We start from the raw sequence: 57671 nt of genomic DNA on the forward strand, positions 1-57671 counted from the left end.
ATCAGCGGTCTGCCGGTATTCAGCCGTAAATACCATTTGCCGGTGTTTGCCAACGAAGCAACCTGGCGCAATTTTGCACAGCGCAGCGAAATGGAGCGCAGCTGCTGCCGTCTGCTGCCAAAATGCCTGGAAACGGAAGGCCTGAAAATTACTAATTTTGCCGTTCCGCATGACGCGGCAGGTGCCGTAGGCTATGTATTCAGCTATGCAGGTGCGCGCTGCGTTTACCTTACGGATGTTGGCTTTATTACGGAAGAAATTAAAAATAACGTAGCCGGTGCGGACACACTGGTGCTTGAAGCAAACCACGACGAAGAAATGCTAAAAAAAGGCATTTACCCATATGCCTTAAAGCAGCGCATTCTGGGCACGCGCGGGCATTTATCCAACAAAGCCGCGGGCTGGCTGCTTTCGCAGATGGAGCGGCTGCCGGGTGAAGTAATATTGGCGCATCTCAGCCAGGAAAACAACACGCCGGAGCTTGCGCTTAAAACTGTGCGCGGAATTTTGGATGCAGGAGAAACCGGCGGGGATACGCAAATATATGTAGCCTCGCAGGATGAAATAGTAAAAAATTATTGAGGGGTGTAAAAAATGCAGAAAACATTGCTTAAAAAATCAATGAATTTATTTTTGTGCGGCATATTAAGCACGGCCGTGCTTTTAGGCGGCTGCGGCATCGGCAATACTGCCAATACGCAGAAAGAAGAACAGCCTGCCGCCGCAGTTCAGCAGGAAGTAAAACTTTCCGGCGCGCGCAACACGCCGGTAGTGGTAGCGGCGCAAAAAGTTGGCCCTGCCGTTGTAGGCATAACCAACAAAGCCTATGTGCGCGACTTTTTTAACCGCGTGCAGCTTACCGAGCGCGGCACAGGCAGCGGCGTTATTTACGACAAAAGCGGCCTGATTGCCACCAACAACCACGTTGTGGAAGGTGCGCAGGAAATTATCGTTAGCCTGACGGATGGGCGCAGCGTTAAAGGCAAGGTGCTTGGCGCAGATGCCGCAACAGACCTTGCCGTTGTTAAAATTGATGTTGATGAAGATTTGCCGGTAGCCAAATTCGGCGATTCTTCCACCTTGCAGGTTGGCGAACCTGCTATTGCCATCGGCAACCCGCTGGGGCTGGAATTCCGCGGCAGCGTAACGGTTGGCGTTATCAGCGCGTTAAACCGCTCTATCGAATTGGGTGACCGCAAGTTTAACCTTATTCAGACTGATGCCGCCATTAACCCCGGCAATTCCGGCGGCGCGCTTGTTAATGCCGACGGCGAGGTTGTAGGCATTAACTCTGCCAAAGTAGCGGTAAGCGGCGTCGAAGGCATTGGTTTTGCCATCCCGGTAAACTCCGCCAAACCTATTTTGGACGAGCTTGCCCAGCACGGACGCATTGCGCGCCCCTATATCGGCGCCAGCCTGATTGATAAAGATATTTCCGCACGTTATGGCTTTGACCTTGATTTGCACGGCGGCATTTTTGTAATGAAAATTGTTACCGGCGGCCCTGTTTATAACGCAGGCATGCGCCCCGGCGACATTATTTTAACCTTTGACGGCGCTAAAGTGGAAACCGTGCCTGAACTGCGCACCAAACTTGCAGAAAAGAAAGTTGGCGACACAGTTGCCATTGTTGTGCTGCGTGCAGGCATTGAACGCACCTTGCAGGTAACTTTGCAGGAAATGCCGGAGGGCAACTGATATGAAAATCAGCCTCGTCTGCGTAGGTAAAATTAAGGAAAAATACCTTACCGAAGGCATTGCCGAGTTTACCAAGCGCCTGACGCCGTACTGCAAGCTGGAAACCATTGCCATTGGTGAAGAAAAAATGCCGGATAGCCCTTCACCTGCCGAAAAAGAGCAGGTGCTGGCTAAAGAAACGGAGCGTTTGATAAACGCCATACCGGCAAGCGCTTATGTGGTGCTTTTGGATTTGCAGGGCAGGGAAATAACCTCGCCGCAGCTGGCGGAACTGTTTGACGGCTGGGCGCTGGCTGGCAAAAGCCATATCGCCTTTGTTATCGGCGGAGCATTTGGCTATACGGATGCTTTGCGCAGGCGCGCAGATATGCGCTGGAGTTTTTCCAAGCTGACTTTTACGCACCAGATGATACGCCTTTTGCTGGTAGAACAAATTTACCGTGCTTTTAAAATAAGCCGCGGGGAACCGTATCACCTTTAGGGGGTAAGTTTTAAATACGCTAACTCTTTACTGAGTTAGCGTATTTTTGTTTTTATAAATTAAAACCATCTTTATAAGCGACACTATCGACACTCATAACGCTAAAGGTTTTAGTGTTAGCTGCAAATAAAGATGTATAATTCATTTATTCCATATATAGGTACGAAAATTCAATGTATAGCTTTGTTGTTTAAATCTTGATTTATGAGATAATTTTATATAGAGGTGAAATAGGTTTGTTTGCTTTAAAATACAAAGAAGTCGGTTTAAAAATTGCGTATTACAGAAAGAAAAAGGGCTATACGCAAACGCAGCTTGCTGAAATGGTAGGAATAAGCAGTAATTATCTCAGTTTGATTGAGAGAGGAAACTACGGAAATAGCTATTCCATGGAGACATTATTTAAAATTGCGAATGCGTTGGATGTAGATGTGTGTGTTCTGGTATCAAAGTTATAAGAGATTTTAATTGATTAAAGATTTGTGCTTTAACTGTGTTAGTTTTAAAAAATAATATAAAAATTATGATTAGGAAGGTGTTTTTATGGTCAAATTAAAGAATCCTCAAACTAATGAGGTGAAGGAGTATTCTACGGGTTTTAGTTTTCTGGTCTTTCTATTTAATATATTCTTACCTTTATTTAGAATGGAGTTTGCAATAGCTGGTAAAGTATTCGTACTAATCATGGTAGGTGGAGTAGTTGGTTCAATGTTGGGCTCTTCTGAGATTGGTGTAATTATATTTTCATTAGCTTGTGGTTTTCTTTATTCCAAATGGAGAATAAAAAGGCTAGTTGATAAAGGGATGGTTCCTGCTAATCCAGCGGCGAAAAAATGGTTAGACGATAATGGAATAATAGTTATGGGCGACGTTACCTTTACTGAAGAAGCTGTACCAGCAGAAAATAGTGATGCTGATAAGGAAACCAAAGAGCTTTGTTTATCTACTGCTAAAGAGAAGGCTAATGTAAAAGATGACGAGAATAATTTTGTTCCGCCGCCGCCAATGAAATAAATAAGAATATAAAATACTTGGAGAAATTTTAAGCTTTCTCCAAGTATTTTTATTAAATATTAGGAAAAGAGTTGATAATATGAAATATTGTGATAAATGTAGTAAGGAATTTGATGATGGCATGAAGTTTTGCCCATTATGTGGGAATATGTTAACTGCTAAAAATAATAATTGCTCCAATTGTGGCAAAGAAATAGTAGGAGATTTTAAATTTTGTCCATATTGTGGTACAGAAGTTGTTAACAATATGAAGCAAGAAGCTAGTGTAACAGTAGATGATAAAGTAGAACAAGAAACTGATGTAACAGTTGATAAGAAAGAAGAAGCTGAAGCTGAAGTAATAGTAGATGGCAAGGCAGAACAAGAAACCAGTGTAGCGGTGATAGATGATGATATAGAGTTAGATTCCAATATGGGAATCGTAGGTGATAAAATTGTCTTTAAAATAGGTACAGAAGTATTAAAGTATGACAAAGAAGTCAATATCATACACGCACTTAGGGTACAAGGACTTGAGGCTGCTCTTAAAGCTGAAGAATTATATGCTGCAAAATTAGAAGAGTATGGAGGTGTTGTTGGTTTCGTTCGTGAAGATGGTGAATATTTCGGCGTATATATGGTTAAAGAATTATTAAAGGCATTAGTGGAAGGGCTTATTAAAGAAGGAGGCTATTATAGCTTAAATTATAAAACCATTTTGGACGAAAACAGGCAGTTCTTATTTCACGATTGGGAAGTATTGTGTAGAGAGATAAAGGAACAAAATCAAGAAATTGATGATTGGGTACAGTCGGAAAAAGACAGAAGAAAATTCCGTAAGGAAACAAGAGGCAGATTAGTTGGTGGAGGATTTGGGTTAAAGGGTGCAGCAGTTGGTATTGCGAAAGCTGGTGCAGTTAATCTTACTACCGGTGCTGCACATAGCTTATTCAATATGGTTGGTAATATGATGACTAGCAATGATGCTAGCAACATGAAGAGGAAGCTGTATGATGACGCAAAAGTTAAGCTGGTTGAAGAAATAAAATCAATAGTTTTATGTTTGAGTGCAATTATAGAGCCGTACATATCTCGTACTGACTATAATTCTAGTAGTATTGAAGATATGAATGAAAAAATCGAAAGAAATTTAATTGCGCAGCCGGATATAATACCGATTCTTATAGCAAATCTGAGGAAAAACCCATTTGTATCTAGTACTTATAAATTATTATTAAAAAATATGTCTGAGAATGCATTTGATATTGTTGCAATGGCAAGAATATTCAAGGTATCGGATAAAGCAGGAAGATATTCTCTGGGAAATTATGATTTCATCATAGAATTTGAAAAAGAACATACTGTGTGTGGTAAGGTTATTGTAGACAAGAAAGAATATGAACAGTTAATAGAATTAAAAAAGACCTTATCAGTAGGCATAGTAGGCAAATATCACAAGTGTGAAATTGGAGAATTCCTTAATAGAAAATTTGTTTTTGATTATGAAAAAATTGAAGAAACCTTAAAAGATAATGTAGCGAAATGTGTTGAAACTTATTATATAAACATAGAGAAACATATTGATGAAATCATAGAATATATAAAAGTTGAAATACAAAATGATGATAAGTTTTCATTGACTAAATGGTATACAGATAAGATAATCAGTGATTTTGTATCATTAAAAACACTTGTCAAGAAATATCATGATGAAACTAATAAACTAATCGAGTTTAACAATAAAAGGAAAGCATGCATAGACAATGTTGATGCAGAAGGATTCTTCAAATTAGACCCTAGAGATAAATCAGCATACGAACTTGGCAAGATGTATTTGGAAGGCAATGGTGTTGAAAAAAATATAAATATTGCTCTGGCATATTTTATAAAAGGAGCAAATGCGAACTGTGCTAACTGTGAATATACATTAGGAACACTTTATGCAGGCAATGTTTTTACTGATTATGGAAAACTGAAATACTGGATGAAACAGGCTGATATACATAAAAATTCTATTGCCCATTCATACTTATCTCAGGAAAGTAATTATTTTGCTAAGATTCCTAATATTAATCTATTAGAGGCTTTAAGTGGCAAAGAAATGGAAAATGAATTCATTAAGTATATAACTTTGCCAATTATAAATGAGTTTTTAAAAGATTATGACAATAAGAAAAAAGATTATGTGATACATAAGAATTTAAAAGGGTTTTTTGAAATAGATCCTAGCAACGTTGATAAGTATGTAATGGGAGTGAAGTATGAAGAAGGAACAGAAGTGCCTGTTAACGGAGATATTGCCGTTGCATATTATTTAAAAGGTTCGTTAGAAGATAATGACAATAGATGTCAGTATAGAATAGCTACGTTATATGGAAAAACAGCAGCAAGTACATCTGATGTTGAAAAGCTCAAATATTGGATGTTAAAAGCTATGGAAAATGGCAATAATGATGCAAAAGAATATTTAGAGTCAAATGCTGCTTATTTTTCACAAATAAGGACTATTTCAACGGATGAAGCCTTGAATGGCTTCCCAGCAGATTATATATTTACTGGATTTATACTTTTAACATATAAACGTAATAAAAGCGGAAATTTGATTTCAGATAAAAACAATGATTCTCTGTTTGATGAACTTTTTCATCAGATTACAGCTGATAGTGATTTGAAGGGGTCATATTATCTCAAAAATCATATGGACAAATATAAAGCTGAAAATGCTATTTCTGAATATGGTAAGAGATGTAATCTGACGGTTGCTGATATTATTATGCAGTTCGATCGTACATTTTTTGGTACCGGTTCAGAAGGATTTATAGTAAGTGCTGATGGCTTTTTATCACATGAATATGGGGCTATTATCAAATTCAAAGATATGGAGTATATGTTAAGGTTTGATTCTGCGCTATATGTGAAGTTATTAGCTAAAGATGAAATTATCAAAGTTATCGACTGTGAGAATAAATCATGTGCTCGCTTTGCCTTATATTCATTGAGTAAAATATTAGGCGGTGTGCTTTGCTATGACGGCAAAGAAACTTATAAAAACATAATGAAGTTATCGTTTATATGAGATGAAAGTAAATTTATTGATTGTATTAGTTTTATATGCTGTGGCTAGTTTATAGCTATAGCATATAAAATGATTTTGAAAAGAGGTATAAATGATGAAAAAATATGCTTGTTTTCTATGCTTAGTAATATTTATATTATCTTTAGGTTTATTAGGCTGTAGTAAATCCCTGCTAATAAATGCCTATTGATTTATTAAATTCATATAGCAGTATAATTAAGAGTGATGTTAATAAAATACTCCAATCCGTTCATATACGGATTGGAGTATTTTTTATGTTATAATTATAATAAAAAACATATTTTACCAAAAAGGAGCTTCATACGAGATGTTAAAAATAAATAAATACTGCTCTTTAGAAGAGCTTCTAGAAGATGACGGACGTTTTATAGAAAAGCTTTTGAAAGAAGATGATGGACGGCGTTTTATAGAAGAGCTTTTAAAAGAAAGTGGTGAACATTTTACAGAAGAGCTTACAAAAGAAGATAGTGGACGTTTTATAGAGGAACTTTTGAAAGATGAGCATATAAAAATTTTAATAAAAGAAAAAATATTAGAAAAATCAATACGTATATTATGTTGTGTAATACAAGGATTGGCTTCTCCGTTTTTAGAGGATGTAAAAAAAGCTCAACGCATACTTACCGTCTTTGAAAAAAAGCCATGTGTTATTTTTGCAGGGCGGTTATATGCTAAGGAAATGGAGAAAATTAGAGATGATATACATATACAATCTTTAATGGATGTAGAGTTGAATGGAATTGGAGTGAAAATAAACACTAAGTTTGAAGATATTAATATAAAATTAGAAAATTTCATTCTGTATAATAAAGATTTTAAAGACGATGCTATTAGCCCAAATATAAAAAATATGCTCAATTGTGAAGTTTATAAATTAGTATCGTTGATAAGAGATAAAGGCGAGTTAGATATTATAGCTTCTTTAATTGAGGCATTTGAAGAAAGCATTGCTATAGGGACTGCTCGTAAAATTATAACGGGGTATCTAAGAAAAAATAACTCTGATGAATATTGGATAGAGACACATAAAAATCATAATGAAAGACTGTTAGAAGTATATATGAATATATTAAATGTTATAAATGCTAGCGAATTACAAGCCCCTAATATAAAAAGATTACCATTTACAAATTTTTTAAATAAAAAACTTTCGGATTTTACTCTTCCGGGACTGGTTTTATTGTTCATAGCAGGGGGAAAGGACAAAAATATTCATCCATATATAAAAAGTGGCTATGGAGAAAAGTTTAATATTTTAAATTGGCGAAAAGATGGCTATATTTTAAGGCTTAGCAGTATTGCTTGGATATACAATATTTTTTATTTAAAACATTATATTTGCTTTAATGTAGAACATAAATTGAATGAAAAAATAAAATTATCTAACCGGATTGAAAGTAATATTTATACATTAGAAAAATTTTTAAAAAGCAATAGTTCGAATGGATTTAATGAAATAGAAACGATATATGACAATAATGAAAAAGCTTTGCAATTCTCTGATGAAAAATTTATTTTAAATGAATATAAAAGAAAATTGATAAGCGATTATGAGAAATTTTATATGCAGAAAATATTTGATAAAGAAATTAAAGTTCAATATCTTGCAAGTAATAGTAAAAAGAAGAGCAAATATAATTTAATAGATAGTAAGGTCTCTATGTGTGCATCTTATATATGGAGAGGGTATGAAGATTTTGAAATATTTCAAAAGAATTTTATTAATATTGATTTTAAGATTGAATGCGACAATCTTGGTGAATGGTTAATTAATACAGTTAATAAGTCAAATTTAATTGAGGAGTTAGATAAAAATGAGCTTTTAGACATCAAAAATAAAATTGATGAATTTTCGGATTACATCAATAAGATAGTAAATAAGAAAGTTTTAGCAAAATAATTTTCTCCAACAATTTACACCATAACGTATAGAACTAAGGTTTTATATGTTATGGTGTTTTTTTACCCAAAATTATAATTTTTTTTGGGGAAAAAAGCATATCCGTAGATATTACACTAAAAGCACATCAGGAAAAACGATAAGTGGCCTGATGATAAACAAGAAAGGAGGTCAAAGCTATGAAAGCACAATTCCCGGAAGATTGCGTTTTTCGTAATCGGTATTTTCAATGGCTAACAGGAATACCTTAGGTTTTGTTAAGTCCGGTTCTTAAAAACCTCAAGCACAAAGAAAGTGCAACCCCTACGGATTGCATTGCTCTTGTATGCGAAAAGTGTTTTGCAGTGCTTGCATGAACAATAACGGCGCTATTGAGTACGAGCTGGGCTTGAACCTTGAAAACTTAATAAGAACTCCTCTGCTTACTTGCTAACCCGGCAGCTATTACCAAGAAAAACGTTTGTATCTAACAGATTTTTCAAATTTTGAAAGGAGTGTTTGTTATGGCTTTTAAAACAGAAGCGAAACCTAAAAAGGTTACGATAGAAAATGACGGTTACTGCATTGACTGCAGTGAACAGGTATCTGAATCTAATGAAAAGCAGAACGCTGTAAGCGATGACGTCAAGAAAGGAAGCCTTGAGGAAACAATCAAGAACTTTCTTGATGAATTTTTAAATAATTATAGCTTTTTCAAAGGCATAAATACAGGAAAAATATATGTCACCTGGGAGAAGTACAAGAACGTTTGGCAGACGAACATTGTAGATAGCGATGACTTCAAGGCGGAGTTGAGAGAGTTGTTAGAATATTATATCGATTCCAACAAAATTTATTCCGATAATAAACTCAAAACTATCGTTGGTTATCTGCTAGATAAAGTTCGGTTATCCAAGAAGGAGAAGTGGGTCTATACAAGAGTGGCTTATAGGGATGAAAGTATTTATTACAATCTTAATGACAGTAAAAGCCAAACGGTTAAGATAAGCGATAACGGTTGTACAGTAGTATCTGCTAAGCATTTTTTTGATGAATACTTCGTTATGTATTCGACTACTTCTATGGGAGCCCAGAAGAAGCCGGTTGAGGAGAATGATGGCAGAAGTTTGATGGACTTATTTAAGCCGTATATCAATCTTAAGGAAAGCGAACAAATTCTTTTAGTGGTCACCATAATGACATGGTTCATTGCCGACATTCCAAAGCCGGTGATAGTGTTACTGGGTGGTCAGGGAACTGGAAAAACAACATTATCGCGAATGATTAAGATGATTGTAGACCCTTCTGACTATGATGCTTTTACCATGCCAAAGAGTAAAGAAGATTTGAGCGTTGCACTGGCTAATAATTACCTGCTAACGATAGACAACGTTTCCGTCTTGCCTAAAGAATCAAGCGATTTGTTGTGTTCTGCTGTAACCGGTGCTTCTAGTATCACCAGAACTTTGTTTACTAATAACGAAGTAAGCATTGTTACATTCCAAAATGCTCTTTTAATTAACGGCATTACTATCAGTAATTTTAAACCGGATTTTTATGACAGAAGTATTCTGTTTGAAATGGAGCGTTTACAAGGCGAGTACAAGCTTACCCAAGAGTTTATTGACAATTTTAAGAGTGACCTTCCTCGCATTTTGGGAGAGATTTTCAATACTTTAGAAAAGGCAATAAAGCTGCATAAAAATCTTCCGGTCAGCGGAAATTATCGTATGGCTGATTATGCGCATTGGGGCAGAGCAATATCTAAGGTGCTGTTTGATAACGAAAACGTGTTCCTGAACGCTTATAACGAGAACCGGCAAGCAGTATCTCAGTATGTTCTTGATGAGAATCCCGTGGCTAGTGTACTGGAGTCGAAGCTTAAGACTTTTTTTGATAATAAAATAGAAGGTTTTAGCTGTTCTAAATTAACTTATGGAAAAATTTATGAAGATACTCCTACAAATTTGTTGAGAGAGTTGGAAAATGAAACTCAAAAACCAAATTTAACGTATGCTCTAAGAAGTCCTAACTGGCCTAAAACGCCGCAGGAACTTTCCCTTCAATTAAAACGGCTTAAAGAAGATTTTGTTGATTTAGGCTATCTAATTGATATAGGCAATAAGAAAAACGGAAAGCGGTACATAACGATTACCAAGGTGAAATCGTAGTATCTTGCTTTTCGCCTTCGGATGTCGATAATGAAAATATCGTTTTTATGAATATATATTATATTCATGAAAGCGTTAACTCTGCAAAGCTTATAAGAAAGGAGTGAGGAAAATGGCAAACAATGACAGACTGCAAGAAATCACCGATTTGTTAGCAGTGATTATCCTTGACAGCATGAAGAAAGAAGAAACTTTTGCCGAAACTGCTGATAGTGAGGATATTGACGAGGCAGCATAGGGGTAAAAATGAACAGATTTAACTTAGTTGCTTTGTATGTACGAGTAAGCACAGATAAGCAGGTCACCGAAGGCTATAGTCTCGAAGCACAGGAAACCGTGCTTCGAGATAAAGCCATCAGTGATGGTAAGGTAGTGTATAAGGTTTACAGTGACGCCGGGTTATCCGGAGCTAAGACTGATAGACCAGGGCTTGTAGAGCTGCTTAAAGACGCTGAGAGAGGGCTTTTTGGTAGCGTATACGTATGGAGTATAGACCGAGTTGCCCGAAAGCTTAGATACTTATGGGGCGTTATAGAACGGCTTATACAAGCTGATGTAGGTTTTTTAAGTGTTAACGAAAACATTGACATCAGTACTCAGGAAGGAAAATTCCTTTTAGGTTTTATGGGCAGCATTGCCCAAAACCAGAGAGACACCATAAGAAAGAATTGCATGTTGGGTAGCCGGAAGAAAGCACAGGCAGGCAAGGTCGTTGGCGGCAATATTCTTGGCTATAAACGTGTACTTGACGAAGATGACCCACAAGGCGGCACTAAACTCGTCATAGAGGAAAAGGAAGCTGGCGTAGTAAGAAAAATCTTCGACCTTTACTGCAGCGGTTATGGGCTGAAAGCAACTGCGAGTAAGGTGAATGCAATAGGTATGCGTAGTAAAAACGGTAAAAAGTTTTCCTTAACGACCATAAGGACTATATTAACCAACAAAGCGTATATCGGTATGGTCAAGTATGGCGGTGAATACTTTCAAGGTATTCATGAACCAATAATCGAGAGGGACGTGTGGGATAAAGCACAGAGCCTTTTGAAATCCAAAGGCAGGTATTCTAAAATTGTACCTTACAAATATATGCTTTCTGGCTTGATAAAGTGTCCGATATGTGGATGGGGAATGCTTCCAACTCATGCAAAAAGAATAAATAAAGACGGAAGTATAAACTACAATTACTACTATACCTGTGGTCAGTATATGAATAAAGGTGTGGGTAGCTGTACTAGCAATGTAGTAAAAGCTCAGGAAGCCGACACAACTGTTATAGATTTCCTTACTGGTTATTTAAGTAATGACGGTTGGAAAAATGCTGTACTTTCTGAAATAAGAAAGAAATTCTCAGCAGATTCTGAGATTGTTGCAGATGTTAAACATCGAAAGTCTGATTTGGAAATGTTAAAGGCTAAAAGAAGAAGCGTTCTTCTGAGGTACGAGGATGGTGACCTGGATAGAGAAGATTTTCTAAAAGAGTTCGCTGGAATCAAGATAAAGATAGAGCAGGCAGAAAAAGAGCTGAAAACATTAGAAGAACAGGCTGCTGTACCAAACTATAACGAGGCAGATGTGATAGCTGCTTTTGGTAAGTTACCTGCGTTGATTAAACGTGCATCAGAAGATAAGAAGTTAAAGCTGCTGCACAGTGTTGTGAAGGCAGTGTTTGTCAACTCAGATAGAAAGGTGTCCATGGTAGAAGTATACTTGCCAACTTTAAAAACAGGTGGCGTACAGCAAACACTAATCATTAATTTAGAAAGTGGTGATTGATATGGAAAATAAAAATAAAAGAGTTGCTTTATATGCAAGGGTATCGACTGCAATGCAGGCAGAGCATGGTTATTCCATAGAAGCGCAAAAAGAAGCTGTTAAAAAAGAATGCAGGCGGTGTGGTTGGAAAGTGGTTGACGAGTATGTAGATGCAGGTATTAGCGGAAAGGAAATGACTAAACGCCCTGAATTACAAAGAATGTTAAGGGATATTAGCACTAAAAAATTCGACGTAATCATGGCATGGAATCAGAGCCGTTTATCTCGCAATATTCGTGATTATCTGGATATTAGCTATATTGCGGAAAAAAACAGTGTTGAAATTGTATGCTTGGACAGCCCCGGTAATAGCGAGTTGCTGAAGAATATTCAGGCTCTGATTAATGATTTTGAAAGAAAGCACATTGTAAAAAATGTTAGGTTAGGGCTTAGGCAACGGGCACAAAAAGGCTTACATAATGGTGGACGAGTTCTCGGTTATAGGGCGGAAACAGTAGCGTTTCAGGATAAGAAAAAGCTCGTTATTGTTGAATCGGAAGCAATAATAATTAAAAAGATTTTCAGCTTATTTTGTGAGGGAAAAGGATTGGGTTATATTGCTAACTTCTTAAATCAGGCTGGGTACAGAACAGTTCGTGATAATACGTTCAGCTATTGCAGTATCAGAGAGATTCTCGACAATCCCATATACAAGGGATATATCAGATACGGCAGGTATGAAAACTGGAGCGAAAAAAGGCGCAAAGGTAAAAGCAAAAACCCGATACTGGTAAAAGGACTGCATGAGCCGATAGTGTCAGAAGAACTATGGGACAAGGCAGCTTTACTAAGGTCGAAGCGTTCTGATAATACAGCAAGGGTGTATGATAGTGACAACATTTTGAGCAGCATTTTAAAGTGCCCTCTCTGTGGAGCACCGATGGTAATATCGCGTAGCCGCTATAAATTAAAAAGTGGTAAAAAGTGTGTAGTCCGCTACTATACCTGTTCCCGCTATAAAAATAAGGGGAAAGTTGCCTGCAAACCTATTACGGTAAAAGCTGACATTGCCGAGAAAACAGTAATAGAAAAAATTTCAGCTTTTTTGAGCCAAAAAGACATTGTAAAAATGGTTTTGACGAAAACGAAGAAAAAGCTTGAAGAAAAGTCATCCGGCAAAAGGGATGAGCTAAACGGAATTAAAGGCAGGCTGGAAGTGATACTGAACAGAAAAGCTAAAATATTAGACCTTTATCTTGCTGACGTAATGGACAAGGAGCTGCTCGACAAACGCCTTGAGGAGCTGACAGCGGAAGAAACGGAACTTGGTAAGCGCAGGAGCACCATAGAAGCAGAAATAGGACTGCCCGTAATTGAGCCAACTATGGAATATGTCGAGAAAGTCCTGAACAATTTCGAGGATGTTATGTCCAAGGCAGCCAGAGAACAGAAAATGCTGCTTCTTAGGCTGTTGATAAAAAAGATAACGGTGAAAGACAAAAAGGTAGATAAAATTTACCTAAACCTTGGCGGACAGCTTAAAAAGCATATAAACGAAGCTGACGTAAGCGATAAAGCTGCCGAAGATGATAAGGAAAATGATGAGTTTCAGGACTTCATCTTAGAGCTGTGATTGAACTGCTAAGATAATGTAACGCATTTGATTTTGCATTTGAAGATGTTATGATTTGTGACTTTATTACGGGCAAGTAAGAGCTTGCAAAAACCGTATTAAATCAAATTTTAAATTTATATTATTACTTTGTAATAATTATTATAAATTATAATTATTACAAGTAATAATATAAGCTTTTTTGAATGATGGCTGAAGCTTATAGTTTGATGGAAAGACCTGAAAGACTAAGAGTCAGGGCTTGACAGATGGCGAAATTATTTTAAGGGGGAATTACCAATGTGTAATTATGCTGTCAACTCAATAACATTCAGCTCCCGCAATCTTGGCTTGCTGAATGAACTGCACAGAAAGGTGCTTGAATGCTTCCGTTCTGCTTATGCAGGAAGAAACTTAGTGAAGGATTTCATCAAGGCTCATGGTTATAGGAACATTTCCGGAGTTAATAACACTGACCATATCAGTGCCTGTGATGAAAGTATAACTGCTAAAGAAGGCGTATATTATTTTCGGTGTGAAACTACTACTGCTTGGGATGATAACATGGAACCAATCATTTTTCTGTTGAAAAATGAGTATGGCAACGAGATACGGCTAAGCTTTTGTACGGAAGAACCGGGGAGTGAGCTGTTTCTTGTTAAAGATGAAACCGGAGTATTTTATCCGGAGCATTACAAGGTTGAGTGGAACATTGGCTGTGCATCAGCAGCAGAATATTTCTGCACATTCAAGGATTTATTTAACTATTTACAGGAAATGTTTCCCAAGGCAGGCATCAGCTATTTTGATGCCCTATGCGATATTGAAAAACGCATATATAAGGCTTATATAGGAGCAAATAAAAATTATTACTGCTGCATATATCGTTTTAGGGAATATCAGAGTGACTACGTTGAATGCATTAGTAATAAGGAGGTGGCATAATATGGGTGTTACGCAGTTTATTTGCCCCAATAAGGATAAAATGAATATCGAGCAATGCTTGTCGCTTTGTCCACATCACATTCGCTGTATGGGCAAGCCTACGTTGGAAGCCATTGCTAAATCAGTAAAAGACAGGGGACTGGGAAGAAAGTATTCCGTAACTGAACTTATCGGTGGAAGCAGGGAGCTTTATCTGAAAAAGATGACCGACTATGCCATAAATCCTTTTGACCAGATTTTTGCTATGCACGGCTCTGCCGTACATAGCATATGCGAAAGTAACTCATCGTCAGCAGTGCTTACAGAAACGAGGCTGAGTAATGCACTATACACGGGTCAGATTGATGCGTATGGGGATTTGCTCGGTAATGGGAAGATGGTCTTGTTAGATTACAAGGTTACTTCGTCCTACAAGGCTTATCTGGCAATGGGCTACTACAAGGTGGATGAACCTACCGGTGAGGTATATAAGTCAGGCGTAAAGAAAGGCATGCCCAAGATGAGGAAGGTACTAAAGGCTGACGGGGTCAGGAAGATACTCCCTTGGGCTATTCAGGTGAACGCATACCGAATGCTTCTTGAAGAACATAACTTCCGGGTTGATGAGATGTACATTCAGTTATATGTGCGTGACTATTCGCTGCGCATTTCTGCTGAACGTAACATCAATAAGCCTATTTACCTGTTGAAAGTAAATAAAATAAGCAATGAATACTTAAAAAGATATTTCGGTATGAAAAAGGCAATAATGGACAGCGCAATGGATAGCGGAGTCATTCCTGGATTGTGCCGTAAGAGTGAAACGTGGAATGGCAGAAAGTGCGAGAATTACTGTCCTGTCTTTGAAGCTTGTAAGAAAGCTTCTGAAGAACATCAGACTGTAAGAGAAACTTTGGCAGGTGCTGCGTGAGAGGAGATGTATAGGCATGACTAAAAAGGAGCTTATAAACATACTGGCTGCAATTGATGATGACGACCAAGTACGCTTGACTAGTGAAACTGGATACGGTTACGAATACCAAGTCGAGGTTGACTCAGTCGAGTGCGGGGTCGAAAGTGGCAGTATATGTTCAAGATTTGTTCTTTACAGGGGTGAAGTGTGAATAAAGGATAAAGCCTGTCACTATGTTTAGAGTTTGGTAGAGCAGGACACTTTAGCAAGAATAGGCTATGACTTTGGTGAGGAAAGGAGAACTGGCAGAATGACCAAGAAAGAGCTGCTAAAGATTTTGTCAGCGTTTAAAGATGATGAGGAAATTATAGCTGGCATAAAATGGAGCAAGACATCTAACTACTATTATACGGATGCCTGCATTAAGAGAGTTGTCTACACAATGGAGGACGGCTGCCTGAATACAATCATAAACTTCGTGGAAACGATAAGTAAACCGATGGCGGCTTAGTTCATTGATTAAAAATGCGAGAACCACAATGACAGTGGTTCTCGCATTATCTATAGTTAGGAGAGTGTGAAAAATGAATATTCCGTTACTTACTTCAAACGATGTTGAAATCAGGGTAGCACAGTTGCAGCAGACGAGCTATGGGACATATGCTTACTTGCTGCTTTACAAGGATGCCCGAGTTGATATGAAAATTCTTGACGAAGTATTTGGTCCGCTGAACTGGCAACGCAGTCATACGGAGATTGGCGGCAGGTTGTTTTGTACTGTATCAGTATGGGATGAAAGCAAGAAGATGTGGATAGAAAAGCAGGATGTAGGCGTTCCGAGTAATTCCGAGGCTACCAAGGGCGAAGCATCCGATTCATTCAAAAGAGCCTGCTTTAACTTAGGAATTGGCAGGGAGTTGTATTCTGCTCCGGAAATCAGGATAAAACTAAAAGAAAATGAAGTCGTCATTGCCAGTAATGGCAAGCCCAAGACATATGCCAAGTTCTACGTAGCTAAGGATATGACGTATGACAAACAGTCAGGCTGTTTTACCAAGCTCGCCGTACTGGACGAAGATGGCAACGTTAGGTTTGACATTAATAACAGCAGGAAGCTTCAGACGGCGAAAGCTGCCATTGCTAACGTTTTGGAGAAGCAGAACGAAATGAAGAAAGCTCAGAAACAGCCAGAAGATGTGCAGCCTGTTGATAACATTTGTTGTATATGTCACGCAGTTATTAAATCTCCCAAGGTTTTGGAATACGCTATGCATAATTTTGGCAAGCCTGTATGCTATGAATGCCAAAAGAAGCAGTCGGCTTAGGAGGTTAGTATGATTAAAATAAAGTGCGTACAAGATATAAAAAATCTTTCGGAAAAGAAGCTTATTCCCCAAGAAGTTATAGAAAAAATTTATAGTGAATTTCTAATAATAAAGAAATGGTCTGATGAAATGTACGAAGTGTCTATTGACGATTTCAATGCTGACGATTTTGGATATGGCTATATCGTAATATTAGAAGGTGACGAAACGGAAGCAGAAATTAACTCTTTGGGATTAACGGAAGGACTGGAAGGCGTTGTTCCAGAATGTGCGGAAAGCTATTATTTCAATGATGAAAAGTGGACTAAAATCATTGTTATATATAACGATTCGTATTCTATGAGCTTCTGGTTAAAAAATAGTAACTTATTCGAAGATTATGAATATAAAAGCCAATTATGCCATTTATCAGCAGAAAGTAATATAAAAGAACCATTTTAGGAGGCAGTATGAAAACAGACCTTAATTTATCACAACTTGTTAGCCGGTTGGACTACTTATCCACGTTGAAGAAGGACTACCTAATCAGTACGGACGATATAAGCGTACAAACAAATCCTGCTGAATCATGTATTAATTTTCAAGGTGTTTCCTATCCTATGCAGGAAACTGCAAAGCGTCAGTTGTCAGCTGTTTGCGGCATTCCATACTCATATGTAAAACGTATAGGCAAGGAATATCCTGAGCTGTTGGACGCAAACTATAATGGGCTGTTGAGGAATATCCATAAGAATAAGCTGGTCAGAACCATTGGCGGACGGGTTAGGGCAATATTATCTGACCATTATAAGAAGTATGAAAATGAAGCGGTACTGGCAACGATATTATCAGTACTTGATAATATCAAAGGATTGAATGTTGTATCATCTTCTCTGACGGCAGAGCGGATGTACGTAAAGCTGGTATCAGAGATTGAAAGGGTAGATGTTAAAGTCGGTGATTCCGTTGCATTTGGTGCGATTATTACCAATTCAGAAGTTGGCATGGGGTCAATTACAGTGAATCCGTTCTGTATGAGGCTCGTATGTACTAATGGCATGGCATTACCTAAATATTTGGGTAATGCACGCAGAATACATCTTGGAAGGAAGTTCAGAACGATTGAGGAGTATGAGATGATTGCTGACGATATTGACGGCATTAGAGGGAATATAGAAGAATGCCTGAAGGAGGCTCTTGACCCGGTTTTTTATATGAAAATCGTTGATAAGATGAGAATGGCGACAGAAATTAAATTAGTAGCCCCATTTGAGAGCATTGATAAGGTTGCCAAGCTTTATGGATTGGATGAACGTGAAAAGAAAACAATTACAGTTCATTACATTGCAGGAAAGGATGATACCCTTTATGGTTTGGTTAATGCTGTCACACGGGCTTCTCAAGATATGCAGTCATATGTTAGGGCTACGGAAATGGAAAAGATAGGCTCTGATATATTATTTGACGGCATACTTTCAGTTACTAAGAAGGGTAATGGAATGCTGATGGATTAGGTGATTAAATGACAGGGTTACTTGCCACTATTCTCCTTTGCTTTAGTAAATACTCAAATAGTGCCAGTATATTAATCAATGGATGGTAGTTCAGTAATGGCAGTGTTTAAATGTACAAAAGCTTTAATTGCAATAGCTATGAAAGAATGTAAGAAAGATTCATTACATTTATTTGCAGAAACATAAGCATATACGCCCACAGTTTAGCAACTGTGGGCGTCCGTTATGTTACGCTTGACTATAGCAGGTGTGCTCTTTGTCTTGCTCTGGCTCTATAAAGGGTAGCTACGCCAATACCTGTAAGCTCTGCTACTTTTTTATAAGAGTTGCCGGAATCTATCAAAGCTAAAGCGGCATCCGTTCTATCTTTGGATATTCTGGGTCTGCCTTCTTTAAAACCTGGCTTATTTTTAGCAACTTCTTTACCGGATTGAGTACGTTCTACTATCATACTGCGTTCAAGCTCTGCAACAGCAAGTAATGTAGTTATGAAAAAATTACCCATTGGCGTATCATCCAATAAGCCTACGTTTAAAACATGGACTTTTATTCCGGAATGTAATAGTTCACGGATTAGAGTTATTCCTTCGACTACATTTCTTGCAAGGCGATCCAGTTTGGTTACTACCAGAGTATCGCCTTTTTTCATTTTGCCCATAAGCAATTTTAACTCAGGTCTGTCGGTAGTTTTACCTGTATACTGTTCGGTAACTATTTCCTGACAGCCTTGCTCAATGAGAGTGTTATGCTGTTCTTCTATGCTGTTTCCGTGAAGCTGTTTTTTAGTGCTTACACGTGCGTAACCGTATATCATATTAGTACCTCGTTTCTGTTCTGGTGCTAATTATATTATACAACAAACAGTTTGATTTTGATAGTAAGTTTTGATAGCTTGAGGAAGCCATAAAACTGACATTAAAACATAGCTATCAAAACTTTTAAGTATTGATAAAATGAGGCAGTAAGGAATGGCAAAGCCTTTCATATATCTATGTGAATTGATGAGGGCTTATTGGATAACTGCAGTGATGGATAAAATAGTTAATATTTTCTATGTCCCGGTAAGGTAATGGAAAGGATGATATAAAAATGAACAAAGTTTGACTATTAGTGGCGGTAGTGGCGGCTGTGTCAATTAAATTGGTTATTGGAATGAGTTTTTAACATACTATATTATTTCATTTTATGAATAACCTAACTATTTAGAAGTTTTGGCAGAAAGATTAAGATAATAAATGACAGATTAGATGTATAGACATAAATTTATCCATTGAATGCGTTACATTTCTTCAGACCTATATGTTAGGGTAAAAATCGCCTGAAAATAGTATAATAAAATAAAAGTAATAAAAAAATAACTGACCAAGCCGCCACTGCCGCCACTGATTTTACCTGAATTTGCATAAATTTACCCTATAGTATGTATACGCTGAAAAATACCATTGGTGAAAATTACATAACATAAAAAATAAAAGCCGCAGCTTTTGCTGCGGTTTTTGTGTTTCTTTGATTGAAAAAACTATAAAGTAAAATAAAACTGCCATATTTTAATGCAAAGATAAAAATAGAAAATATCTTTGTTGGTGTTTTTGCGCAGAGCGCGGGCTCAACCGTTGGTTGAGCCCTTATTTTTTTAGTTGAACCTATATGTGCCGTGCTTAGGCAATATCGGCATAAACGCCTATAGTAAATAATTCGCAAACCTGGTCTTTACTGGGGGGTAAATGCATTATAATGGTAGACAAAGTGCTTGGTTATGAGTAGATTTAATAAAATTAAATTATTATAGAGGTACATGATGACAAAAGATTTACTTATATTTGTTTTACCAATTGTATTTAGTGGTTATTTTTTAATTAAAAATAAATTTATTGGCTGCTTATTCATTGTTTTAGGATGTTTTATGGGTATAAGCGATTATACTTGTCATAAACTTTTAGGAAGTAATATAGATTTATTTACATTACTTAGAATTGATGGCGATATGATAGCAATGTCACCATATGTTTTGAAAAAACTTTTCTTTAGAATTTTGCTACTGACATTAATTACTATTCTAATTATTTTAATAAAATTGGATTTAGTGTCTTTAGAAAATGTAATGCGATATTTTAAACTGGTTTATTCAAGTTTAAAAAAATTCTATAGTAATGTATATGATTTTGTGAAAAAAATAGAGCAGATTAATTATAAAGTGAAAACTATTGCTGTTATACCTATACTTATAGTAGTTTTTAATTTTACCCCAACAGGAAATGCATGGTGTAAAATAATTCGTGATGGGGCAGAATATATTAAATATTCCGCAATGTCTGCTGATGAATTGTTTCAAAATTTAGGTACTGAAAATAAATATGTATATGATGAAAAAATTGAAGCTAAACCTGGAAAAAATATTGTAATAATTTATTGCGAATCATTGGAAAATGGATATTTTGATAGTAAATTATTTTCTGGTGTAACACCGCTAATGAATAAATTAATAGAAAATGGTGAACTATTTTCTTATAAAAACTATGAAAACTGTGTGGGTTCGGGTTGGACTATTGGTGCATTGTACTCAACGCAGACGAGTTTACCATGTTTTTTTGGGACAGATGGGAATGCAATTTTTAATAGAGTTAAAGATTGTAAATTAGTATCATATGCAAAAGTATTAAAATCAGCCGGATACAATAATCTTTTTTTATCAAGTGCTAAACTTGATTTTGCAGGAACTGGTAATATGATGAATATGCTTGGATATGATATAAAAGATTTTAAACAATTTAATGTTCCTTTTAGTAAAACCGGTTGGGGTGTCCACGATAAAGATTTATTTGAACAGGCAAAAATTGAATACGATAAATTGATGAAACAGCAAAAACCATTTAATCTTACACTTTTAACTGTAGATACTCATTTTACAAAAGGCGTTCCTGATGAACGATTAACTAATATAGTTTCTAAACAATTTTCAATGGATAAAATAGAATACAGTGTAAATAGTTTGGATTATTTGATTAATGATTTTTATCAATATATTAAAAAGCAACCGAATTTTGAGAATACAGAAATAATTATTTTAGGAGATCATCCTTTAATGGGTAATGAGGATAATACTCCTGCGATAAAACAGTTAAAGAAAAGCAAAAGAAATATTACATTGCTTAGTAGCAAGAAATCTCAAATTTATGAGGTAAACGATAAGTTAAGATATTATGATATACCAAATTTTGTATTAGATGTGGCAGAAGTAAGCAATAATGCAGTTTTTTCAAAAGAATTATTCAAGAATATGTCACCTAAAAAGGTAAAAAATGAAGGATCATTATTTACCCATTTAAATTTAAAACTTACAAACTAATGCTACATACGTAAAAGCCGCAGTTCAAAAGTGAACTGCGGCTTTTGCCTTAAAGTAGCATAAGTATATTTTTCCACACTTTTCTTCGTTTAAAGTTATATGAAATTAAAAACTCAATACACTAAAACGCCGATAATGCCGCTGATGAGCATAAGGCTGATTGCCCCTACTTTGCGGTAGTAATGCAGGTAAAACAGCACGGCCAGTACCGGTATGCCGATGGGGTTAAAGGTGCTGCTTTCACTGGTGGCATTGTCTATCGGGAAAACGGTAATATCTAAAAAGAAAATTACTGCCGTAATCATAAAGGCAATAACCGCCGGGCGGATGCCGCACAGCGCTTCTTTAACAAGACACGACTGGCTGAATTTTTCCAACGAGCGGGCAACAAAATAAACTATGATGAACGAAGGCAGTGATACGCCGAGCGTGGCGATAAACGACCCCATAAACGCCGGTACAAAATCCGGTCCGCACACACGCGCCCCAACGTAGGTAGCGGTGTTGACGGCAATCGGACCCGGCGTCATCTGCGAAATGGTGATAATACGTGCGTATTCTGTTGCCGGAATCCACCCATGTGCCAAAACCTCCTGCTGGATGACGCTGACCATGGCAAGGCCGCCGCCGAAGGAGAACAGGCCGATTTTAAAGAACACAAAAAACAAATCCCAGTAAATGCCCATTATTCAGCCCTCCTTCCCAAAAGGCGGTAAGCGGCAATGGCGTACAGCGCCGCCGCGATAACGGTAGAGGCAATGCCGAAGCCCAAAACGTAAATTTCTGAAACGGAAATTAAAAGTATAGCCCACCCAAGTTTGTTGCTGACGGAAGAAGCAAACATTTTTTTGGTGGCAACTACCAAAAGCACAGTAATGGCGGCGTTAACCCCGGCGAAGAATTTTAAAATGTAAGTGTTGCTGTCCAGTCCGCTGGAGGCAAACAGCATGGCAATGGCAAAAATAATTAAAAACGAAGGCAGCACTACGCCGATGGTGCAGACAAGCGCGCCCATAATTCCTGCCAGACGGTAGCCTAAAAAAGTGGCGGAGTTAACGGCAATAACGCCCGGCAGCGATTGTGCAATCGCCAGCACGTCGGTAATGTCCTTATCGTCAATCCAGCCCTGGCGTTCAACAAATTCGTCGCGGATTAAGGGAATCATGGCAAGGCCGCCGCCGATAGTGAACAACCCTATTTTAAAAAACACATTAAACATGTGCAGGTAACTTACTTGTTTTTGCTGCATATCAACACTTCTTTCCCAAAACATAATTAACAGGTGATAAATATATTATCTCCTAAATATGCAGGCTTGGCAAGTTAAATTGTGGATATGTTATTGTTTATGTCATTTAGTTTTAATTTACGTTTCCTCTTTGTATTTACGTTAATATTTTTTAATTTACTTTTTTACACATCTTCATTCTTTTGAGTGATCAAAAGAACGAAGCAAGAAAAGTCATGCGGCAAACAAAAATTTACAGATTTTGTTGCTAAAGCAAAAAATCTGCATGCGGTATGCCGAAACCAATAAAAATTTCCGCTAAACTCGCTGCGCTCAAACATCGGGAATTTTTTATTGGCTTTCAGTAAATACCGCTAAATTTTTAATGCCGCGCTCTGGCGTAAATCTTACTTCTCAAATGCTTATTATGAAAATACAATTTATAATTTTGTATTCTTAAAAATTTAGGTAACATTGCTATTGTTCATAACAATTTACCTAAAGTACGAATTTGGACGAAGCGCGACATTCAAAAAATAGGCAAACTTATAATTAAGGCACTTGCAGCGTTTGCCGAGGACTGTTTGAGTTTGCGCAGCAAACGAGTTCCGCAGGAGCTGCAAGTGCCAGCTTATTTACTGCTTTTGCCGTTTATTTTTTGTTGGAGCGAAACTTTCTTGGTTCGTTCTTTGGTTACAAAGAATGAACATGAGTAGTAAAGTAAATAAAAAATATAATAAAGTAACTACAAAGACTAAACATATGTAAAAACTTATATCAAACTCAGGTTACTGTTTGACAAGAATTAAAAAAGCATTATAATATAAATAAAGAGGGATAATCCGATAGTCGCGTGTCGGTTCTCTCCTCGAAAGTTAACAACTGTTGAAAGAAAGACCGGCTTCGACCATAGCTGGTCTTATTTCATTTTACGCTGTTATTTGCGTATCGAAATAATGATAGCAACGAGCGTTCCAAAGGCAATCATTAAAGAAAGCGATTCGTATGTTGTCATTGCTATCACCTCCCTGAAAGAAGGAGGAACCAACCTATCGGATTATCCCATGCAAAATAGTATAGCAGATGAATATGTAAAAATAAACCCCTGAAAAAATTTTTCAGGGGTTTGTGTGTCTTAATATTTTTGTATTTCTATATCCACCGATGTGCGCCATTTTAAAATAAGCGCAACGATAAGGCTTAACACAAATGCCGCAGCAAAAACGTACAGCGTTGCCGTGTAGCCGCTGGTGGTTTCGCGCATGTAGGATAACAGCAGCGGCCCGGCAATGCCTGCCAGCCCCCACGCTGTTAAAATTTTGCCGTGGATGGCGCTTAATTCTTTCGTTCCGAACAAATCGCTTAAATACGCCGGCATGCACGAAAAGCCGCCGCCGTAGCAGGAAATAATTACAAATACCAAAATCTGGAACAGCAGGGCATTAGCTGTTTGCGCCAGCAGGTAAAAAGCTGCAATTTCAATAATGAAAAACAAAACATATACGCTGCGCCTGCCGATATAATCGGAAACAGTGGACCAGGCAATGCGCCCGCCGCCGTTAATCAGCCCGATAATGCCCACCATGGAAGCCGCTGCTTCCGGCGTCATGCCTGCAACCTCCTGCGCCATGGGCGAAGCAACTGCCAAAAGCCCGATGCCGCAGGTGATGTTGGTAAAGAATATCCACCACAGTGCGTAAAACTGCCAGGTTTTAAGTGCCTGCGCAGCAGTATAGCTTTTGGGCTGCAAAAGTGTGGTGTAGCCGCTTTTTGCTTGCTGCTCCTGCGGCTGTGTTTTGGGCGGCTCTAAGTACGAGGCGGAAAGCACCATAATTACCATGTAGGCTGCGCCCAGAATAATAAAGTTTTGCATAAGCCCGTAGGCCGCAACAAGGTGCTGCATTAACGGCCCGGCAATTAAACTTGCAAAGCCAAAGCCCATAATGGCAAGCCCGGTGGCAAAGCCGCGGTTATTGGGAAACCATTTAACCAAAGTTGATACCGGGGTTATATAGCCAACGCCCAGCCCGATGCCGCCGATAAAACCGTAAAACAAATACAGCAGCGCAAGGCTTTTTAAATGTACGGCAAGGGCTGTGCCAAGCATACCTGAGCCAAAAAACAGCGCGCTGGTAAACCCGCTTCTGCGCGGGCCGTGTTTTTCTACAAAGCCGCCTAAAAATCCGGCGGAAAGCCCTAAAAACAAAATAGCAATGGAAAAAGCCCACGTTGTTTCCTGCAAGGTAAAGCCAAGTTCATCCATAATGGGGCGGGTAAGTACGCTCCATGCATAAACGCTGCCGATGGAAATGTGGATGCCGACTGCCGCCAGTGCGATAAGCCATCTGTTTTTCATAAAAAATCTCTCCTTCATGCTGTGCAAAATAAGGAGAGAACTGACCGGATAACAAAAGCCGTCCGGGCACTTCTCTCTGCCCAGACGGCCGGCTAATCTTACAGCAGCGCGGTCCACGTGGTTAGTTCCACTTATATCCGTCAGTTCCGCGTCGCCTATGCAATTGAATAAATTAATTATATCAGCCACGTCTTTTTTGTCAAGCAAATCTGCGCATAAGCCGGGCGATTTTGTTTTTGGCGCTGATTTGTGTTAAGATATAAACATACTTGTGAGCGAGGTAAGATTATGATTTTAAGTGCAGAAAATTTGGGCCATAGCTATGGCGTAAGAACTTTGTTTAAAAATATCAGTTTTAATATAGAAGAAGGCGACAAAATAGGCGTTATCGGCGTTAACGGCACGGGCAAAAGTACGCTGCTGCGCGATATAGCCACCGGCGAACCAAGCGAAGGAAAGATTACCAAAAACGGTACCTGCGTAATTGAATATTTGCCGCAGGACCCTGCTTTTGACCCTGACGCAACGGTGCTGGAGCAGGTATTCAGGGGCGAATCGCCTCAGCTTGACGTTGTGCGCCGTTATGAAGAAGCAGTGCAGCAGGCAGAGGCAGAGCCGGAAAACAAAGCCGCGCGCCAGAAGCTGCTTGCCCTGCAGCAGGAGATGGACAGCAAATTTGCCTGGCAGATGGAAAGCGAAGCCAAAGCAGTTTTGGATAAACTTGGCATTACCGATTTGCAGCAGCCGATGAAAGAATTAAGCGGCGGGCAGCGCAAACGCGTGGCTTTGGCCGGTGTTTTGGTGCGCCACAGCGACCTTTTGATTTTGGACGAACCTACCAACCACATGGATAACGAAACCGTTGCCTGGCTGGAAGAAGTTTTGCAGAAACGCAAAGGCGCGCTTTTAATGGTTACGCACGACCGCTATTTTTTTGACCGCGTTGTAAACCGTACTTTGGAAATTGACGGCGGCGAAGGCTATTTATATACCGGCAATTACAGTTTGTTTTTACAAAAGCGCGAAGAACGCCGCATTGCGGCAGCCGGTGCAGCGCAGCGCCTGCGCAACGTGTACAGGCGCGAACTGGCGTGGATAAGCCGCGGGGCGGAAGCACGCCGCACCAAAAGCAAAGAGCGCATTGAGCGTTTTAATGAATTGAAAAAAGAAGTAAATAACATCAAAACCGAGCAGCAGCTGGAAATTTCTTCCGTTGGCTCGCGTCTTGGCAAAACCATTATTGAGTGCGAGCACATCGGGCTGGATTACGGCGGCAAAACCTATATTGATGATTTTAATTACGTGCTGCTGCGCAATGACCGCATTGGCATTGTTGGCCCTAACGGCAGCGGCAAAAGCAGTTTAATGGATATTATCGCCGGGAGGCTTGCGCCGACACGCGGCACCGTTAAGGTTGGGCAAACCGTAAAAATTGGTTATTTTGCCCAGCACAGCGAGTTTAAGGATGCTGACTGCCGCGTTTTGGAATATATAAAAAACGTCAGCGATTATATTGAAACCGCAGACGGCACGCGCATAACAGCGGCGCAGATGCTGGAACGCTTCCTGTTCCCGCCTGAGCTGCAATGGGTGCCGGTAAGCAAATTAAGCGGCGGCGAAAAGCGCCGTTTGTACCTTTTGAGCGTTTTAATGAGCGCGCCTAACGTGCTTATACTCGACGAACCTACCAATGACCTCGACATACCGACGCTTTCGGTACTGGAGGACTACCTTGATACCTTTAACGGTGCAGTTATTGCCGTATCGCACGACCGCTATTTTTTAGACAGGTTTGCCGGTAAAATTTTTGCTTTTATGGGCGGCGGTGAAGTGCGCCAGTTTATTGGCGATTACAGCCGTTACGAACAGGCCCGCGCCGAAGCGCAGAACCTTGCGCGCCAGCAGGAACGCGCACAGAGCACGGTTAAACCGCAGCAGCGCGAGGAAAAGCAGCGTGCGCCCAAAATGACTTATAAGGAAAAGCTGGAATACGAGCAGATAGAGCAGGTTATTGCGCAGGCAGAAGCGGAACTGAAAATGACGGAAATGGAAATTAACGCCTGCGGCACGGACTTTGTAAAACTTACGGAGCTTACTGCCAAGCAGCAGGAGCTTACGCAGCGCATCAGCTATTTAACCGACCGCTGGGCGTATCTGGAAGAACTGGCCGAAGCGGAAGCGGCAAAATAGAAAGGAAGTTTATGTTAGGCAAAAAGAATGCAGTGCGCCTTAGGCGGCTGCTGGACGTAATGATACCCATTTTAATAACGCAGACGGCCATTATGGCAATGAATTTCTGTGATTCGGCCATGAGCGGGCATGCCGGTGCGGTACACCTTGCCGGTACTGCAATCGGCGGCAATTTATGGATGCCTGTAATGGCATCGCTGAACGGTATTTTGCTTGGCTCCATGCCGATAATTGCCCATCTTTTGGGCAGGGGCGAGCGGCAGAATATCGGCAGGGTAGTGCGCCATACCATGCTGCTGGCAACGGCGTTTTCACTGCTGCTGCTGGTTACGGGCGTGCTGTTTTTAGACAGGCTGCTGGGAACCTTTGGGCTTGAGCCGCAGGTTCACTATATTGCCAAAATGTATATCGCCGCTATCGGCGTGGGCGTGCTGCCCTTCTTTTTATCCACGGCGCTGCGTGCACTGATAGATACCAGCGGCTACACGGGCATTACCATGAAAATTTACCTGTTGGCGCTGCCGGTAAACGCATTTTTAAACTACTGCCTTATTTTTGGCAAATTCGGCGCCCCGGCGCTGGGCGGCATTGGCGCTGGCCTTGCAACCGGTATTACCTACTGGCTGGAATTTTTTATCTTCGTGTGGGTTGTGCATAAGCTGCCGGCATTTGCGCCCCTGCGTATTTTTACCGACAAGTTTAAGTTTGATATGGCGCAGCTGCGCGAAAACTTGTCGCTTGGCGTGCCCATGGGCATGGCAATTTTTATGGAAGCGAGTATTTTCGGCGTTATAGCCATTTTTATTGCCAAGTTCGGCACGGTTATTATTGCTGCGCATCAGGCGGCAATGAGTTTTACTTCGCTGCTTTACATGGTGCCGCTCAGTTTTTCCATGTCGCTGACCATTGTTGTAGGCGTTGAAGCCGGTGCCCGCCGTTTCGGCGAAGCGCTGCGCTACAGTTTGCTCGGCATTGCCTGCAATATTACGGTAGCGGTGCTGCTGACGATTTTTGTATTGTTCGACCGTGAATTTATTGCCGGGCTCTACACTTCTGAGCCTGTAATTATCAGGCAGACCATTGGCTTTTTGTTCTACGCCATGTTCTTTCAGGTTATGGACGCTACCGCCGCACCGATACAGGGCATTTTGCGCGGCTATAAAGATGTTAAGGCAACCTTTTGGGCGGGGCTGGCAGCCTACTGGCTGATTTGCCTGCCGCTCGGCTGCTACTTTGATTACTGTTTAAACCTCGGCCCTTCTTCCTACTGGCTGAGCCTTGACTTTGGGCTGCTGTGCGCCGTACTGTTTTTAGGCGGCAGGTTTGTGTATTTACAGCGAAAAATAAGACGCGACGGCGGATTGTGAATTTTGGGTAGAGGCTTTGTATTAAGTTAGTGCTTTTAATTTACTTTAGTGTTCATTTTGTTTGCGTTTTTGTATGAAGAATAGTGCTTTTTAATTTTTACTTTTCTATTCATGCCGATTCTTTTGAGCGACCAAAAGAACCGGCGAAGAAAAGTCGCGCGGCTAGTCGGATTTTTTTCTGCAAGCATGTTTGCCTAAAAACGGCAAAAATTGCGGAACTCGCTGCGCTCAAACACCTTATTTTTGCCGTTTTTCTTAGCAAATCTTGCTAAAATCCGATGCCGCGTACTGCCGTGTGTAGCACTTTATTGCTTTTTACTAAAAGGTAAACTCACATCGTAGAATAACAGGCTGCTGAAAAATTTGGAATAGTGTAATTAAAATGAAAAAGTTGTCAAAGTACGAATTTGGGCGGAGCCGCGACTTTCAAAAAATCAGCGTAGGCTTAAAATAAAAAGGCACTTGTAGCATTCGCTGCAGGGTGTTTGAGCTTGCGTAGCAAGCGAGTTCCCGCAGGCGCTGCAAGTGGCATGCTTCTTTGATACGGAGCGGTTAAATTTTTTGAGGAGCGAAGGCTTTTTGGTTACTTTTTAGCCTATAAAAAGTAACATGAATGAGAAAGAATGAGTTAAAAGTAGTAAAGTAACTACAAAGACGAATACTTTTAAGGAGAAAAAAGTGGACTTTTATATCCAGGGCCTAACCTTAGGCCTCGCCTACGTCGCCCCTATCGGCATGCAAAACCTGTTTGTAATTAACAGCGCGCTTACGCAGCCGCGCTGGCGGGCGCTTTTAACAGCGCTTATCGTCATCTTTTTTGACATTACTCTTGCCATGGCGTGCTTTTTCGGCATCGGGCTGATAATGCAAAAATACGCCGCCGTGCAAATGGCGATGTTGTTTATTGGCGGGCTGGTTGTAGCCTACATCGGCTGGGGTCTGTTAAAAAGCAAAGTATCCGCCTTAGCGGACATAAAACAAATGCTGGGGCTGGGGCAAACCGTATGGCAGGCGTGTGTGGTAACGTGGTTCAACGCGCAGGCCGTTATCGACGGCACAATGCTGCTGGGTGCTTTTAAAGCCTCCTTGACGGAAGCGCAGTCGCTGCATTTTTTGTTCGGCGTGCTTTCGGCCTCCTGTTTGTGGTTTGTAACGCTGGCCATGGTTGTTTCGCTGGCAGGCAGTTTAATAACCCCGCGCACGCTAAACCTCATCAACAAAATCTGCGGAACAGTAATCATCATTTATGACATAAAACTTTTCTGGCATTTTGCTGAGATGGTGTAAAAAATAAAAGCACAACATTTTTAAATAATGTTGTGCTTTTGTGTATTTGTTTGCTTTAAACGAATTGTTGGCTAAAAATAAACTGTTTTACAAAACATATTTTTGCGTTATAATTTTATACTTGATTTAGCCGATGGGTTGGCTCCTCCTAAACGGAGGTGATAGCATGACAGTTTACGAATCCTTATCGTTAATGGTAGCTTTCGGTACTTTGATTGCTATTATCTTGTCTAAAAAGTAATTAACTTTTAAGACATAAAAAGAAGCCACATATTGGTACGTGGCTTCTTTTCAAATACTTATGAAATTTAGAGAGAGCCGACGCACCACCATCGGCTATTTCTTTTTATATTATACCTTTTAGTGTAGGTTTTGTCAAAGCTGTTATCTGCTGTAAGGCGTTATAGAAGTGCTTATTCAGGCATGAGCCTGTTTTAACTTTTTGGCAATGTGCCGGTAAACTAAAAAAGCAATTATGGCTAACGGTATGGTAAAGAAAAACAGCGGGTAAAACAGCGTAATGGCAAAATGCTGGTAAAAAAATCCGGCAATAATCGGGCCGAGCGACATGCCGACATCAATGCCGATATAAAAAGTGCTGTTGGCAAGCCCGCGTTTGTTTTTAGGTGCAAGCAGCATAGCGGTTGATTGGCATACGGAAAACATTATGCCGTTGCCGCCAGCCATAAATACAGCTGCTGCAAGAAGCCCGGCATTGGTTTGCATAGTGGCAAGAAAATACAGTGCCAGCGAGGTGCTTACAATGCTTGCTGCAAAAAACATGCCAAAGGGCTTTGTGTCAAAATAATTCTTCAGGCTTAGGCGCAAAATAAGCAGCGCTGCGGCGTAAGCCGGAAAGAACAGGCTGATGCTGACACTAAGGTGCCTTGCTTCGGCGTAGCTTACCAAAAATGATTGTGTGGCGCAGTATGGGATGCCGAACATCATCATGATAAACGCGATAGGGAAGACATTTTTATCAAAAAATTGCAGGCTTCGTTTGGCAGGCTGCGCAGGTGCTTCGTCCCTGTTTTTTACAAACTGCACAATTATCAGCGCCAGTGAAGCAGTAACGGCAGCTATAAAAAAGGCAGTGCGGTGGTTGGTTAGCTGGTAAATGCTGATGCCGGCAGCAGGCGCAATGGCCATGCTGAGGGCGTTCATAGTACCGAAAATGCCCATGCCGGAGCCGATTTTGTTGGGCGGCAAAAGGTCTGACATCCATGTGGATAGGCAGGTTGAGCAGCAGGCAAAACCAAGCCCATTAATTATCCTTGCGGCGACAATAAGTGCTGGGCTTTGCGCAAAAAAATAGCCAATGCAGCTAAGCAGCACGCAGAAAATGCCGAAGGAGGAGAGTTTGTATTTGCTGATTCTGTCAACCAGCACGCCGATGAAGGGGCGGCTGACGAGCGAGCAGATATTCATTATGCCGCCGATAAAGCCCATCATCACGCCACTGGCGCCGAGCGATTCCGAAAAGCCGGTAATTATCGGCGTTATCAGCATTGGGCTGGCCATGTAAAAAAAGCTGGCTGCTAAGATTAAAGCTATGTCGCGTTTAGTTTGTGAGCCTGCCATAATAAACACTTCCTTAGCCGATACTAGATACTATAAGTGTAGTTTTATTTTATAACATAAATATTTAATATATTTAATACACATTCATTATAGCACCGGCATGGGCAGTGTCAATAAAAGCGGAGGAAAGTTTACGGAAAAACACTTTTGGCAAGCTTATTTTTCGTTGACAATCAGTGCCATAACAACAAGGTCGGTTTTGGAATGTGCGCTGTTGCCGATGCTGTGGCTTTCGCCTTCGGGGCAGAAGGCAACGTCGCCGGGGAACAGCTCCATTTCCGTGCCGTTGTCGTTGTATTCGGCGGTGCCGCTTAAAATATACAGCGTTTCGCTGGTGCCTTCGTGCTTATGGTAGCCAAGCGAGCAGCCCGGTTTTAAAATAACGCGGGCATAAGCTGCAATTTTGCCGTTATAAACTTTCTCGTCTATAATGTGCTCCATAATAGTTGTGCCGGTGCCTCCGGCGCGTTTTTCAAAATAATCGGTTTTTCTGTCGGTTACAAGCATTTTTGGTACATCCCCTCTGTAATAAATTTAACACAATGGTTTATTCGCAGTGCTTTGCAAAAATTCCTGCGGAAAATTTAAAAAATTTTTAATTTAGGGCTTTACAAATTTAGCGAACTAAAGTATAATCTAAAACATAACAACGATATTTAATTTTTTGAAGGGGGATTTTCAAATGAAGAAACTTTTACTTTTAGCAATGACGATGTTGATGGCAGTAATGCTGGTAGCCGGCTGCGGCAGTGACGGCCCGAAAAAAATGGTTGTAGGCCTTGACGACAACTTTGCGCCGATGGGCTTCCGCAACGAGAAAAATGAAATTGTCGGCTACGATATCGACATGGCACGTGAAGCCTGCAAACGCGCAGGGCTGGAAGTTGAATTTAAACCTATCGACTGGGCTTCCAAAGAAGCTGAAATGAAAGGCAAACGCATTGACGCTATCTGGAACTGCTTCACCGTTAATCCGGAACGCGCCGAAGTTTACCAGCTTTCCAAACCTTATATGAAAAACGCTCAGCTGATTGTTGTACCGGCAAATTCTTCCATTAATAAAATTGCCGACCTGGCCGGAAAAGTTGTAGCAGTACAGGATGACAGCACCGGTTCTTACATTATCGATGGCAACGACGAAATGCGCAATTCTCTGAAAGAATACAGAAAATATCCTGACTTTGCAGCCGTTTACATGGATATCGACAGCGGCCGTGTTGAAGCAGCAGTTGTAGACGCCGTACTTGCCCGTTACTATGACAGCAAAAACCCCGGCAAATACAGAATCCTTGAAGAAAACCTCGGTGATGAAGTTGTAGCCGTTGCTTTCCGTAAGGACGACAAAGATTATGCACCGCTGATTGACAAAGCGCTGGACGAAATGAAAAAAGACGGCACTGCCAAAAAGATTTCCGAACAATGGTTCAACGCTGATTTAACCAACTACTAAAATTTATTAAAGCCGCGGGCCGGTAGTAATGCTGCCGGTCCGCCAAACTGTTAATGCCCGAGGAGTAAAAAATGGATTATGTTATAAGCATCCTGCCGCAGATGTGGGAGGGAACCCTTGAAACTATAAGATTGTTTGCGATAACTATTGTGCTTTCGATACCGCTTGGCGTGCTTCTGGCACTGGGGCGCGTATCCGGCTTTAAGGCGCTGCGCGATATAATCGGCGTTTATGTATGGCTGCTGCGCGGTACGCCGCTGATGCTGCAATTGCTGTTTGTATATTACGGCCTGCCGTTTATTCCCGGCATCGGCGTAAGGCTGGATGATTTTCCGGCTGCGGTATTTGCTTTTGTACTGAACTATGCCGCTTATTTCTGCGAAATTTTCCGCGCAGGCATTCAGGCAGTTCCTAAAGGCCAGTACGAAGCTGCCCGCACTTTGGGCATGAATTATGTGCAGACCATGCGCCGCATTGTGCTGCCGCAGGTTTTCCGCCTGATTCTGCCGCCGGTAAGCAACGAAACCATTACTTTGGTTAAAGATACTTCTTTAATTTACGTATTGGCAATGAATGACCTTCTGCGTACAACGCGCAACCTTGTGCAGCGCGATTTCAGCATTACGCCGTTTTTGGTTGCGGGCGTGTTTTACCTTTTGATGACCCTTGTTTTAACCTACGGGTTCAATAAGTTGGAACGCAAATATTCCAGATATGACTGACAGGAGCATTTAGTATTATGAACAAAATTAACGCACAAAATATCTATAAAAGTTTTCAGGGGCTGGAAGTTTTAAAGGGCATTAATTTAAGTGTTGACGAAGGCGAAGTTGTTGCGGTTATAGGCCCCAGCGGCGGCGGCAAAAGTACTTTTCTGCGCTGCCTGAACAAGCTGGAAATTATCGACAGCGGCAAAATTGTTATCGACGGCGAAACTCTTGCCGAAACCAAACCGGACGGGCAGGTTGTATATGCGCCTGGCGATGAAAGCCGCCGCATTGCATGCAAAATGGGCATGGTGTTTCAGCAGTTTAATTTGTTTCCGCACATGACGGTGCTGGAAAACCTTATTGAAGCGCCGGTGCAGGTGCAGAAGCGTAACCGCGATGAGGTTATTGAAGAAGCGAAAGTTCTTTTAAGCAAGGTAGGGCTTTTGGAAAAAGCGCATGAATACCCGCGCCGCTTGAGCGGCGGGCAGCAGCAGCGTGTTGCCATTGCAAGGGCGCTGGCAACAAAACCTGCCATTATGCTGTTTGACGAACCTACTTCTTCGCTCGACCCGGAGCTGACCGGCGAAGTTTTGCGCACCATGCGTGAACTGGCCGAAGAAAAAATGACCATGGTTGTTGTAACGCACGAAATGGGCTTTGCCCGTGAGGTTGCAACCAAAGTGCTGTTTATGGCAGACGGTTATGTGCAGGCAGAAGGAACGCCGCAGGAAATTTTTGAAAATCCCCAAAATGAACGTTTAAAGGCATTTTTGCATAAAGTGCTTAAATAACAAAAAGGCATTGCGCGTTGTGCGTAATGCCTTTTGTGCTGTTACGGCTTTCAGCCGAGCTTTGCCATAAATTTTTCTTTGTTTACAATAAAGCGTTCGTGCATGCCTTTGCCGATTTGCTTATCCTCATCGGCGGCGGTAATTTCAAAAACAAGTTTGCGCCCTTCAACGGCGGTAAGCGTGGCGGTGGCGGTAACTTGTTTACCCATGCCGGTAGCGGCGTCGTGCGTAATATTTACCAAAGTGCCAACGCTGGTCGATTCTTCATCAAGACAGGCGGCAACGGCATTGCAGGCAGCCTGTTCCATAAGCGCAATCATGCTGGGGGTGGCAAAAACGTGCAGGCTGCCGCTGCCCATGGCAAGTGCAGTGTTGGTTTCGCGCACAACGGTTTCAGCGGTTCCGGTAAGGCCGGGGTTTAATTCTTGCAGCATATTTCATACATCCTTTACTGTAAAATTTGCTTATGCTAACATCTTAAACGCTTTTTATAACTTACGCAAGTGGCAGAAGTTTTATTTTGACGGATATGTGAAAAATTTTAAAGCTGATTGACGCAGTAGGAAATAATGATTATGATAATTGAAGAAAACCTATAATTTTAACTGCATTATAACCGGAGGGGCAAAATGAACGGAAACTTACAGGAAAAATATAATAAACTTTTAAATATTTTACGCAGCACAGGCGGCCTTGCGGTGGCCTTCAGCGGCGGCGTGGATTCAGCTTTTCTGGTTTATGCCGCGCACGAAGCTCTGGGCGGAAAACTTTTGGCAATTACCGCCGTTACACAAAGTTATCCGCGCCACGAAGCGGCGGACGCTGCCAGAATACTTGCGCAATACGGCATTAAGCACGAAGAAATTACGCTTGACCAGCTTGCAATACCGGGCTTTTGCCAAAACGGTGCGGAGCGCTGCTATTACTGCAAATACGCACTGTTTACAAAAATTAAAGAAGCCGCACAAAAACAGGGCATCTGCCTTGTGGCTGACGGCTCCAATACCGATGACGAAAGCGATTACCGTCCCGGTATGCGCGCCACGGCTGAACTTGGCATTTTAAGCCCGCTGCGTGAGGCAGGCTTCAGCAAGCAGGATATCAGGGATATATCGAAAGAGCTTGGCATTTTTACGTGGAACAAGCCTTCTTACGCTTGCCTTGCCTCGCGTATTCCTTACGGTGAAGAAATAACGGCAGAAAAGCTGGCCATGGTGGAAAAAGCCGAGCAGGCGCTTTTGGATATGGGCTTTAAAGAAATGCGCGTACGCTGCCATGGTAAGGTTGCCCGCATAGAAGTTGCGCAAAATGATATGGAAAAAGTTTTTGCGCGCCGTACAGAAATTGCCGCAGCTGTAAAACAGGCAGGCTTTTTATACGCCGCGCTTGATTTGGAAGGCTTCCGCAGCGGTAGCTTAAACGCGGCGTTGGCAAAATAAATGTTAAGCCTTGGTCAGATGCGGGCTGATGCGTTATTTGAAGTATGCTTTTACCTTAAAATAAATTTGCACGTGCGCTGCCGTGGGTATTGACAAGCCTTTATAAGTCAAGTATAATTTTTATTGTTATGGGGGCATAGCTCAGCTGGGAGAGCGCTTGAATGGCATTCAAGAGGTCAGCGGTTCGATCCCGCTTGTCTCCACCATTTTTTTATAAGTATATATTGTGCCCGTTTATTAAGGACTATAAATTTTTCTGTTTCTGAACACAACAGTAAAATTTGTAGTCCTTTTCGTTTTAATGTAGCATATGGAGATGGATATGATGGAAAAACGCCTGCTCATTTATAAAACTGCACTGTTGATTATTGGTTCGATAGTTGCCGCTTACGGCATTATGTTGGCTATGGGCGCCGGCTTTGGCGGCGCAACACTGGCTGTATTGTGGCAGGGAATGTCTGTAACTTTCGGAATGTCGCTCGGCATGGCTTCTTTTATTGTAGCGGCAGCCATGCTTATAATTTCCTTGTTTTATGACCGCAGGCAGATAAACGCCGGTACAATCGTATATCAAATTATATATAGTTTTTTCGTTGATGTATTTGCCAAAATTAATGTTTATCCCGAACAGGCTTGGCTGCGTTTGGCAGTTATGTGCGTTGGTATTATAATTTTTGCTGCCGGTACAGGTGCTTACGCTGCTGCTGATTTAGGCAAAGGTTCTTATGAGGCGCTGACGTTTTCGCTGGCAGAAAAAAATAACTGGCCCGTCAAAACTGTCCGTACAGCACTGGATGCTTTATTGGTTGTTTCCGGCGTGCTGCTTGGAGGAAAGTTTGGCATATGTACAGTGTTTACTGTTTTGTGTTCGGGAATTGTTATTCAGCGCAGCGCCGAATTTTGCAGTTTGATGCTGGCAAAAGCGGCGCATAGGGCGGACTAAAATTTGCATGCTGCGGCAGCAAATGATAAAATACGTTTTATAAATTATTTGTTTTTAGAAAGGAACCCTATGAATAACTGGAATATACACGAAGCGGTTGAATATTATAAAGGGCAGGATGCGCCGCAGAATCAGTTTGCGCTGGTGGAATTGCTGAAGGAAGCGCAGGAGCATAATGGCGGCGTGCTTACGGACTGCCTTATTGAAGATATTGCAGCGCTTTTAAACATTAAAGTTACTTTTTTAAACGCCGTTATTAAGCGTTACCCAAGTTTAAAAACGGCGCAGGCTCCGCACAGGCTGGAGGTTTGCGGCGGTAAAAATTGTGCTGCCAATGGTTCGGCGGCGCTGTTAAAGCATATCCGCGGGGCGTACGGAGCAGAAAGCGGCGGCATCAGCACCAAGGGCGGCTTTAGTTTTAAAATTTGCGGCTGCTTGAAGCACTGCGGCAAAGGCCCGAATATTAAATGGGACGGCGAAATTTATAACGCTGCAACGCCGGAGCTGATTAAAAAGCTGGCCGGCAGATGAATGCCTGCGGATTAAAGTGCGGCGGTATTGACGATAACAGAGCGGCCTGCTTTTTTAAACGGCAAACAACTAAAATAATGCTTGCACAACTTGCCGCGCTATGCTACAATATATAAGCGTTAATATCGACATGCTATATAGAGTCTTTTGTAAAGTGAGGTGCAATCGAATGAAAGAAGGAATCCATCCGAAATATGGTGAAGTTAAAGTTACCTGCGCATGCGGTAACACTTTTATGACCGGCTCTGTTAAACCGGAACTGCGCGTGGACGTTTGCTCCAAATGCCATCCGTTTTTCACCGGCCAGCAGCGTAACGTAGCTGCCCGCGGCCGTATCGAAAAATTCAACAAACGTTATGGAAAATAATTTACCGACAGCAGAGCGAAAGCTCTGCTGTGTTTGTATATGGAGTTTGTTTGAGGGAATATTATGAATAAGAAACCAAATGTTGGCGGACAGGCTGTAATAGAAGGCGTAATGATGCGCGGAAAAACGCATGTTGCCGTTGCCGTAAGGCAGCCGGATGGTGAAATTTCCGTTGATGTGCGCCCGGTAAACAGTATTTCCGACCGCTATCCAATACTAAAAAAACCGTTTTTGCGCGGCGTTGTGTCGCTTGTAGAATCGCTCGTTATGGGTATGAAGGCGCTGGCTTATTCGGCGCAGGTATCGGGCGATGAAGACGAAAAGCTTGATTCCAAAGAGATGGCGCTGACCATTGCCGTTTCGGCAGGGCTTGCCATTTTGCTCTTTATAGTTATTCCCACCTGGTCAATGCGCTTTTTAACAGGCATTACCCAGGACCACATGGCTTTGAATTTAGCAGAAGGTGTGCTGCGTATGGCAATTTTTCTGGCATATATCGCGGCAATTTCTTCGATGAATGATATTCAGCGCGTGTTCCAGTATCACGGAGCTGAACATAAAACCATTTACACTTATGAAGCGGGCCTGCCTTTAAAGGTAGAAAACGTGCGCCCGTTCAGCACGCTGCACCCACGCTGCGGCACCAACTTTTTGATGATTGTCATGCTGATAAGCATGTTTATTTTTACTTTTCTTGGCTGGCCAAGCCTTTTGGAGCGTATTGCTTCGCGTATTATTTTAATGCCTGTAATTGCAGGCGTAAGCTATGAGCTTATCCGTTATGCCGGTGCGCATACCGATAACCCGCTGGTACGCATTGCCATTACGCCGGGGCTTTTGCTGCAAAAATTAACCACGCGCCAGCCGGATGACAGCCAGATTGAAGTGGCGATTGCTTCGCTGAAAGCGGTTGTGCCGCCGGAAGATTTGGCGCAGGAACCGGAAACTTGCCCGGAAGAAAAATTAGTAGGAGAACCTAATGCAGGATAAATTACAGGCACTTGAAGATAAATATCTTGATTTGGAAGCAAAAATAAGCGACCCCGATGTAATTGCCAATCAGGCAGAATGGCAGAAATACGCGCGCGCGCATGCTAAACTGACCGACGTTGTTGCCGCTTACCGCGAATATAAAATTTTGGATAAAGCCAGAGAAGAAGCGGAAGAAATTATTGCCGACGGCAGCGACAGGGAACTTGCGGCAATGGCGCAGGAGGAACTGAAAGAACTTAAGCCGCAGCTGGCAGAATATGAAGAACGGCTTAAAATTTTGCTTTTGCCTTCCGACCCCAACGACGACAAGAACGCTATTGTGGAAATCCGCGGCGGTGCGGGCGGCGAGGAAGCGGCACTATTTGCAGGCGTATTGTTCCGCATGTATCAGCATTATGCTGAAAGCCGCCGCTGGAGCCTTGAAATAATGGATGCCAGTCCGACGGAGCTCGGCGGGTTTAAGGAAATAGTTTTTCAGCTGAGCGGCCAGGGCGTTTTTGGGCGCATGAAGTTTGAAAGCGGCGTACACCGCGTGCAGCGCGTGCCGGAAACCGAATCGCAGGGGCGCGTGCATACTTCCACCGTTACGGTGGCGGTGCTGCCGGAAGCAGAAGAAGTGGATATTGACATTAACCCGGCTGATTTAAGGATTGATACTTACCGTGCGGGCGGCGCAGGCGGCCAGTACGTAAACAAAACCGAATCGGCTGTGCGTATAACGCATATACCTACCGGCATTGTAGCGCAGTGCCAGGACGAAAAATCGCAGCTTAAAAACCGCGAAAAATGTATGCGCGTGCTCCGCAGCCGTGTTTTGGAAATGGAACAGGAAAAGCAGCGCGCGGCAACGGCGCAGGACCGTAAAAGTCAGGTTGGCACCGGTGACCGCAGCGAGCGTATCCGCACTTATAACTATCCGCAGGGGCGTGTTACCGACCACCGCATTGGTTTAACCCTGCACCGTCTGGACGCAGTTTTAAACGGCGATTTGGACGAAATTTTAGACGCACTGATTACAGCGCAGCAAAGCAAGCTGCTGCAGCAGGTGAAATAAAATGACAGCAAAACCTATATGGACTATTGCTAAGGTGCTGGACTGGACAAAGCAGTATTTCGCAGAGAAAGGGTTGGAAAATCCTCGCCTGGATGCGGAAATACTGCTTTGTTCCGTTTTAAAGTGCCAGCGTATAACTTTATATGTGCATTTTGACCAGCCGCTGGAAGAACACGAGCTGGCGCAGTACCGCGGTTATGTGGCGCGGCGTGCGGCGGCTGAGCCCTTGGCGTATATTTTGGGCAGCCGCGCGTTTATGAAATACGATTTTAAAGTAACGCCGGATGTTTTGGTGCCGCGGCCGGAAACCGAACTTTTGGTTGAGTGCACGGCAAAACTGGCGGGTTTTATTGAAAATCCGCAGATTCTTGACATAGGCACGGGCAGCGGAGCTATTATCGTTTCGCTTTTGGATATGCTTCCGGAGGCGCACGGCACGGCAGTTGACGTATCGCCGGGGGCGCTTGCCGTTGCCGGAGAAAACGCGGCAAACATTGGCGTTGCGGAGCGGCTGCAGTTTGTACGCAGCGATTTATATTCTGCGCTGCCGCGTGACGCCGTATTTGATGTGATAATTTCCAACCCTCCGTATATACCGAGCGCCGATATTGCAGGCCTTGCGGCAGACGTTAAGCGTGAGCCGCGCCTTGCGCTGGACGGCGGGGCGGACGGGCTTAATTTTTACCGCCGCATTATTGCCGGGAGTACGGCGCATTTAAAAAACGGCGGCTTTATGGCGTTTGAAATTGGCATTAACCAGGGCAGTGCCGTTGCTGATTTATGCCGCAGCCACGGTTTTGGCGTTGTGGCAGTAAGACGCGATTATGCCGGCATAGAACGGATGGTTTTTGCAGCGAAAGAAGGAACTACTTATGCAGACGCGTTATTGGAACTTGCAAAATGATACGGACGGCGTAATGCTGCGCGAAGCGGCTGCGCTGATAAAACAGGGTGAAGCCGTTGCTTTCCCTACGGAAACGGTTTACGGGCTTGGCGCCGACGGCCTTAACGGCGAAGCGGTGCGCAAAATTTTTGAAGCCAAAGGCCGCCCGAATGACAATCCGCTTATTTTGCACATTGCAGATAAAGAAGATATTTTAAAATTAACAACCGGGCTTACAAAACAGGCGCAGCTTTTAATTGAAAAGTTCTGGCCCGGGCCGCTGACGGTAATTGTTGCCAAAAGCAGTATCGTGCCTGATGAAGTAAGTGCCGGGCTGGACACGGTGGCTGTGCGTATGCCGTCGCACCCTGTGGCGGCGCAGCTTATCCGCCTTGCCGGAACGCCTGTGGCAGCGCCCTCGGCAAATTTATCGGGAAAACCGAGCCCAACCGATGCCGAAACGGTGCTTGCCGATATGCAGGGGCGCATTGCCGGTATTATCGACGGCGGCGCATGTACGGTAGGCGTGGAATCAACCATAGTTGACACTACCGGCGAAGTGCCCGTTATTTTGCGCCCGGGCGGAATTACGCGCGAGCAGCTGGAAGAAGTTTTGGGCAGAGTGGAGCTGGACCCGGCCCTTGCCGGAGCGGAAACCTTAAAGCCGCGTGCACCGGGTATGAAGTATCGCCACTATGCGCCTAAAGCAAAAATGTATGTTGTTGAAGATAAAGAGGCGTTAAAGCTTCTGCCGCTTTTGGCAAAAGAAGCAGCCAAATTTACTACCGCAGCGGTAATTTGCGGCGGTAAAGCTGCGGAAACCATGCAGCGCGCGCAGAATTTGCACATTTTAAACTGGGGCAGTGATACAACGGAACTTGCCGTTAAACTGTACCGCCTTTTGCGCCGGTGCGATAAGCTGGGCGTGGGCGTTATTTTTTCCGAAGGAGTAACGGAAGACGGCATTGGTCTTGCGGTTATGAACCGCATGCGCAAAGCGGCCGGGCGGCAGGTGCTTACGGCAGCCGATATTGAAGCGCTGTTAAAAAACAGTACGCAACTTAAAAGTTTTGTGTTAAAATAACAATAATAGCAATATATTATAAAAAGACAGAGGGTGACTGTAATGAAAATCGCAATGGGAAGCGATCACGGCGGTATCCATCTTAAAAACCATTTAAAAGATTATCTGGAACTTAAAGGTTACGAGGTAATTGACAAAGGCACTTATACCGAAGAATCGTGCGATTACCCGGATTATGCGGCCAAAGTAGGACATGCCGTTACCGGCGGCGAAGCCGATTTGGGCATACTTGTGTGCGGCACCGGGCTTGGCATTTCCATAGCGGCCAACAAAATTAAAGGCGTGCGCGCAGCAGTTTGCGGCGACGTATACAGTGCAAAAATGAGCCGCGAGCATAACAACGCCAATATTCTGGCTTTGGGCGAGCGCGTAACCGGCGTTGGCCTTGCCGAAATGATTGTAGATGTCTGGCTGCATACCGAATTTGCAGGTGGACGCCACGAACGCCGCGTGGAAAAGATTATGGCGCTGGAGGCGGAAGGCTGATGAATAAGGAAGAACTTGCTGCCGAAGCGCAGCGGGCAGTTGAAGAACTGATAGAAGTTTCCGGCTGCCGTGCAGGTCAGGTTCTTGTTGTTGGCTGCAGCACCAGCGAAATTGTCGGCGGCAAAATAGGCACCTGCGGCTCTGAAGAAGCGGCGCAGGCAGTTTTTGCAAGCATTTATGCTGCTTCTAAAAAGCATGGGCTGTACATTGCTTTTCAGTGCTGCGAGCATTTAAACCGCGCTTTGGTAACGGAACGCGAAGCCATGGAAAAATTTGGCTGGGAAGAAGTTACCGTGCGCCCCATGCCTCATGCAGGCGGTTCTATGGCAACGGCGGCTTACGATAATTTTACTGACCCGGTAGTGGTTGAAAGTATTAAAGCGCATCTTGGCATTGATATCGGCCAGACTTTAATCGGCATGCACCTTAAACGTGTTGCCGTGCCGGTGCGCCTTGCGCAGAAAACTATCGGCGCGGCCATAGTTACGGCAGCGCGTACACGCCCGCCCCTTATCGGCGGTGAGCGCGCGCATTACCCCGAAAAACGCTGATTTTGTTAATTATACAGTTTAATAAAAAACTCATGGAGGGACTTAAATGAATTTGGAAAAACTTGCAGTATGTGACCCCGAAATTGCTGCGGCTATCGGTGAAGAACTCGGACGCCAGCGCAATAAAATTGAACTGATTGCTTCCGAAAACTTTGTCAGCCCCGCAGTAATGGAAGCGATGGGCAGCGTGCTGACCAACAAATATGCGGAAGGCTATCCCGGCCACCGCTATTACGGCGGCTGCGAATATGTGGACAAGGTAGAAACACTTGCCATTGAACGTGCAAAAAAACTGTTCGGCGCAGAACACGCCAACGTACAGGCACATTCCGGCGCTAATGCCAATACGGCAGTATACTTTGCCTTTTTGCAGCCGGGCGACACCATTATGGGCATGGACCTGTCGCAGGGTGGGCATCTTTCCCACGGTTCACCGGTTAATATTTCCGGCAAATATTATAATGTAGTCCCTTACGGAGTTACGCACGAAACCGAGCGCATTGATTACGACGAATTTGCGCGCATTGCCAAAGAAGCTCAGCCGAAGCTGATTGTTGCCGGTGCAAGCGCTTATCCGCGCGTAATTGATTTTGAACGCATGGCAGAAATTGCCCACAGCGTCGGCGCTATTTTCATGGTAGATATGGCCCACATTGCAGGGCTTGTTGCAGCAGGCCTGCATCCCAGCCCGGTTCCCTATGCCGATATTGTTACCACAACCACGCACAAAACTCTGCGCGGCCCGCGCGGCGGCCTCATTTTGTGCAAGGAAAAATATGCCAAACAAATCGACAAGGCTATTTTCCCCGGCGTGCAGGGCGGCCCGCTGATGCATGTTATCGCTGCCAAAGCAGTTGCGCTTGGCGAAGCGCTGAAACCTGAATTTAAAGAATATGCCAAACAGATTATTGCCAACTGCCAGGCTCTTGCCGAAGGCCTTATTGCCGAAGGCTTCCGCCTTGTTTCCGGCGGTACGGATAACCATCTTTTGCTGGTTGACGTGCGCGGGCAGAAAATGACCGGCAAAACCGCAGAACACCTGCTGGACGAAGTTGGCGTAACCTGCAATAAAAATACCATTCCGTTTGACCCTGAAAGCCCGTTTGTTACCAGCGGCATCCGCCTTGGCACTGCTGCCGTAACCACCCGCGGCTTTAAAGAAGCTGATATGAAAGAAGTTGCAGCTATCATCGGCCTTGTGCTTAACAACCCCGAAGATGCTGAAAAACAGGCAGAAGCAGCACAGCGCGTTGCGGCATTGTGCGCAAAATATCCAATGTATCCCATGCTGTAACAGATAATGAAATTTCCTAAGGAGGAGATTTGCATGCAGATAACCGTTGTAGAACATCCCCTGATTAAACACAAACTTTCCAAAATGCGCGATATTAACTCAACTTCCCGCGATTTCCGCGAATGGCTGGACGAAATTGCCATGCTGATGACCTACGAAGTAACGCGCGACCTTGAACTGGACGAAATGCCGGTACAGACCCCGATTTGCGAAACTACCGGCTACAAGCTGCACAACAATATCGTTGTTGTGCCCATCCTGCGCGCCGGTCTCGGCCTTTTAAGCGGCGTGCTGCGCATGATTCCGAATGCCCATGTTGGCCATATCGGTTTGTACCGCGATGAAAAAACGCTGGAGCCGCATGAATATTACTGCAAAATTCCGCCCGATAAAGACCCGATTACCATTGTTGTAGACCCGATGCTGGCAACCGGCGGCAGTGCGGAAGCGGCAATTACCATGCTGAAAAAACGCGGTCTTAATAATATCCGCTTTATGTGCCTTGTAGCAGCACCTGAAGGCGTTGAAGTGCTGAACAAAGCACATCCCGACGTTAAAGTTTATACGGCGGCGCTGGACGAAAAGCTTAACGAGCACGGCTACATTGTGCCGGGCCTCGGCGATGCCGGCGACCGTATTTTCGGCACGAAATGAGTATGGATACAAGGCCGGACTGGGACCACTACTTTATGGAAATTGCCCGCGTGGTAAGTAAGCGCAGCACCTGTTTGCGCCGCAGTGTAGGAGCCGTAATTGTAAAAAACAGGCAGATTGTGGCTACGGGCTACAACGGCACGCCTTCGGGGCTTGAACACTGCGCCGTTACCGGCTGCCTGCGCGAGCAGCTTAAAGTTCCTTCCGGTAAAATGCACGAACTGTGCCGCGGCATCCACGCCGAGCAAAACGCTGTTGTACAGGCGGCTTTTCACGGCGTATCGGTAAACGGCGGCACGCTGTACTGCACGCACCAGCCCTGCGTGGTATGCACAAAAATACTCATCAACGCCGGTATTAAACGCATTGTTTACGCTAATCCCTACCCGGATAAGCTGGCGGAAGAAATGCTGAAAGCATCCAAAATGGAAATTACTATTCTGGACGGCGAAACAGAAAATTAAAATTAATGTTAAAACGTAAAGACGGCAGTGCCAATCGCGGCGCTGCCGTTTATGCTTATGAGGAAATTGGCGATTTTGGGGCTTCTATTAAAATTGTTACAAATCTGCAAAAAATTTTCAAAAAAGTTGTTCAAACTGCCGATTTTTTGATATACTATTTACGATAATCTGAATTGCTCAAATTTTATAAAACTGAATTTAATTTCCGGCTTTAAGCCTCGAGGTGGGAAAGTGCAAGTGTATATTTTAGCGTTTATTATAGCTCTTTTAGCAAGCTGGGTTTTAACCCCTTATGTAAAAAAACTGGCTTTTCGCATCGGCGCTCTTGACAAACCGGACGGACGCAAGGTTCATCACGGCATTATGCCGCGCTTGGGGGGCCTTGCTATTTATTTGGCCTTTGTCATTGCCGTGCTTGCCACCATGCACATGACGCGCGATATTTTTGCGCTGCTTCTGGGCGGTACAGTAATTGTTATCGTCGGCATTCTGGACGACAAGTACCAGCTGCCCGCCAAAGTAAAGCTGCTGGGGCAGATTGCGGCGGCGTTTGTGCTGGTGCTGTTTGATATTAAAATCGAATGGCTGAACAATCCGTGGGGCGGTTATTTTTACCTTGAGTATTTTTCCGTGCCGCTGACGGTTTTCTGGATTGTAAGCTTTACCAATGTTGTTAATTTGATGGATGGCCTTGACGGGCTTGCAGCCGGTGTTTCCGGCATTGCTTCGGTTACGGTCATTCTTGTTGCCCTGCAGCAGGGCTTTTACCCGGTTGCCGTTATTACGGCCGCACTTGCCGGCGGCATTATCGGCTTTATCCGCTACAACTTTAATCCGGCGAGCATTTTTATGGGCGATACCGGCAGTATGTTTATCGGTTATATGCTGGCGGCAATTTCCATTTTCGGCGCTGTAAAAAGCGCGGCCACCATTGCGCTTTTGGTGCCTGCCGTTGCGCTTGGCCTGCCTATTATGGATACCGCTTTTGCCATTGTGCGCCGCTATACCAACGGACGCCCGATTTTTCAGCCCGACAAGGGGCATCTGCACCACCGCCTGCTCGCAATGGGCCTCAGCCAGCGCCAGGCAGTGCTTTTAATGTATGTTATCAGCGCAGTGCTGGGCATTGCCGCTATTTTGCTTACCGAAGTTGACGGTTATCTGGCTGCCGGCATTATTGCATGTATTATTTCCGGCGTCGCGCTTGGCGCCAAAAAGATAGGCATTTTAAATGACAGATAAGGAGTGGGATTGATGGCAAAACTGAAAGTAATGACAGTTTTCGGCACACGCCCTGAAGCTATTAAGATGTGCCCGCTGGTTTTGGAAATGCGCAAACATCCTGACGAAATTGAACCACTGGTGGCTGTAACAGCACAGCACCGCGAAATGCTTGATCAGGTGCTGCACCTTTTTGGCATTACTCCCGATTATGATTTGAATATTATGAGCGCCGGGCAGACGCTGTATGACGTTACGGAAAAAGCCCTGCGCGGCTTACAGAAGGTTTTGGAAGAAGCTAAGCCGGACCTTGTTTTGGTACACGGCGATACCACTACCACTTTTGCGGGCGCTCTGGCAGCTTTTTATGCGCAGATTCCGGTAGGCCATGTTGAAGCGGGCCTGCGCACCGGCAATAAATATTCGCCGTTTCCGGAAGAGATGAACCGCAAATTAACCGGCGCACTTGCCGATTACCATTTTGCGCCTACAGCGACAAGCAAAGCCAACCTGCTGCGCGAAAACGTGCCGGAAGCAAAAATTGTAGTTACCGGCAATACCGTTATCGACGCTTTGAAAACCACCGTAAAAAAAGATTACCGCTTTGATGACGATGCGCTGCATGAAGTGCTTGACAGCGGCAAACGCCTTATTTTAATGACCACGCACCGCCGCGAAAACCTTGGCGAACCGATGCGCCATGTTTATAAAGCCCTGTGTGAAGTGCTGCGCACCCATCCCGGCGTGGAAGCAATTTTCCCGGTGCATAAAAACCCGAAGGTGCGCCAGATTGTAGATGAAGAGCTGGGGCATCTGCCGCAGGTTCACTTAATAGAGCCGCTGGACTACGAACCGTTTGCCAACCTTATGGCGCGCGTTGATATTGTGCTTACCGACAGCGGCGGAATTCAGGAAGAAGCGCCGGCACTCGGCAAACCCGTGCTTGTGCTGCGCGATACAACCGAACGCCCCGAAGCAGTTTCGGCAGGTACGGTAAAACTTATAGGCACTGCTTATGAAGATGTGCTGCGTGAAACCAATCTGCTTTTGGATGACGCTGCTCATTACCGCAGCATGGCAGAAGCCGTTAACCCTTACGGCGACGGTGAAGCCTGCGCAAGGATTGTAAACCGGATTTTAAAAGAATTTGGTTTTGATGTTGAAGATTTACCCGAATTTACTGTAATTTGATATAGACAGAATTTGTGAAATATTTTAAAATAATATTAAGAAGGTATGAAGATTTCTAATATATTATGATGACGTGAAATTTGGTGAGCGCCATGAATGAGAATCTGGAAAAAGTAAAACTTGCCGACAGAAAACGGCAGGAAATAGCCAGACGCATTAAAGCACGCCTTGACAGGCAGCGCCGGCAGGAACTTGAGCGCATCAGAATGATGAACGCTTTTGCAATAGTTTCTTCGCTCGGCATGATGACTGTTATAGATTTTCTGCTTGCATACTGGGGCGGCGACTGGCTCGATAATTATTTTCAGACGGGTGACCATTTCTGGCGCAAAATCTGCCTCGGCCTTGCGGGCCTCACGTTTTTCCTGGCGATTTTCAAGCTGATTTATTTTAAACCGCTTGACGAAAAGCCGCAGGAAGATGATAATGAACAACAAGCGGAAAATGCCGCAGTCGATAATTCAACAAAGGACATTAAATAAAATATATTATGGCAAACTTTGATTTAACGCCGCTGGTAAAAGGCGGTGGTTATAAAGTTATTTTCCGCCTGTTTCTCTGGTCTGTACCATTGGTACTGATTTTGTTTGTATTTGGAAACCATGATTTTGCCGTATCCTTTTTCAGGGGTGTGGTAATAGGTGTGATGGACACCGTTGTGATGTTCCACGGAATGAAACAGGCGCTTCCGTACGTTGGTACACCGCGTAAGGGAGTAAAAATAATGCGGCGGTACAGATACTATCGCTTAGGCCTGGCGGGCAGCATTTTTGTGTTGATGTTAAGGATGAAATATCCGGTTTTCGGTGCGAGCCTGGGATTTCTTCTGATACATATATTTTTAATCATCAATTTATTATTTTTCGCGTACCGACTTAACAAGAAGGAAGCGTGAGGAAAGGAGTTGAAAAGGATGGGAAATGAAGCAGCTGCTATGGCACAGGGAGCTGAACAGTCAGGTGAAATTATACATTATGCTGCAACTGAAATAGCACCAGGTATTGTAATCAATATGCAGACAATGTATATGACTTGGATTGCGATGGCTATTGTATTTGTATTATTTTTCGTAGTCTCCCGCAACCCGAAGTTAGTTCCGAGCGGCTTGCAGAATGTGATGGAAATGGTTATCGATTTCCTTGATGGCATGATGAATCAGAACCTTGGTGAAAAGGGCCGTAAATATATGGCATCCTTTATTATCACCCTGTTTATGTTCATCTTAATCAGCAACGAAATCGGTATGCTTCCGCAGATTGGTGTTCACTGGACTTCACCGACCAACGACATCAACACATGTTTTGCACTTTCGCTGTTAATTGCCCTTAGTGCCTACATTGTAGGTGTTGCAAGGCAGGGTCTCAAACATTTTAAACATTTTGTGCAACCTGCTCCTGGCTTTATTGTGTTGCATTTGCTGGATGCGGTTACCAAACCGTTGACTATGGCGCTTCGTCTTTTCGGTAACATTCTGGCAGGCGAAATTTTGCTCATAGTTCTTTACCAGTTATCTCCCTGGATTATTCCGGAGTTCTGGGTTATGTTCAGCTTGTTCATTGGCTTTGTCCAGGCTTTTATCTTCACGATTTTGGCATTGGGCAGCTATGCACTTGCGTTTTCTGACCATGAACACTGATTTTAATTTTGAGAGAAAATTAAAAATTATTAATTTTGAAAGGATGAATTAAATGTCTGAAACTGCAATTATTACGGCTGCATCTTTGATTGGTGCAGGTCTTGTTTGCCTTGGTGCTGCTACCGGTGCTGGTGTTGGTAACGGTAATATGTGCGGAAAATCTATCGAATCTATGGCTCGTCAGCCGGAAGAAGCTGGTAAAATCTTTACCAACATGCTGGTTTGCGTAGGCCTTATTGAATCCATGCCTATCCTTTGCTACGTTATAGCAATCGTTCTCGTATTTGCTAACCCTTTCATTTAATAGCTTGATTTGTGATGTTGAACAAAAGTAAAAGGGAGGGTCATAATTGATTGACTTTAACGCAACTATAATTGCGCAGGTTCTGAACTTCTTGTTCCTCGTGTTTATACTTGCAAAATTTGCGTATAAACCCGTCATTAACATGATGGAAGACCGTAAGAACAAAATCGCGAGCGACCTGGAAAACGCTGAATTGGCGAAAGCCGAAGCTGAAAAATTAAAAGCTGAATATGCTGCTCAGCTTGCTACTGTACGTCAGGAAGCACAGAGCATTATTGACAGCGCACGTAAAACTGCTCAGTCTGTACATGACAAGATTATTGCTGAAACCAAAGCAGAACAGGAACAGATTGTTGCTTCCGCTAAAGACGCAATTGCTCTTGAAAAACAGCAGGCTCTCGGCGAAGTACGTGCTCAGGTTATCAAACTTAGTTTGGTTGCTGCCGGTAAAATCCTGGAACAGAAATTAAATTCTGCAGAAGATGAAAAATTGGCAGGTTCCGTTGTTGATAAAATAATGAAATAATATTGATTTGTGTTCCATAAAAGCCGGATTAAAGGGCTGTGCCTTCCTTTTGGGCATTGCTTGTACCGGCAGATTGAGGTGATTGATACAATATGAAGAATGAAGAAAATATTGCTTTGATAGAGCAAGAATTGTCCGATTTCAAAATTGACCGCAGTTCCATTAAAGAATTGCTGGAAGTCAAAGTTACTACTGCTAAAAAACTGACTTCTGCCGAGTATCAATCCATTTCTGCAATTCTTACCGAGAAACTGGGCAGCGAAATTTACATGAATAAAGTTGTTGACCCGGCTATCCTCGGCGGCATCATAGTACAAGTTGGCGATAAAGTATTCGATGCTTCCGCACTGCGTAAGCTGAGAAAAATGGAAGTTGTAATGGATGGCATTGACATTCATGAATACTCCCTGCAGGATACTGCCAAAATCTCCGATGCTATGGGCGCTAAGCTCGAGAATTACACAGTGGATGTAGACCTTGAAGAAGTCGGCATTGTTGAAAAAATCGGTGACGGCATTGCAACCGTTATCGGTATGAAAAACGCTATGGCAGGCGAAATGGTTGAACTTCCGAACGGCGTAACCGGCATGGTACTTAACCTTGACCGTGAAAACGTCGGCGTTGTACTGCTTGGTGGCGATACCCTTGTTAAAGAAGGCGACATCGTACGCAGAACCGGACGCATTATGGAAGTTGGCGTAGGCGAAGGCCTCCTCGGCCGCGTTGTAAGCGCGCTGGGCGAACCTATCGACGGCAAAGGCAGCATTGCTTATGCTGAAAAACGCCCGATTGAATCTCCTGCACACGGCATTGCTGACCGTGAATCTGTAGATACTCCGCTTCAGACCGGTATTAAATGTATCGACGCTCTCGTTCCTATCGGACGTGGCCAGCGCGAACTTATTATCGGCGACCGCGGCACCGGCAAAACTGCCGTTGCTGTTGATACCATCCTTAACCAGAAAGGCCAGAACGTAATCTGCATTTACGTTGCTATCGGCCAGAAGGCTTCTAACGTTGCCCGTATCGTTCGTACTCTCGAACAGCACGGCGCAATGGAATACAGCATTGTTGTTGCAGCTACCGCAGCTGATTCTGCTCCTTTGCAGTATATCGCTCCGTATGCAGGTGTAACAATGGCAGAATATTTCATGGACCAGGGCAAAGACGTTCTGTGCGTATACGACGACCTTTCCAAACACGCCGTTGCATACCGTGCAATGTCCCTGCTGCTCCGCCGTCCTCCTGGACGTGAAGCATATCCTGGCGACGTATTCTACTTACATTCCCGTCTTTTGGAACGTGCTGCAAAACTCAATAAAGAGCTTGGCAATGGTTCCATTACCGCACTGCCGGTTATCGAAACCCTGGCAGGCGACGTAGGCGGCTTTATTCCTACCAACGTAATTTCCATTACCGACGGACAAATCTTCCTGGAATCCGAATTGTTCTATGCAGGTATCCGTCCGGCTATCAACTCCGGCTTGTCCGTATCCCGTGTAGGCGGTGCAGCACAAATTAAAGCAATGAAATCCGTTGCCGGTACCCTGCGCCTTGACCTTGCACAATACCGCGAACTTGCTGCATTCTCCCAGTTCGCTTCTGACCTTGATAAAGCTACCAAGGCTCAGCTCGAACGTGGCCAGCGCCTGATGGAAATCATGAAGCAGGGCCAGTACCAGCCTCTGACTGTTGAGAAGGAAGTTATGTCGATTTACCTCGGTACCAAAGGTTATCTTGACGACATCGATGTTAAAAAGATTACCCGTTTCGAGAAAGAATTCCTTGAATTTATGGACGCTGCTTACCCGCAGGTTGGCGAATCCATCCGTACCGAAAAGAAAATCACCGACGAAGCTGAAGCTACACTGAAAAAAGCTATAGAACAGTTTAAGGAAACTTTTCTTGCCAGTGAAGGCAGGTGATTGACTGATGGCTACTGCACGTGAGATTCATCGCCACATGAAAAGTGTAAAGAACATTGGTCAAATCACTAAGGCGATGAAAATGGTTGCTGCGGCACGTCTGCGCAGAGCGCAGGAAAGAGCTGCCGCCAGCCGTCCGTATGCTATAAAAATTAAAGAGGTTTTGAGTAATATCGTTGGCGATAAAGGAACTTTGTCCGGACTGAACCCGAGAAAACATCCTTTAATTCAAAAACGCCCGGTAAAAAAGATTGGCTTTTTGGTAATGTGCTCCGATAAGGGCCTTGCAGGCGCTTACGGCAGCAATGTTTTAAAACATGCCATGGGGGAAATCTTAAAAGTAAAAGGCGAAGTGGTTATTATTACCTGCGGCCGCCGTGCCAGAGACTTTTTCAGACATCGTGGATTTAATGTCATTCAGGCACACTTTGGTTTCTCCGACAAGCCTTCTTACAACAATGCTGTTGAAGTAGCATATGATGCAGCACAGCGTTTTGCCGATGAGCAGTTTGATGAATTGCGCATTGTATATACTTTGTTCAAATCCGCACTTTCGCAGACCCCGACCAATGAAACTGTTCTTCCGCTGGAACCTCCGGCAGATGAAGCACCCAAAGGCGGCGAAGCACAGGTTAAAGCAAATACCCAGTATTTGTTCATGCCTGAAGCAGAAGAAATTCTGGCAGATTTGGCACCTCGTTATTTGGAAACTGTTATTTATGCCGCACTCGTACAGTCCGCAGCGAGCGAACTCGGTTCCCGTATGACTGCTATGAGTTCCGCAACAGACAACGCAGCAAAGCTGGTTAAGAGCCTCGAGCTTAACTACAACAAAGCACGTCAGGCACTTATTACCCGCGAGCTGACCGAAATCTGCGGCGGCGCAGAAGCATTAAAACAGAACTGATGATATATTAGTAAATTAGGAGGCTAAAACCTTGAATACTGGTAGAATAGTACAAGTTGTTGGCCCTGTTGTTGACATTGAGTTCAGTCCGAAAACAATGCCCGCGATCCTGAATGCTATCAAAATTGATGGTACTACTGATGACGGTAAAGTAAAAATTCACCTTACTTGTGAAGTTATGCAGCATATCGGCTATAATATTGTCCGTACTGTTGCCATGAGCTCTACCGATGGTCTTGTTCGCGGCATGGAAGCAGTAGATACCGGCGCTCCTATCAGCGTACCGGTTGGCCCCGGCGTACTGGGCCGTATCTTCAACGTTCTCGGTGAAACTGTTGACCATGATGACACGAAAGTAGAAGCAGCAGACTACTGGCCTATCCACCGTCCTGCTCCGACTTTTGACCAACAGGCAACAAGCACTAAAATTTTGGAAACAGGCATTAAAGTCGTTGACCTTATCGCTCCGTATGCAATGGGCGGTAAAATCGGTCTGTTCGGCGGTGCAGGCGTAGGTAAAACCGTTATTATTATGGAACTTATCCATAATATCGCAACTGCACACGGCGGTTACTCCGTATTCGCCGGCGTAGGCGAACGTACCCGTGAAGGCAATGACCTTTGGTGCGAAATGAAAGAATCCGGCGTTATCGACAAAACCGCTCTGGTTTACGGTCAGATGAACGAACCTCCTGGAGCACGTATGCGCGTAGGCCTTACCGGCCTGACCATGGCTGAATACTTCCGTGATGTAGGTGGCCAGGACGTACTTCTGTTTATCGATAACATTTTCCGTTTCATTCAGGCAGGTTCCGAAGTTTCCGCATTGCTCGGCCGTATGCCTTCCGCAGTAGGTTATCAGCCTACTTTGGCAAACGATATCGGTGCATTGCAGGAACGCATTACCTCCACTAAAACCGGTTCCATCACCTCCGTACAGGCTGTATACGTACCTGCGGACGACTTGACTGACCCTGCACCGGCAGGCACCTTCGCCCACCTGGATGCAACCACAGTATTGTCCCGTCAGATTGCAGAGCTTGGTATTTATCCTGCGGTTGACCCGCTGGATTCCACCAGCCGTATTCTTGACCCGCTGGTAATTGGTGAAGAACATTACAATGTTGCCCGCGGCGTACAGGCTATTCTCCAACGCTATAAAGAGTTGCAGGATATCATCGCAATTCTCGGTATGGAAGAACTTAGCGAAGAAGATAAACTTACCGTTGCCCGCGCACGTAAAATTCAAAGATTCCTGTCCCAGGCATTCTTCGTAGCAGAACAGTTTACCGGTACCCCGGGACAATATGTTCCTTTGAACGAAACCATCAGAGGCTTTAAAGAAATCCTCGAAGGTAAACATGATGATCTGCCCGAAGGCGCCTTCTACATGGTAGGCACTATTGATGACGCCATTAAGAAAGCTGAAAGCATGAAGGTGGATTGATTGCATGGCAAATTTAATGCAATTGGAAATTGTAACCCCTGATAAATACTTCATTAAAAGAGACGATGTTGTATATGCTGGCTTTGAAGCTTTAGACGGCGGTTTTGGCGTATTTGCCAATCATATGCCTGCTATTGCAGCACTTAAAGACGCTCCTTTTAAATACAGGGACGCCAATAATGAAGAACATTTCATTTATTTATCGGGCGGCTTTGCTGAAATTGTAAAAAACAAAATTACAATTCTCAGCATTCAGGCTGAAGCAGCAGAGGACATTGACCTTGAACGCGCGCATGCGGCTTTGGAAAGAGCTGAAAACCGCATTGCCAACTTTACGGTTGATATTAACATTAAAAGAGCCGAAGCTGCCAAGGCAAGAGCTCTCGGCAGAATCAGGACAGTAGAACTTTCCATGGCTGCCAAAATGAGATAAGCTTAAACTTAAAACGCACCTCTTTACGGGGTGCGTTTTTTTTTGTTTAAACAAGATAACTTTATAAAAATAAGCTGAACAGTTTAAATCATTAAAAAGAAAGGCTTAAAATTGTGCCATTACACAAAATGTTTGCTTGTTTTATAGGCGTAGATAAGATAAAATATATTTATAATTTTATGCTTTTTTATGGAGGGCACAATGAATAAAGACAAAGGACCTAAAAAGTCAATATATTATTATTATATGCTGGCACTGGCAATTTTGCTTTTGCTGAATACGGTAATTATACCGATGTTTTTCAGCCCCAAAGTGCAGGAAATTTCGTACAGCAGCTTTTTGCAGATGGTGGACGAAGGCAAGGTAGACAAGGTAGAAATTACCAACAATAAAATTGCCGTACTTGCCAAAGACAGCGGCGATAAGGAAATTTACGTTACCGGCAGGGTAGAAGACCCGCAGCTGGTAAACAGCCTGATGGAAAAGAAAGTTGAGTTTTCGCAGGTAATTCCGAAAGAACCAAGTTTGCTTGAAAATATTTTAACAAACTGGATTTTACCGATTTTTATTTTCTTTGCGCTGGGGCAGCTGTTTATGCGCTTTATGGCAGGGCGCATGGGCGGAGGCGGGCCGCTGAACCTTGGCAAGAGCAATGCCAAAGTTTATGTGGAGGCGCAGACCGGCATTACCTTTGCCAATGTAGCCGGGCAGGATGAAGCCAAAGAAGCCTTAATGGAGCTGGTAGATTTTCTGCATCATCCTGATAAATACAAAGCGATTGGCGCCAATATGCCTAAGGGCGCGCTTTTGGTAGGCCCTCCGGGCACCGGTAAAACTTTGCTGGCCCGTGCCGTTGCCGGCGAAGCGAAAGTGCCGTTTTTCAGCATCAGCGGCAGCGAATTTATTGAAATGTTTGTCGGCATGGGCGCTGCCCGCGTGCGCGATTTGTTTAAACAGGCGCAGGAAAAAGCCCCGTGCATTATCTTTATCGATGAAATTGACGCCATAGGCAAAAAGCGCGACAGCGGACGCTTTGGCGGCAATGATGAACGCGAGCAGACTTTAAACCAGCTGCTTTCGGAAATGGACGGCTTTGACGGCAGCAAAGGCATAGTAATTTTGGCTGCCACCAACAGGCCCGATTCGCTTGACAAAGCACTTTTGCGTCCCGGACGTTTTGACAGGCGCATACCGGTTGAACTGCCGGATTTACAGGGACGCGAAGCAATTTTGCGCGTACATGCCAAAAATATTAAAACCGAACCCGATATTGATTATAAGGCCATTGCGCGTGCAACAAGCGGCGCTTCCGGTGCCGAACTTGCCAATATCGTAAACGAAGCTGCGCTGCGTGCAGTGCGTATGCACCGCGACAGCGTAACGCAGAGCGATTTTGAGGAATCGGTAGAAGTTGTTATTGCCGGTTATCAGCGCAAGGGCGCGGTAATACCCAAAGAGCAAAAACGCATTGTTGCCTACCATGAAATCGGCCATGCTCTTGTTGCGGCACGGCAGAAAAATTCTGCGCCTGTGCATAAAATAACCATTGTTCCGCGTACCAGCGGCGCATTGGGTTACACCATGCAGGTTAGTGAGGACGACAATGTGCTGATGAGCAAGGAAGAACTGTTCAATAAAATTACCACGCTTACCGGCGGGCGCAGTGCGGAAGAAGTTATTTTTAAAAGCATTACCACAGGCGCCAGCAACGATATTGAACAGGCAACGCGCATTGCCCGCGCCATGGTCACACGCTTCGGCATGACTGATGAGTTTGACATGATGGCGACTGAAACCGTTACCAACGCATATCTGGGCGGCGATACTTCGCTTGCCTGCTCGGAAACAACCTCCGGCAAGATTGACGCTAAAGTAATGGAAATTATTAAAGATGCCCATGCGAAAGCACGCGCAATTTTGGAAAACGATATCGAAAAGCTGCATGAGCTTTCGGCATATCTTTTGGAAAAAGAAACCATTACCGGCGAAGAATTTATGTATATTTTGGAACACGGCAGGCCGGAAACCAAAAACGAAACTGCCGGTGAAGTTATTGACACAACCGCAGCAGCGGTTGAGGAAAATGCAGAAGCTAAAGAACCTGCCGCACAGGCAGAAGAAACAAGCACTGCGGAATAAATTATATTTATTGGATTGAGGTGAAGGTATGGATCCGGCTATTGGCTGTTTGATCCTTTTGGGCGTAATGGCCCTGCTGTTTATTACAGAATTGATTCCTTTGGCGGTAACCGCAATGGGCGGCGCCATAATTTGCGGCTTTTTAAACTTTATACCCGATAACGTTGTGTTTTCAGGGCTTTCGCACCCCACGGTAACGCTGTTTGCAGGGATGTTTGTTGTGGGCGCGGCAATGTTTCATACGGGGCTTGCGCACAGCATAGGCGTATTTATTGTTAAACGTGCCGGCAAAAGCCAGAAAAATTTAATGCTGTGCATTATGATTGTAGCAGCCGTGTTAAGCATGTGCCTTTCCAATACAGGTACGGCAGCGTGCCTTCTGCCCGTGGTTATGGGCATCTGCGCTGCTGCAAAAATGGCGCCTTCGCGCCAGCTGCTTCCGCTTGCTTATGCCGTTTGCAGCGGCGGCATGATAAGCCTTGTCGGTACGCCGCCTAATATTATTGTCAGCGGCGCGCTGAGCAATTTTGGCTACCGTCCGTTTGGCTTTTTTGA

The 57671-nt window shown here is 43.4% G+C and carries 58 protein-coding genes, 1 tRNA gene and 1 riboswitch (2 of these 60 cut by a window edge); of the genes, 51 read left to right on the plus strand and 8 right to left on the minus strand.

What is annotated here, in order from left to right:
• The 16 genes from M3079_RS04690 to M3079_RS04760 all read left to right on the plus strand — a co-directional run.
• On the plus strand, nucleotides 1-582 hold the 3' portion of the coding sequence (locus M3079_RS04690; RefSeq protein WP_249077567.1) for an MBL fold metallo-hydrolase. 195 nt of this gene lie to the left of the window's left edge; 582 of the gene's 777 nt are visible here — the last part of the coding sequence; the start codon falls outside the window, past its left edge; its stop codon occupies nucleotides 580-582.
• 12 nt (nucleotides 583-594) lie between these two features.
• A complete protein-coding gene (locus M3079_RS04695; protein ID WP_021715957.1) occupies nucleotides 595-1698 on the plus strand; it encodes a trypsin-like peptidase domain-containing protein in 1104 nt (367 codons plus the stop codon).
• A 1-nt stretch (nucleotide 1699) separates the two neighbouring features.
• A complete protein-coding gene (rlmH, locus tag M3079_RS04700; protein WP_249077569.1) occupies nucleotides 1700-2179 on the plus strand; it encodes a 23S rRNA (pseudouridine(1915)-N(3))-methyltransferase RlmH in 480 nt (159 codons plus the stop codon).
• A gap of 236 nt (nucleotides 2180-2415) precedes the next feature.
• Nucleotides 2416-2637: a helix-turn-helix transcriptional regulator gene (locus tag M3079_RS04705; protein WP_249077570.1), complete on the plus strand. Its 222-nt coding sequence runs from the start codon at nucleotides 2416-2418 to the stop codon at nucleotides 2635-2637.
• Nucleotides 2638-2722: 85 nt separating this feature from the next.
• Nucleotides 2723-3193, plus strand: coding sequence for a SoxR reducing system RseC family protein (locus tag M3079_RS04710; protein WP_249077572.1), 471 nt, complete (start codon nucleotides 2723-2725; stop codon nucleotides 3191-3193).
• A 79-nt stretch (nucleotides 3194-3272) separates the two neighbouring features.
• Complete coding sequence (locus tag M3079_RS04715) at nucleotides 3273-6248, plus strand: zinc ribbon domain-containing protein (RefSeq protein WP_249077574.1); 2976 nt, start codon at nucleotides 3273-3275, stop codon at nucleotides 6246-6248.
• 328 nt (nucleotides 6249-6576) lie between these two features.
• Nucleotides 6577-8169, plus strand: a complete 1593-nt coding sequence (locus tag M3079_RS04720; protein WP_249077575.1) for a hypothetical protein — start codon at nucleotides 6577-6579, stop codon at nucleotides 8167-8169.
• A 503-nt stretch (nucleotides 8170-8672) separates the two neighbouring features.
• Complete coding sequence (locus M3079_RS04725; protein ID WP_249077576.1) at nucleotides 8673-10319, plus strand: hypothetical protein; 1647 nt, start codon at nucleotides 8673-8675, stop codon at nucleotides 10317-10319.
• 112 nt (nucleotides 10320-10431) lie between these two features.
• A complete protein-coding gene (locus tag M3079_RS09390; protein WP_283162426.1) occupies nucleotides 10432-10557 on the plus strand; it encodes a hypothetical protein in 126 nt (41 codons plus the stop codon).
• Nucleotides 10558-10565: 8 nt separating this feature from the next.
• Nucleotides 10566-12092 (plus strand): recombinase family protein, encoded by a 1527-nt coding sequence (locus M3079_RS04730; RefSeq protein WP_249077578.1) that lies wholly within the window; start codon nucleotides 10566-10568, stop codon nucleotides 12090-12092.
• Between the two features lies 1 nt (nucleotide 12093).
• Entirely contained in the window at nucleotides 12094-13704 is a 1611-nt protein-coding gene (locus tag M3079_RS04735) for a recombinase family protein (protein ID WP_249077580.1), read from the plus strand.
• A 279-nt stretch (nucleotides 13705-13983) separates the two neighbouring features.
• Entirely contained in the window at nucleotides 13984-14628 is a 645-nt protein-coding gene (locus tag M3079_RS04740; RefSeq protein WP_249077582.1) for a hypothetical protein, read from the plus strand.
• 1 nt (nucleotide 14629) lies between these two features.
• A complete protein-coding gene (locus M3079_RS04745; protein ID WP_249077583.1) occupies nucleotides 14630-15538 on the plus strand; it encodes a hypothetical protein in 909 nt (302 codons plus the stop codon).
• Between the two features lie 566 nt (nucleotides 15539-16104).
• Entirely contained in the window at nucleotides 16105-16845 is a 741-nt protein-coding gene (locus M3079_RS04750) for a hypothetical protein (RefSeq protein WP_249077585.1), read from the plus strand.
• Between the two features lie 9 nt (nucleotides 16846-16854).
• Nucleotides 16855-17286 (plus strand): hypothetical protein, encoded by a 432-nt coding sequence (locus M3079_RS04755; RefSeq protein ID WP_249077586.1) that lies wholly within the window; start codon nucleotides 16855-16857, stop codon nucleotides 17284-17286.
• Between the two features lie 8 nt (nucleotides 17287-17294).
• The gene (locus tag M3079_RS04760) at nucleotides 17295-18338 is read left to right on the plus strand and encodes a DUF932 domain-containing protein (protein ID WP_249077588.1); all 1044 of its coding nucleotides are present in this window, start codon (nucleotides 17295-17297) and stop codon (nucleotides 18336-18338) included.
• Between the two features lie 238 nt (nucleotides 18339-18576).
• Here M3079_RS04760 and M3079_RS04765 read toward each other — a convergent pair whose 3' ends face one another.
• Nucleotides 18577-19152 (minus strand): recombinase family protein, encoded by a 576-nt coding sequence (locus M3079_RS04765; protein WP_249077590.1) that lies wholly within the window; start codon nucleotides 19150-19152, stop codon nucleotides 18577-18579.
• 981 nt (nucleotides 19153-20133) lie between these two features.
• Here M3079_RS04765 and M3079_RS04770 point away from each other — a divergent pair.
• A complete protein-coding gene (locus M3079_RS04770) occupies nucleotides 20134-21684 on the plus strand; it encodes an LTA synthase family protein (RefSeq protein ID WP_249077592.1) in 1551 nt (516 codons plus the stop codon).
• A gap of 113 nt (nucleotides 21685-21797) precedes the next feature.
• Here M3079_RS04770 and M3079_RS04775 read toward each other — a convergent pair whose 3' ends face one another.
• The 4 genes from M3079_RS04775 to M3079_RS04785 all read right to left on the minus strand — a co-directional run bounded on the left by M3079_RS04775 (nucleotide 21798) and on the right by M3079_RS04785 (nucleotide 25268).
• Nucleotides 21798-22370, minus strand: a complete 573-nt coding sequence (locus M3079_RS04775; protein WP_249077594.1) for a chromate transporter — start codon at nucleotides 22368-22370, stop codon at nucleotides 21798-21800.
• A complete protein-coding gene (locus M3079_RS04780; protein WP_249077595.1) occupies nucleotides 22370-22933 on the minus strand; it encodes a chromate transporter in 564 nt (187 codons plus the stop codon). Before M3079_RS04780 ends, M3079_RS04775 begins: the two co-directional genes overlap by 1 nt.
• A 916-nt stretch (nucleotides 22934-23849) precedes the next feature.
• Nucleotides 23850-23927 (minus strand): putative holin-like toxin, encoded by a 78-nt coding sequence (locus tag M3079_RS09455; protein WP_349293341.1) that lies wholly within the window; start codon nucleotides 23925-23927, stop codon nucleotides 23850-23852.
• A 120-nt stretch (nucleotides 23928-24047) separates the two neighbouring features.
• Nucleotides 24048-25268: an OFA family MFS transporter gene (locus M3079_RS04785; RefSeq protein WP_249077597.1), complete on the minus strand. Its 1221-nt coding sequence runs from the start codon at nucleotides 25266-25268 to the stop codon at nucleotides 24048-24050.
• Nucleotides 25269-25339: 71 nt separating this feature from the next.
• Nucleotides 25340-25426: riboswitch (ZMP/ZTP riboswitch) on the minus strand.
• Between the two features lie 127 nt (nucleotides 25427-25553).
• Here M3079_RS04785 and M3079_RS04790 point away from each other — a divergent pair.
• From M3079_RS04790 to M3079_RS09460, 4 genes are all read left to right on the plus strand, one after another.
• Nucleotides 25554-27458, plus strand: coding sequence for an ABC-F family ATP-binding cassette domain-containing protein (locus tag M3079_RS04790; protein WP_349293342.1), 1905 nt, complete (start codon nucleotides 25554-25556; stop codon nucleotides 27456-27458).
• A gap of 11 nt (nucleotides 27459-27469) precedes the next feature.
• Nucleotides 27470-28825 (plus strand): MATE family efflux transporter, encoded by a 1356-nt coding sequence (locus tag M3079_RS04795; protein ID WP_249077601.1) that lies wholly within the window; start codon nucleotides 27470-27472, stop codon nucleotides 28823-28825.
• A 678-nt stretch (nucleotides 28826-29503) separates the two neighbouring features.
• On the plus strand, nucleotides 29504-30112 hold the full coding sequence (locus tag M3079_RS04800) for a LysE family transporter (protein WP_249077603.1): 609 nt from the start codon (nucleotides 29504-29506) through the stop codon (nucleotides 30110-30112).
• Between the two features lie 166 nt (nucleotides 30113-30278).
• On the plus strand, nucleotides 30279-30353 hold the full coding sequence (locus M3079_RS09460) for a putative holin-like toxin (RefSeq protein WP_349293343.1): 75 nt from the start codon (nucleotides 30279-30281) through the stop codon (nucleotides 30351-30353).
• A 176-nt stretch (nucleotides 30354-30529) separates the two neighbouring features.
• Here M3079_RS09460 and M3079_RS04805 read toward each other — a convergent pair whose 3' ends face one another.
• Both M3079_RS04805 and M3079_RS04810 read right to left on the minus strand, forming a co-directional pair.
• Entirely contained in the window at nucleotides 30530-31693 is a 1164-nt protein-coding gene (locus M3079_RS04805; protein WP_021715947.1) for an MFS transporter, read from the minus strand.
• Nucleotides 31694-31849: 156 nt separating this feature from the next.
• Nucleotides 31850-32200, minus strand: coding sequence for a cupin domain-containing protein (locus M3079_RS04810; protein ID WP_021715946.1), 351 nt, complete (start codon nucleotides 32198-32200; stop codon nucleotides 31850-31852).
• A 175-nt stretch (nucleotides 32201-32375) separates the two neighbouring features.
• On the opposite strand from M3079_RS04810, the gene M3079_RS04815 reads away from it, so the two are divergent.
• The 3 genes from M3079_RS04815 to M3079_RS04825 all read left to right on the plus strand — a co-directional run bounded on the left by M3079_RS04815 (nucleotide 32376) and on the right by M3079_RS04825 (nucleotide 34644).
• Nucleotides 32376-33143 carry an amino acid ABC transporter substrate-binding protein gene (locus M3079_RS04815; RefSeq protein ID WP_021715945.1) on the plus strand — a complete coding sequence of 256 codons (768 nt, stop codon included), beginning with the start codon at nucleotides 32376-32378 and terminating at the stop codon, nucleotides 33141-33143.
• 71 nt (nucleotides 33144-33214) lie between these two features.
• On the plus strand, nucleotides 33215-33865 hold the full coding sequence (locus tag M3079_RS04820) for an amino acid ABC transporter permease (RefSeq protein WP_021715944.1): 651 nt from the start codon (nucleotides 33215-33217) through the stop codon (nucleotides 33863-33865).
• Nucleotides 33866-33882: 17 nt separating this feature from the next.
• Nucleotides 33883-34644: an amino acid ABC transporter ATP-binding protein gene (locus tag M3079_RS04825; RefSeq protein ID WP_249077605.1), complete on the plus strand. Its 762-nt coding sequence runs from the start codon at nucleotides 33883-33885 to the stop codon at nucleotides 34642-34644.
• A gap of 50 nt (nucleotides 34645-34694) precedes the next feature.
• Here M3079_RS04825 and M3079_RS04830 read toward each other — a convergent pair whose 3' ends face one another.
• The gene (locus M3079_RS04830) at nucleotides 34695-35078 is read right to left on the minus strand and encodes a thioesterase family protein (RefSeq protein ID WP_249077607.1); all 384 of its coding nucleotides are present in this window, start codon (nucleotides 35076-35078) and stop codon (nucleotides 34695-34697) included.
• A 195-nt stretch (nucleotides 35079-35273) separates the two neighbouring features.
• Here M3079_RS04830 and larE point away from each other — a divergent pair, with 195 nt between their 5' ends.
• The 27 genes from larE to M3079_RS04965 all read left to right on the plus strand — a co-directional run.
• Nucleotides 35274-36083, plus strand: a complete 810-nt coding sequence (gene larE / locus M3079_RS04835; RefSeq protein ID WP_249077609.1) for an ATP-dependent sacrificial sulfur transferase LarE — start codon at nucleotides 35274-35276, stop codon at nucleotides 36081-36083.
• Between the two features lie 130 nt (nucleotides 36084-36213).
• Nucleotides 36214-36289 (plus strand) — tRNA-Ala (locus M3079_RS04840).
• 116 nt (nucleotides 36290-36405) lie between these two features.
• On the plus strand, nucleotides 36406-37026 hold the full coding sequence (locus tag M3079_RS04845) for a YitT family protein (RefSeq protein ID WP_249077611.1): 621 nt from the start codon (nucleotides 36406-36408) through the stop codon (nucleotides 37024-37026).
• A 69-nt stretch (nucleotides 37027-37095) separates the two neighbouring features.
• Nucleotides 37096-37557, plus strand: a complete 462-nt coding sequence (locus tag M3079_RS04850; RefSeq protein WP_249077613.1) for an NAD(P)H-dependent oxidoreductase subunit E — start codon at nucleotides 37096-37098, stop codon at nucleotides 37555-37557.
• 169 nt (nucleotides 37558-37726) lie between these two features.
• Entirely contained in the window at nucleotides 37727-37924 is a 198-nt protein-coding gene (rpmE, locus tag M3079_RS04855) for a 50S ribosomal protein L31 (protein ID WP_021715938.1), read from the plus strand.
• 63 nt (nucleotides 37925-37987) lie between these two features.
• On the plus strand, nucleotides 37988-38914 hold the full coding sequence (locus M3079_RS04860; protein WP_249077614.1) for a DUF1385 domain-containing protein: 927 nt from the start codon (nucleotides 37988-37990) through the stop codon (nucleotides 38912-38914).
• Entirely contained in the window at nucleotides 38904-39971 is a 1068-nt protein-coding gene (prfA, locus tag M3079_RS04865) for a peptide chain release factor 1 (protein ID WP_249077615.1), read from the plus strand. Before M3079_RS04860 ends, prfA begins: the two co-directional genes overlap by 11 nt.
• 1 nt (nucleotide 39972) lies before the next feature.
• Nucleotides 39973-40875, plus strand: a complete 903-nt coding sequence (gene prmC, locus M3079_RS04870) for a peptide chain release factor N(5)-glutamine methyltransferase (RefSeq protein WP_249077616.1) — start codon at nucleotides 39973-39975, stop codon at nucleotides 40873-40875.
• Nucleotides 40844-41938 (plus strand): L-threonylcarbamoyladenylate synthase, encoded by a 1095-nt coding sequence (locus tag M3079_RS04875; RefSeq protein ID WP_249077617.1) that lies wholly within the window; start codon nucleotides 40844-40846, stop codon nucleotides 41936-41938. The genes prmC and M3079_RS04875 overlap by 32 nt, the downstream gene beginning before the upstream one ends.
• 42 nt (nucleotides 41939-41980) lie before the next feature.
• Entirely contained in the window at nucleotides 41981-42424 is a 444-nt protein-coding gene (gene rpiB, locus M3079_RS04880) for a ribose 5-phosphate isomerase B (RefSeq protein ID WP_021715933.1), read from the plus strand.
• A complete protein-coding gene (locus M3079_RS04885) occupies nucleotides 42424-42975 on the plus strand; it encodes a TIGR01440 family protein (RefSeq protein ID WP_249077620.1) in 552 nt (183 codons plus the stop codon). Before rpiB ends, M3079_RS04885 begins: the two co-directional genes overlap by 1 nt.
• Before the next feature lie 46 nt (nucleotides 42976-43021).
• A complete protein-coding gene (glyA, locus tag M3079_RS04890; protein ID WP_249077622.1) occupies nucleotides 43022-44269 on the plus strand; it encodes a serine hydroxymethyltransferase in 1248 nt (415 codons plus the stop codon).
• Between the two features lie 33 nt (nucleotides 44270-44302).
• Nucleotides 44303-44923, plus strand: a complete 621-nt coding sequence (gene upp / locus M3079_RS04895; protein WP_021715930.1) for a uracil phosphoribosyltransferase — start codon at nucleotides 44303-44305, stop codon at nucleotides 44921-44923.
• On the plus strand, nucleotides 44920-45387 hold the full coding sequence (locus tag M3079_RS04900; protein ID WP_021715929.1) for a cytidine/deoxycytidylate deaminase family protein: 468 nt from the start codon (nucleotides 44920-44922) through the stop codon (nucleotides 45385-45387). The genes upp and M3079_RS04900 overlap by 4 nt, the downstream gene beginning before the upstream one ends.
• Before the next feature lie 231 nt (nucleotides 45388-45618).
• Entirely contained in the window at nucleotides 45619-46629 is a 1011-nt protein-coding gene (locus M3079_RS04905) for an MraY family glycosyltransferase (RefSeq protein WP_349293331.1), read from the plus strand.
• 12 nt (nucleotides 46630-46641) lie between these two features.
• Nucleotides 46642-47799, plus strand: a complete 1158-nt coding sequence (wecB, locus tag M3079_RS04910) for a UDP-N-acetylglucosamine 2-epimerase (non-hydrolyzing) (protein ID WP_249077627.1) — start codon at nucleotides 46642-46644, stop codon at nucleotides 47797-47799.
• 92 nt (nucleotides 47800-47891) lie between these two features.
• Nucleotides 47892-48281: an AtpZ/AtpI family protein gene (locus M3079_RS04915; RefSeq protein ID WP_249077629.1), complete on the plus strand. Its 390-nt coding sequence runs from the start codon at nucleotides 47892-47894 to the stop codon at nucleotides 48279-48281.
• Nucleotides 48282-48289: 8 nt separating this feature from the next.
• Nucleotides 48290-48694 carry a hypothetical protein gene (locus M3079_RS04920; protein ID WP_249077631.1) on the plus strand — a complete coding sequence of 135 codons (405 nt, stop codon included), beginning with the start codon at nucleotides 48290-48292 and terminating at the stop codon, nucleotides 48692-48694.
• An 18-nt stretch (nucleotides 48695-48712) separates the two neighbouring features.
• Nucleotides 48713-49435 (plus strand): F0F1 ATP synthase subunit A, encoded by a 723-nt coding sequence (gene atpB / locus M3079_RS04925; protein WP_021715924.1) that lies wholly within the window; start codon nucleotides 48713-48715, stop codon nucleotides 49433-49435.
• Between the two features lie 52 nt (nucleotides 49436-49487).
• A complete protein-coding gene (atpE, locus tag M3079_RS04930; protein WP_021715923.1) occupies nucleotides 49488-49739 on the plus strand; it encodes an ATP synthase F0 subunit C in 252 nt (83 codons plus the stop codon).
• Nucleotides 49740-49785: 46 nt separating this feature from the next.
• On the plus strand, nucleotides 49786-50265 hold the full coding sequence (gene atpF / locus M3079_RS04935; protein WP_021715922.1) for a F0F1 ATP synthase subunit B: 480 nt from the start codon (nucleotides 49786-49788) through the stop codon (nucleotides 50263-50265).
• A gap of 92 nt (nucleotides 50266-50357) precedes the next feature.
• On the plus strand, nucleotides 50358-52190 hold the full coding sequence (gene atpA, locus M3079_RS04940) for a F0F1 ATP synthase subunit alpha (protein WP_021715921.1): 1833 nt from the start codon (nucleotides 50358-50360) through the stop codon (nucleotides 52188-52190).
• A 7-nt stretch (nucleotides 52191-52197) separates the two neighbouring features.
• Nucleotides 52198-53097 (plus strand): ATP synthase F1 subunit gamma, encoded by a 900-nt coding sequence (gene atpG, locus M3079_RS04945; RefSeq protein ID WP_249077634.1) that lies wholly within the window; start codon nucleotides 52198-52200, stop codon nucleotides 53095-53097.
• Between the two features lie 31 nt (nucleotides 53098-53128).
• Entirely contained in the window at nucleotides 53129-54544 is a 1416-nt protein-coding gene (atpD, locus tag M3079_RS04950; RefSeq protein WP_021715919.1) for a F0F1 ATP synthase subunit beta, read from the plus strand.
• Nucleotides 54545-54548: 4 nt separating this feature from the next.
• A complete protein-coding gene (atpC, locus tag M3079_RS04955; RefSeq protein ID WP_021715918.1) occupies nucleotides 54549-54977 on the plus strand; it encodes an ATP synthase F1 subunit epsilon in 429 nt (142 codons plus the stop codon).
• A gap of 201 nt (nucleotides 54978-55178) precedes the next feature.
• The gene (gene ftsH / locus M3079_RS04960) at nucleotides 55179-57116 is read left to right on the plus strand and encodes an ATP-dependent zinc metalloprotease FtsH (protein ID WP_249077635.1); all 1938 of its coding nucleotides are present in this window, start codon (nucleotides 55179-55181) and stop codon (nucleotides 57114-57116) included.
• A 28-nt stretch (nucleotides 57117-57144) separates the two neighbouring features.
• On the plus strand, nucleotides 57145-57671 hold the 5' end (the start) of the coding sequence (locus M3079_RS04965) for an SLC13 family permease (RefSeq protein ID WP_249077638.1). The gene runs 730 nt beyond the window's last position; the window shows 527 of its 1257 coding nt (coding positions 1-527); its start codon is at nucleotides 57145-57147; its stop codon lies beyond the right edge, outside the window.

Origin of the sequence: Phascolarctobacterium sp. ET69 (assembly GCF_023336935.1) — a bacterium.
Lineage (GTDB): Bacteria > Bacillota > Negativicutes > Acidaminococcales > Acidaminococcaceae > Fusicatenibacter_A > Fusicatenibacter_A intestinipullorum.

What these genes read in the sequence shown, in the direction of transcription:
- atpE (WP_021715923.1), top strand. Translation starts at nt 49,488, where the DNA reads ATGTCTGAAACTGCAATTATTACGGCTGCATCTTTGATTGGTGCAGGT.
- M3079_RS09390 (WP_283162426.1), top strand. Translation starts at nt 10,432, where the DNA reads ATGGCAAACAATGACAGACTGCAAGAAATCACCGATTTGTTAGCAGTG.
- M3079_RS04725 (WP_249077576.1), top strand. Translation starts at nt 8,673, where the DNA reads ATGGCTTTTAAAACAGAAGCGAAACCTAAAAAGGTTACGATAGAAAAT.
- M3079_RS04750 (WP_249077585.1), top strand. Translation starts at nt 16,105, where the DNA reads ATGAATATTCCGTTACTTACTTCAAACGATGTTGAAATCAGGGTAGCA.
- M3079_RS04695 (WP_021715957.1), top strand. Translation starts at nt 595, where the DNA reads ATGCAGAAAACATTGCTTAAAAAATCAATGAATTTATTTTTGTGCGGC.
- M3079_RS04765 (WP_249077590.1), bottom strand. Translation starts at nt 19,152, where the DNA reads ATGATATACGGTTACGCACGTGTAAGCACTAAAAAACAGCTTCACGGA.
- M3079_RS04745 (WP_249077583.1), top strand. Translation starts at nt 14,630, where the DNA reads ATGGGTGTTACGCAGTTTATTTGCCCCAATAAGGATAAAATGAATATC.
- M3079_RS04720 (WP_249077575.1), top strand. Translation starts at nt 6,577, where the DNA reads ATGTTAAAAATAAATAAATACTGCTCTTTAGAAGAGCTTCTAGAAGAT.
- rlmH (WP_249077569.1), top strand. Translation starts at nt 1,700, where the DNA reads ATGAAAATCAGCCTCGTCTGCGTAGGTAAAATTAAGGAAAAATACCTT.
- M3079_RS04915 (WP_249077629.1), top strand. Translation starts at nt 47,892, where the DNA reads ATGAATGAGAATCTGGAAAAAGTAAAACTTGCCGACAGAAAACGGCAG.
- M3079_RS04810 (WP_021715946.1), bottom strand. Translation starts at nt 32,200, where the DNA reads ATGCTTGTAACCGACAGAAAAACCGATTATTTTGAAAAACGCGCCGGA.
- larE (WP_249077609.1), top strand. Translation starts at nt 35,274, where the DNA reads ATGAACGGAAACTTACAGGAAAAATATAATAAACTTTTAAATATTTTA.
- M3079_RS04710 (WP_249077572.1), top strand. Translation starts at nt 2,723, where the DNA reads ATGGTCAAATTAAAGAATCCTCAAACTAATGAGGTGAAGGAGTATTCT.
- M3079_RS04860 (WP_249077614.1), top strand. Translation starts at nt 37,988, where the DNA reads ATGAATAAGAAACCAAATGTTGGCGGACAGGCTGTAATAGAAGGCGTA.
- rpiB (WP_021715933.1), top strand. Translation starts at nt 41,981, where the DNA reads ATGAAAATCGCAATGGGAAGCGATCACGGCGGTATCCATCTTAAAAAC.
- M3079_RS04830 (WP_249077607.1), bottom strand. Translation starts at nt 35,078, where the DNA reads ATGCTGCAAGAATTAAACCCCGGCCTTACCGGAACCGCTGAAACCGTT.
- M3079_RS04715 (WP_249077574.1), top strand. Translation starts at nt 3,273, where the DNA reads ATGAAATATTGTGATAAATGTAGTAAGGAATTTGATGATGGCATGAAG.
- rpmE (WP_021715938.1), top strand. Translation starts at nt 37,727, where the DNA reads ATGAAAGAAGGAATCCATCCGAAATATGGTGAAGTTAAAGTTACCTGC.
- prfA (WP_249077615.1), top strand. Translation starts at nt 38,904, where the DNA reads ATGCAGGATAAATTACAGGCACTTGAAGATAAATATCTTGATTTGGAA.
- M3079_RS04900 (WP_021715929.1), top strand. Translation starts at nt 44,920, where the DNA reads ATGAGTATGGATACAAGGCCGGACTGGGACCACTACTTTATGGAAATT.
- wecB (WP_249077627.1), top strand. Translation starts at nt 46,642, where the DNA reads ATGGCAAAACTGAAAGTAATGACAGTTTTCGGCACACGCCCTGAAGCT.
- M3079_RS04795 (WP_249077601.1), top strand. Translation starts at nt 27,470, where the DNA reads ATGTTAGGCAAAAAGAATGCAGTGCGCCTTAGGCGGCTGCTGGACGTA.
- atpA (WP_021715921.1), top strand. Translation starts at nt 50,358, where the DNA reads ATGAAGAATGAAGAAAATATTGCTTTGATAGAGCAAGAATTGTCCGAT.
- atpG (WP_249077634.1), top strand. Translation starts at nt 52,198, where the DNA reads ATGGCTACTGCACGTGAGATTCATCGCCACATGAAAAGTGTAAAGAAC.
- M3079_RS04815 (WP_021715945.1), top strand. Translation starts at nt 32,376, where the DNA reads ATGAAGAAACTTTTACTTTTAGCAATGACGATGTTGATGGCAGTAATG.
- M3079_RS04735 (WP_249077580.1), top strand. Translation starts at nt 12,094, where the DNA reads ATGGAAAATAAAAATAAAAGAGTTGCTTTATATGCAAGGGTATCGACT.
- M3079_RS04730 (WP_249077578.1), top strand. Translation starts at nt 10,566, where the DNA reads ATGAACAGATTTAACTTAGTTGCTTTGTATGTACGAGTAAGCACAGAT.
- ftsH (WP_249077635.1), top strand. Translation starts at nt 55,179, where the DNA reads ATGAATAAAGACAAAGGACCTAAAAAGTCAATATATTATTATTATATG.
- M3079_RS04820 (WP_021715944.1), top strand. Translation starts at nt 33,215, where the DNA reads ATGGATTATGTTATAAGCATCCTGCCGCAGATGTGGGAGGGAACCCTT.
- M3079_RS04775 (WP_249077594.1), bottom strand. Translation starts at nt 22,370, where the DNA reads ATGGGCATTTACTGGGATTTGTTTTTTGTGTTCTTTAAAATCGGCCTG.
- atpC (WP_021715918.1), top strand. Translation starts at nt 54,549, where the DNA reads ATGGCAAATTTAATGCAATTGGAAATTGTAACCCCTGATAAATACTTC.
- M3079_RS04805 (WP_021715947.1), bottom strand. Translation starts at nt 31,693, where the DNA reads ATGGCAGGCTCACAAACTAAACGCGACATAGCTTTAATCTTAGCAGCC.
- M3079_RS04740 (WP_249077582.1), top strand. Translation starts at nt 13,984, where the DNA reads ATGTGTAATTATGCTGTCAACTCAATAACATTCAGCTCCCGCAATCTT.
- M3079_RS04770 (WP_249077592.1), top strand. Translation starts at nt 20,134, where the DNA reads ATGATGACAAAAGATTTACTTATATTTGTTTTACCAATTGTATTTAGT.
- atpB (WP_021715924.1), top strand. Translation starts at nt 48,713, where the DNA reads ATGGGAAATGAAGCAGCTGCTATGGCACAGGGAGCTGAACAGTCAGGT.
- M3079_RS04845 (WP_249077611.1), top strand. Translation starts at nt 36,406, where the DNA reads ATGATGGAAAAACGCCTGCTCATTTATAAAACTGCACTGTTGATTATT.
- M3079_RS04875 (WP_249077617.1), top strand. Translation starts at nt 40,844, where the DNA reads ATGCAGACGCGTTATTGGAACTTGCAAAATGATACGGACGGCGTAATG.
- glyA (WP_249077622.1), top strand. Translation starts at nt 43,022, where the DNA reads ATGAATTTGGAAAAACTTGCAGTATGTGACCCCGAAATTGCTGCGGCT.
- M3079_RS04885 (WP_249077620.1), top strand. Translation starts at nt 42,424, where the DNA reads ATGAATAAGGAAGAACTTGCTGCCGAAGCGCAGCGGGCAGTTGAAGAA.
- M3079_RS04760 (WP_249077588.1), top strand. Translation starts at nt 17,295, where the DNA reads ATGAAAACAGACCTTAATTTATCACAACTTGTTAGCCGGTTGGACTAC.
- M3079_RS04780 (WP_249077595.1), bottom strand. Translation starts at nt 22,933, where the DNA reads ATGCAGCAAAAACAAGTAAGTTACCTGCACATGTTTAATGTGTTTTTT.
- M3079_RS04920 (WP_249077631.1), top strand. Translation starts at nt 48,290, where the DNA reads ATGGCAAACTTTGATTTAACGCCGCTGGTAAAAGGCGGTGGTTATAAA.
- upp (WP_021715930.1), top strand. Translation starts at nt 44,303, where the DNA reads ATGCAGATAACCGTTGTAGAACATCCCCTGATTAAACACAAACTTTCC.
- M3079_RS04825 (WP_249077605.1), top strand. Translation starts at nt 33,883, where the DNA reads ATGAACAAAATTAACGCACAAAATATCTATAAAAGTTTTCAGGGGCTG.
- prmC (WP_249077616.1), top strand. Translation starts at nt 39,973, where the DNA reads ATGACAGCAAAACCTATATGGACTATTGCTAAGGTGCTGGACTGGACA.
- M3079_RS09455 (WP_349293341.1), bottom strand. Translation starts at nt 23,927, where the DNA reads ATGACAACATACGAATCGCTTTCTTTAATGATTGCCTTTGGAACGCTC.
- M3079_RS04785 (WP_249077597.1), bottom strand. Translation starts at nt 25,268, where the DNA reads ATGAAAAACAGATGGCTTATCGCACTGGCGGCAGTCGGCATCCACATT.
- M3079_RS04850 (WP_249077613.1), top strand. Translation starts at nt 37,096, where the DNA reads ATGAATAACTGGAATATACACGAAGCGGTTGAATATTATAAAGGGCAG.
- M3079_RS04755 (WP_249077586.1), top strand. Translation starts at nt 16,855, where the DNA reads ATGATTAAAATAAAGTGCGTACAAGATATAAAAAATCTTTCGGAAAAG.